Below are 55,710 nucleotides of genomic sequence, written 5' to 3'. Positions count from 1 at the left end.
ATGACCCGCACTTGAAAAGGGACCTCATGCATAGAAAACAGTTTAATCAATGGATGAGCAAGTTAGTTCATCCACAGGAGATTTCCCTGCAACTTTAGTCTTAGTCCACTCAGCCAAAAGCAGCATAGGCTTTTCGCCAGAATGACGGAAGGAAACCCTTCTGTATTATGCTACATTATGATAGAAGAGCAAAAGGGGGCTGAGCTGATGAAGGCAGTAATTGTTTCGGATAATGGGCGAGTAGGGAAAAGCTTAATATTGCTGCTGCAGGCATACCCAGAATTGGAGATATCATTCCTGAAGGATGCACGCGGCAGCGTGCCTGATGATGCGGATGTTGTTATTGTGGATATAGATTCAATGCTGGCAAATCAGCTGAGGCCCTCTTTATTCAACAATCATCCTGTAATTTTTTACAGCCGCTCCAAGGAGTTTTCCGAGCTGGTGGATTGGCTGCATATGTATAATGCGGATTTTATTAATGTATATACCCACCCTGATTGTGTGCTTCATCTTATAAAAAAGGCATGTTCACGAAGAAAGCCGTAATAGTTGATGCAACAACTAATATATGTTCTAATGAAGGCAAATAGTGAAAATACCGATTATTACACGAAGAAGGAGATGGATAGAATGGAAGAAAAGAACCTTTTTAAAAGAAGTGTCAAAGACCACTGGTATGTGGAGTATGAAGAAGCGAGCTTCCCGTTCATCCAGAAGGGGTGGGTACTGCCGGCTGACCGGTTCAAGGATTTTGATCCGTTCATCCTGATGGCTGAGGACTGGTTTAAGAAGGGGGCATTCTCTGACCATCCGCACAGGGGGTTCCAGACAGTCACATATGTTGTGGATGGCAGGCTGGAGCATATCGACAATGCAGGGGGCCGGGATATTCTTGAGCCTGGCGATGTGCAGTATATGAATGCCGGCTGGGCAGCGCGGCATGCCGAGGAGGGCGTGGAAAATGATATTGCCCACACGCTGCAGCTTTGGCTTAACCTGCCGAAGGAATTGAAAAAATCTGAAACGAGCTATCAGAATGTTTATGGGGAGGATGCACCCACGGTGGATTTCCAAGGTGGCTCGATTAAGGTTTTTTCCGGAGAAATAGCAGGTGTCAAGGGGCCGCTCAGTTCTGCTGTCCCCATTACTCTTTCTGAGATCAACTTAACTAAGGGTGCAGAATATACTCTGACCATCCCTGAAAATCACAATGCATTTTTGTATATCCTCTCAGGGGATATGAACTTTGGAAAAAATGAAGTGAATCTTAAAAAGCATGGAGTCGCGACCCTTTCATACAAGGAAGGCGGGGATGTTAATAAAGGCAGCGAGCTTTCCATAAAGGCGAACAGCAGGAAATCGAAGGTGCTCGTTTACTCCGGTGCACCGATTAAGGAAGAAATTGTTCCCTATGGTCCATTTGTGATGAACACAATGGAAGAAATCAGGGAGGCATACCGGGATTTCCATAATGGCAAATTCGGCCCGCCGGCTGTTTAAGGAGCTGGTTTCATGAATCATATGCTAAAAAATCTGTATGAATTGCTTTCCTCAAAATTGCCGGACTCTTCTTTTAGACTTAATGAACCCTTAAAGGAGCATGCTTATACAAAGCTTGGCGGACCGGCAGATCTTTACGCTGTAGCGGCATGCCCTGAGGATGCAGCTTATATCCTTAAGCAGGCAAAGCGGCATGGGGTGCCTGTGACTCTGATAGGCAATGGTTCGAATATGATCATCAGGGATGGAGGAATCAGGGGGCTTGTTCTGTCATTGTCAAAAATGAATAAGATTTCGGTCACTGGAGAGACGGTAATTGCCGAGGCAGGCAGCCGGATCATCGATGTTTCACTCAAAGCATTGGAGCATAGCCTTTCAGGAATGGAATTTGCATGCGGGATCCCTGGGTCGACTGGAGGGGCCCTTTACATGAATGCAGGTGCCTACGGCGGACAAATCTCTGATGTCCTTCAAAAAACACTGGTTCTCACAGAGGAAGGAAGCATCCTGGAACTGGGAAGAGAGAAGCTTGTGCTGAGCTATCGGAAAAGCATCATGGCTGAAAAAAAATTCATTGTCCTGAAGGCAGAGTTTAATCTGTCCTTTGATTGCAAAAAGGATATATCAGCCAGGATGAAAGAAAACACGGAGGCGAGGGAAAGCAAGCAGCCGCTTGAATTTCCATCCTGCGGGAGTGTGTTCAAGCGTCCTCCAGGCCATTATGCAGGAAAGCTTATACAGGACAGCGGCCTTCAAGGAAAAAATATCGGCGGGGCAGAAGTCTCCCGCAAGCATGCCGGCTTCATCATTAATAAAGATAATTGTACGGCAAAGGATTATCTGGCACTTATAGAGTATGTCAGGAAAACTGTGAAGGAAAAGCATGGTATAGACCTTGAAACCGAAGTGATCACCCTTGGTGAGGAATTATACAAAGGGCAGCATGCTTAAAAAGCAGGGAGGTGAGCAGCGATGGGTATAGTAGTGGTGGAGATTTGCGACGGGAGCCTGATTACAGAATTGGATCTCGAAGGGCTCCTTGAAGGGGAGTATCCTGAAGTGGCCGTTATTGAAAGCAGCTGCCTCTCCTTTTGCGGCATGTGCGCCAGGCGCCCTTATGCAATGGTGAATGGAAAGAGGATTTTTGCAAAGACAGCAGAGGAGTGCCTTCATTTGATAAAAGAGCATATTGATAATGAATTGAAGGAATTTGCCATTTGAAAAAACTGACATTGGGAGGAATCGCTATGAAACTTGTCGGCATTTCAGGATCCCTGACCGGATCGAAAACATCAAATGCTGTACACGAGGTACTCGCTGCGGCGAAACGCTTGTCGCCATCTATCCGGACAGAGCTGCTTGACTTAAAGGACTATGACGTTGAATTTGTTACAGGAAAGCCGCTGACCTATTATAACAGTGATACATGGAAGGCTGTGCAGACTGTATCAGAAGCAGACCTCCTCATTATAGGCACACCGATCTATCAGGCCTCTATCACAGGAGCGCTGAAAAATCTATTTGATCATCTCCCGGTTGATGTATTTAAATCAAAAGCAGTCGGTATTGTCACAACAGGGGGATCTGACAAACATTTCCTTGTAGCAGAATATCAGCTCAAGCCGATCATTTCCTACTTGAAGGGAACTACCCCGGCCAGCTCAGTTTTTGTCCACAGCAATGACTTTAACGAAGACAATGAAATTGCAGCACCCATTGTGCTTGAGAGAATTGAAAAGCTGGCAGGGGAACTGATTGCTATCCAGGAATCCTTGGCCAAATAAGAATTCAGATAAGGACTCCTTCCATAGCCGGCAGGAGTTTTTTCATGATTTTCAAGACAAACAAGAAAAATGCTATACTAAAAAGTACGGTTAGAGATTATTAGAATTAAAGGAGTTAACACCATGATTTATATGTATGTCGGACTCGCCGGAATGTTAGGCAGCATACTGAGATACTGGATAGGGATCAGTCTGTTCGCGGAGAATGTTTTTCCATACAGCACACTGGCCTGCAATCTGGCCGGCAGCTTTGTGCTCGCATGGGTGACAACCATTGGATTCAAAAGAATAAATGTCTCTCCTGAGCTTACGGCAGCTATTGGCACAGGCTTTGTCGGGTCGTTCACGACTTTTTCAACTTTAAGTGTGGAAACTGTCGATTTATTTAACAAGGGCCACCTGGTCCCTGGGATTCTTTATATCCTCCTCAGTATGATCGGCGGGCTGCTGTTCAGCAGGCTTGGATTCAGCATAGCAAAGGAGGAGCTGGCTTCATGAATTTCTATCACTTTGCACTGGTGGGCATCGGAGGTTTTTTCGGAAGCATGGCCCGGTTTGCCATAAGCCGGAAATACAACAGCAAAGAGAAATCCCTTCCCACTGGAACGATCATCGTCAATCTGTCTGGTGCCTTTCTGCTGGGCCTGCTCACAGGAGCTCATCTGGACCAGAATTATCTGTTATTCGCCGGCACCGGTTTTATGGGTGCTTTTACAACCTTTTCTACACTAAAGCTAGAAACCATCCAGCTGCATATCGGACAAAAGAAAAAAGCATTTTTCCTGTACATAGGCATCACTTATTTCTTCGGTATTCTACTCGCCTGCCTGGGCTATCTGACAGGAAAGAACTTTTAAATATATTCGGTTATCCAAAAATGGATAGCCGTTTTTTATTGACTTATCACAAACAAAAATATATATTGTTTGTATAATTATAAACAATAAAACTATATGTTTGTATTGTGATCATTAATCTATTGGGGGTGTTTGTATGCCGGATATATCAGCAAGCCTTTGGGAGGCGAGTCTTGAAGAAATAAAAAAAGGATACAGAGAAGAAAGTGAGAGCTTTCTATGCTTGTTATGCGGGGAGAAATTTGAAAAGGGTATTGTCTATCCTTATGAAAACCTCTTGTATGAAGCTGAGAGATATACACGTCTTCATATCGAGAGATCGCATTCTTCAGTGTTTGATTATTTGCTGGGGCTTGATAAGAAATGGACCGGGCTGACAGAGCACCAGAGTCAGCTTTTGCGCTTGTTCTATCAAGGGATGGCAGATAAAGAGGTGCAAGCTGAATTGGGCATTGGCAGTGCATCGACAATCAGGCATCACCGTTTTGCCCTAAAGGAAAAAGAGAGGCAGGCAAAGGCTTTCCTTGCCGTTATGGAGCTCTTAAGGGAGAAGGACCACTATGCGCCAGCTTTTATACCCCCGCATATACATGCATCTATGGTTGATGACAGATATGCCATAACTGAGGAAGAACAGCACAAAATCGTTGATAAATTTTTACCCAATGGCATTGAAGGCGGCCTTGTAAAGTTCCCGCCAAAAGAAAAACAGCGGCTTGCAGTGATAAGGGAAATCAGCAAGCTTCTGAAGGATGGCATAGTGTACAGCGAAAAAGAGTTAAACAGCATTATTGAGAGCATCTACGAAGACTATGCACTTATCAGAAGATATCTGATTGAATATGGCCTTCTGGACAGAAAGGCCGATGGAAGCGCATATTGGCTGAAAAGATAACCGAAGGAGGAAATAATCATGGACCGGAAAAAAGAACTGAAAAATCAATTCAAGGAAGCTCCTGTGGAAGCGGGTGTTTTTCAAATAAAAAACAAACACAACCATAAAATGTTTATTGGAAGTACCAGGAATCTAAAGACACTGAATGGATTAAAATTCAGTCTGGAAACAGGCTCTTATGTAAATAAGCATCTTCAGGATGACTGGAGGAAGTACGGGATGGATGCCTTCGAAATCTCGGTGATTGAGGTTCTAAAGAAGAAGGAAGACCCCTATTATAATGAAAAGGAAGCCTTGGCAGAGCTGGAAGAGAAGTGGCATGAACATTTCCAGCCTTATGGCGAAAAAGGATATCACACCCCGCCAAATAAATAAAGGAGAGGTCTCCCTCTCCTTTATTTATTCTTCCTCTTCATCTTTCCAGGTCTGGACATTGTCTGTTTCCAGTATGCCAAGCGTTGCATCGCCGATATCGGTATCGGTCAGCAGCAGGTCGCGGACCCTGAATTTGATATCATCAGCATCTGCCAGTGAAAGTCCTGCCCTAAGCTCGATGTAGCTTTCTACATGAAAGCGCCTGCCTTCCTGCAGGATGCGCATATCCATGATATCCACCACATCAGGATCGGAAAGGATCATATCTGCTACACGGTCCTCAACGACTTTTGGGGCGGCTACCCCGATCAGGCCTATGGTATTTTCATAGCCGATTTTAACGGCGATCCCTGTAAGCAGTAAGCCGATCAGTATTGTTCCAACTCCATCAAGAAAGTAAAAACCTGTAAAGTGAGCAAGCAGGATGGAGACAAGAGCCAGCAGTGCGCCAAATGTGGCAATCAGGTCTTCATAAAACACCAGCCTGGTCGGCGGCGATGCCAGGCCATTATTCTTGAACGCAGTCGTGACAATGCTAAAGCCTTTGGCCTCACTGCGGGTTTCATGATTGATTTCCTTCATCGCCTTTACTAGAATGAGGCCGTCAACTCCTATTGCCAAAAGCATGATGGAAATATTAAGCAGGATATTGGTGGACTCTTTTGGGTGCTGGATCAGCTCCCAGCCTTTGTGGATTGTTTCATAGGCCATGATTGCGATGACAATGACCGCCACCAGCACAAAGAGGTTCACGACACGGCCAAAGCCGGTCGGGAATCTTTTCGTCGGCTCCTTTTCAGCAAGGGCACTGCCGATGAATACAAAGCCCTGGTTAAGGGCATCTGCTGCAGAGTGCAGCGTGGTTGCCAGCATTGTACCGCTGCCGCTTATGGCAGCAGCTATCCCTTTTGCAATCGTCAGCACAGTATTGCCAATGGCAGCAATGCCGGATGATTTGTTACCTTTTTTCAACAATTGAATAAAAGACATCTTTTCACCTCTCCATTTTTTCCAAATGGTTTGCTCAGTATTCAGCATAACCATTTGGCATTGATTTATCATTTTTGAACATTTTATGGACAGAAGGGCTAATTGATTGCCACCGGCCAAAAATGACAGTAAAATAAGAACTAACTATAACGTGCCGGTAAGGGGGTGATTCATTTGGGAACGAGCAATTAAAGCAGTTTGGCTTTTCAACAGCAACCTGTGATGCAAGGGGTTCTGTAAACTATTACACCAAATTTAGTTTGCTGAAACCTGTACGTTCTAAATTGAATTGCCGCTGCAGCCTGGCCGGGATCCGGCTTAAGTAATGGATTTAAGGCTGCTGCCGACACCAGCGCCTGAATGGTTCTTAAAAAGTATGAGTGATAGAAATATTTCTCCTGACTTGCCTGATCAACTGACAGGGGATTCGCAGCGGTCATGACCCTAATTTTCCAGGAGGTGTACGCCTTACTCGGTAAGGCTATTCATTGACCACTATTAACTTGATCATTTTTGCTATTTTAATTGCATTGACCGCCTTTTTCGTAGCGACGGAATTTGCAATCGTTAAAGTAAGATCTTCTAAGATTGACCAGCTTATTGCAGAAGGGAAAAACGGGTCACTGGCTGCAAAAAAAGTCGTGACTCATCTTGACGAGTATCTTTCTGCCTGCCAGCTCGGCATAACCGTGACAGCACTGGGCATCGGGTGGGTAGGAGAATCGACATTTGAAGTGATCCTGCACCCTGTGCTTGAATATTTCCAAGTAAGCGAATCGCTTTCCCATATTCTGACTCTGGCATTTGCATTTAGCATTGCGACTTTCCTGCATGTTGTCGTAGGGGAGCTTGCCCCGAAGACTCTTGCCATTCAAAAGGCAGAGAGAATCACATTGCTCTTTGCGAGGCCCATCATCTGGTTTTACCGCCTGATGTATCCTTTCATCTGGTTCCTTAACGGGTCAGCACGTTTGCTTGTCGGACTTTTTGGCCTGAAACCTGCATCCGAGCATGAGCTTGCCCATTCAGAGGAAGAACTTCGCCTGCTTTTGTCAGAAAGCTATAAGAGCGGTGAAATCAACCAGAACGAACTGAAATATGTTAACAATATCTTTGAATTCGATGAAAGAGTTGCAAAAGAGATCATGGTGCCGCGCACCGAAATGATAACGATCAGCATTGAAGATGAATTTGAAGAAATCATGCTAACGGTGGAAGAGGAGAATTATACCCGCTATCCTGTTGTCAATGGAGACAAAGACCATATCATCGGCTATGTTAATGTGAAGGAATTCCTTACTGCAAAAATCCTGGATGACGGTATGATTCACCAACTGTCCGAGTTCGTCAAGCCTGTCATGCATGTGATTGAAAATATACCGATTCATGATCTGCTGGTAAAGATGCAAAAAGAACGAACCCATATTGCCATCATTATGGATGAGTATGGCGGAACATCAGGACTCGTTACGGTAGAAGATATCCTTGAGGAAATTGTTGGAGAAATCAGGGATGAATTTGATGACGATGAAGTTCCTGAAATCCGGAAGGTGAAGGAAGATGAATATATCCTTGATGCCAAAATGCTGCTTGAGGACGTAAACGATCTTCTCGGAATTGAACTGTTGAGTGATGATATCGATACGATCGGCGGGTGGGTCCTATCTCAGGATTTCGATGCTGAAGTTGGAACAGAAGTGGAAGCAGAAGGGTTTATTTTCAAAATTACAGAAAAAGACGGGCACCAGGTCCTGTATATTGAAGTAAAGAGAGTTTCATAGCATGATAAAAAGGATGCAGCTTAAAGGTGCATCCTTTTTATTCATAGAAAAAGCAGGTCAGCTGACGCGGGCCTGCTTTGTTTGTTTTGGGGCAATTTCTTTGACGCCCAGTATATCCAACAGAAACATAAATACAGGAATACCGACGATCAGACCCCAGATCCCGAAGAAATGCTCTGAGAAGATGAGTACAATGAAGGTATAAAAAACCGGAAGTTCTGTTTTGGAAGACATCAGCTTCGGGTTAAGGATATAAGCTTCGATAGAATGAATGACCATGACGACCAGGATGATATAGCCGACGAGCATGAATCCGCCTATAGAGTAGGCTATGATTGTCAGCGGAATCATAGAGATAATGACCCCTGCTACAGGGATTAGACCCAGTACCAATACCATCAAAGACAGGGCCACCAGCTGCGGGAAGTCCATGATCCAAAGAGCCAGTGTTGTCAGGATGCAGTTGACAATGGCAATAACAAACTGAGCCTCGATGACTTTTCCGAATGTCATGGAGAACTTTTTTGAAAAATATTCAATTTCATCATAAAAAGCAGCGACTTTGCTTGTCTTGAATTTCAAGGTAAAATCAATCAGTTTCTTCTTTTCAAGCAGGAAAAACAGGCTGAGCAGCAGGGATATCAGGACTTGCATGCCGATTTTGCTTATATCGGTAAAATATTTCAGCAAAAACGTAAATCCTTGCTCAAGATATTTGTTGATATCATTTTGTTCAATGAACAATACAATATAATTGATGAATCCATTTTCATGGGGATGCAGATAAAACGCCTGCAGCTGGGCAATCAATTGTGTTACTTCCCGTGATATGACAGGCAAATAATTTACGGCAGCGAGTGTCAGCCCTCCAATTAAAACGAGGTATAAAAACATTACCACCAGCGGCCGGTTAAGGTTCCACTTGTCTGTAAGCAGGGTGGTCAGCCGGTCCATTAAAAAGGAAAAAATAAAGGTCAGCAGGATGATATTGATCATGCTGTGCAGTGAAATAAGGAGCAAGAGGATGATCGCAAAAATGATGAACCGCTTCGCACCAGTCTTTACCCAAATATTTCTCCAGTTTTCCATTCATGTGCTCCCTCTGATTCTTATAAAACAACATCTGTTTTATAAGAAATATAAAATGATATTACTATTCAATTATAGCATCTAAACTCTCCATTACTAGCTTTCCAGCCTCTGGACAAAGCTATTTTTTAAATTTGAAGAGAATTCATTCTAATTAAAAGATACGCAATGGATTATTCGTTCATTCACCATCATAAAAATAATGAAAATGCTGTTTACTGAACAGATAAAGCAGCATGGCTCGTACAATAGGACTAGTAAAATTTGTAACATAAATGTAAAAATCCTCCGTTAAGCATACAGAAATCTTCTTCAAAAGCATATAAGCTATTCGTATATAAAGGAGAAGGGGGATCGGCTCTTGGAAGAAATTTTGCAGAAGGTAGTCTGTCCTTGCTGTTCCCGCGGGACTGTACAAAAGAGAAGGCTTTTAAGCAAGGTACTTTCCCTGCCAGTCCAGGGCAAAACGGCAGGATGGCTGTCCGAAAGCATCGAAGACTTTCTGCTTTCTGAAAGCATTCCGCTTGATAAACTTATGGAAATCCGGAAAGAACTGAATGCATCGATTGAAAAGCAAAGGAACCTTCAGGGAACTGTCAAAATACTTGACCGATATTTTAAAAGTGCCAATCGCTGTTTTTATTGCTGTCATTCTTTTTAGAAGATGAGTGTTTGCCATACGACGTTGTATATTCAGCAAAAAATCTATGATAAAGATTGAAAAAATAGCAATCAAGAAGAACTTCTCACCGGTTTTTATCTGATACACTGAATAAAATGCCAGTAGGAGGTTCTAATATGTACATTGAAATGACCACTCAGCTGCGAGTGGCAAATTTTAAAAGAGGCGAGGCATGGTATACCATCCTTCTCGACAGAGCGCCTGACTTTATTCCGCATGAAGGGTTTGCTGAGTGGGAACTTGTGCCTGGCAGCTGGCTGCAGCTGGCGTCAGGGAATACTGCAGAAGGAAGCGGGCCTATCCGCCTGGGAGTCAAGAATATTGAAGCAGAAAGACAGCGGCTGATGGATGAATTAAGGATAGAACCCTTTTTAATACAGTCACGCAGCGGGGTACCGGTAAAATGGGGCACTTTTACGGATCCTTGGGGAAATATGCTGGGACTCTTTGAATATCTTGATAAAACAGAAGAAAAGAAACGCCTCCAAGATATATGGGGACATACGTTATAAAGCAGAGTGAATATCCTCTGTTTTTTTCTTTACTCTTTTTTTCTCAAAAAAGAAGGACTTATACATTCATTATCGAAATGCTTGTTATTATAGCAGTATATGGGAGGTACAAGGAAGGCAAATGAAAAAGTGGCTTGGTTCTGCTGGCGTTTGTATTGAAAGTGGAAGACTGCTGATGGTCCTGCAGGGAGCCCCAGATGAAGAAAAACGCTGGTCAGTTCCATCGGGCGGACAGGAGCAGGGAGAGAGCAGTGAGGATTGCTGTATCAGGGAAGTGTTTGAGGAGACAGGATATTTGGCTGAAATCATCCGTCCTTTGTTTGTGAAAGAGACTGAATTTTCGGAAGTGAGTTATTTTGAAATTAAAATAGCTGGCGGCACACCTGTTATCCAGGATCCTGATGGACTTATTTATGATATATCCTGGATTGGCGCAGAAGAGCTTGAGTGTATCCCGCTTTGTTTTCCTGAGGATAGGGAGTTTCTGCTTAAGCTGTTTGGGAAGCAAGAACTACTGGAAGAGGTATAGAAAGAGAGAGATGCTTGATGAAAGTGAATAGAAAAATCCATGTTATCGGCTCTGTTGGAAGCGGCAAAACAACCCTTTGCAGAAAATTATCTGCTCAGCTCGGAATTCCCCATCATGAACTGGACAATATGGTATGGGAAAGAGGGCCGCACGGTGACAGGAGAAGGAGTGAAAAGGAAAGGGACGCTCTTTTGAAGGAAATCACAGCCTTAGACAGCTGGATCATAGAGGGGGTGCACCATACATGGATTATGGAAAGCCTAAGGCAGGCAGACCAGATCATTCTGCTGGATCCCCCTTATAGCCAAAGAACCAATAGGATCATTAAACGGTTCGTTAAGCAAAAGCTTCATATGGAAAAAGCAAACTACAAGCCTACGTTTGAAATGTTCAGAAAGATGTTCAGATGGAACCGGTATTTCGAAACAGTAAGCAAGCCGCAAATACTGGAATTGCTCAGGCCGTATGAGGAAAAGCTGTATGTTTTGGATGATGATAAGAAAATGCCTGAAATGATGGAGGTGTTAGTATGAATCTGATGCTGATCCTGCTGGCAATGCTGTCTTCAGCAGGCTTTCTGTATTACTGGGGCCAGATTGAAGGCTCAGATGATCAATAAGCAAGAGCTGTTCATAGGAGGCTAAAAAAGAAGAATCCCGGCATAATGGGATTCTTAACTATGTTCCAGCCACATAATGGCCAAATAGTAGGCAAACATGGTAAGCAGTCCGACCGGGACCCCGAAGCGTGCCCATTCCTTGCTGGTGATTTTCAGCTTTCCGGCAGAGATAATGTTAGGGATATTCCCGGGGATCAGCATGCCGCCTGAAATCAGAAGCCCGAGAAGGATGGACTGAATCGTAAAATGATCCATCGAAGGGCTGATTTCTGCTGCTGCAAGGGTGGCGTTATCAAGGATCGCCGATATCATGTTGACCCAATAAAGAAGAAATGGGCTCTGGCCGATCAGATAATGCTTGATCAGCGGCTCAAAGCCTGCGCCAAGGAAGGTAAGCCCCATAACAAACAGGTAGACTTTAATGCTTCTAGACAGTATTTCTTCATATGTTTCACTTCCGGATTCTTTACGGAAGCTTCCGGGCCGTTTTTCAGGAGGCTGGATAAGGAGCATGCTCATAATCGCTAATGCAAGAAGGGCTGCGATTACCTCTGGTCCAATCAGCTCTACCAGGAAAAAGAAGTCCTCATTCAGCTTTGAAATGGCTATGGTTGACAGGGGTTCTCCAATCGGCGTAAGGGCAGCCCCTAGGCCGATGGAAAAGCAGGACAGCACAGTAAAGCGAACCTCTGCCTGCCGTTCAAGCCGGAGGGCGCCGACAATCAGGACGAGCACCAGCGCGGCAATAATTGCGGTGATGATGCTGGATACCAGTCCCAGGACGACAACCGTCAGAGCGGAAAACAGCCTGAATGGCATTCTTCTGCTTATCCCTATGATGGTCCTTTCAAGCGGCCTCTTCAGCCATTTGAACAGCAGACCGGCAGCCAGGACAGCCGCAGTGATTTTCATTGGATCCCATGCAGCTTTAAGGAATAGTTCGCCATTGAATATCCCGCTCATATAAGCCGCAAGAATTCCCATCACAAAGAGGAAAATCTCCAGATTGTGTTCCACAGCTTTCAGCGTAAATGGCAGCAGCAGAACGAGAAAAAAGATTAAAATTAATCCAGTCATGATCATCTGCCTATTCTAGATTAGATTGTCCCTTAAAAGAAGGAACAGCCTATATATATGCAGCAGAAAGGACAAACTTTCATGATAAAGGCAAATCAGCGTAAATCAAATGAAAAAGGAAGATAGCTTTAGCGGCCTTCCTTTTTCCCTATGATTCCATAGAAAAAAATATTAGTAATATCTTCAGTCAGCGGCAAAGCCTTGCTGTATACCTCTTCCCGCTGAAAATACTCCTTCATCATCTGTACATAGAACAGCATACTTTCAAATGAAAGATCCGGATTGATATATCCTTGTTCAAGCCCTTGCCTGAACAGCTCCTTGAAAAGGGGGAGGGCTTTATCCGCATAGATTTTATCTATATAATTGCCTTCCACAGAATACTCCTTCATCATATATTGATAAAACTCTTCGTGGATTCCATTGGCATTTTCCTTTTTATTAAAAATGAGCTGCTTCACTTTATCCGGAAATGCATCATTGCTGCTGATTATCTGCTCAAATTCACTGGCAGCTTTGTCAACATAATAGAGGAATACCTCATGGATGAGCTTGTGCTTGCTTTCAAAATAATTATATATGGTCACTTGTGAAACATGTGCTTCCTTCGCAATTTCTGATATAGACACTTTATGGATTCCCGAGTCCATAAACAGTTTAATGGCTGCCTCAAGTATATGGCGCTGCTTTTGTTCTTTTCTGCGCTGAAATCCGTCCAATTTATTCACCTCAAACCTATTGTAATGAAATTTATGTAATATAACAAATAAAATAGTTCATAAACTCTTGTAAGAAGTTTAATTTATATGTATTATGAACTCAAATGATATAAATATTTCATAAATTTGAATGGCAGTATGAACCGAAGCGGGGAGGAATGGAAATGGCGATTATAGAAATGAACAGCCTTGTAAAAAGGTTCGGAAAGTTTACAGCCTTGAATGATATTAATATTGAAGTGAATGAAGGGGAAGTTTATGGCTTCATTGGACCGAACGGAGCCGGGAAGTCCACCACGATCAAAATTTTGCTCGGTATCCTGAAGGCAACCTCAGGGGAAGCAAGGCTGTTTGGAAGGGATGCCTGGAAAGATGCTGTTGATATTCATAAAAAGATTGCCTATGTGCCTGGAGATGTCAATTTATGGCCAAATCTTACAGGAGGAGAGGTATTAGACCTTTTTGCAAGGCTCAGGGGAGCTGCCGATAAAAAGCGGACAAAGGAATTACTGGAAAAATTCAACCTGGATCCTTCAAAAAAAACCAGAACCTATTCAAAAGGAAATCGGCAAAAAGTCGCTCTTGTGTCAGCCTTTTCTTCAGACGCAGAGCTGTTTATCCTGGATGAACCGACGTCAGGACTTGATCCATTAATGGAAATCGTCTTCCAGGAGTGCGTGCTTGACGCAAAAAATCAGGGGAAAAGCGTCCTTTTATCCAGCCACATTCTTTCCGAAGTGGAAAAGCTGTGCGACCGGGTCGGCATTATAAGGCAGGGGGAAATCATAGAAACGGGGTCGCTGGCTGAGCTCCGCCACCTGACCCGCACACATTTGGTTTTTCAAACAAGCAATATTGTTCCTGATCTTGAAAGCCTAAAAGGGGTTCATGAACTTAAGGCTAATGGAGGAATGATTTCACTGAAGGCAGATGCTGAAGATCTCGGTGCGATACTTAAATATGTCAGCCGGTTTGGCATCATGAAGCTGGAAAGCATGCCGCCTACCCTGGAGGAACTATTCATGCGCCATTATGAAGCATCACCGGATCATGGCAGAAAAAAGCAGGAGGAGAACTGAATGGGAAAAAGACTATTCAGCAGGACAGGATTTCTTATCCTTTTTTTGCTCAGGAGGGACAGAGTCAGGGCAGCCGTCTGGGTTTTAGCGCTTGCAGGGCTGACGATTGCGACTGCTTCCTCTTTTACTGATTTGTACAAGACCGGTGCTGAACGCCAGGCCATTGCAGAAACCATGAAGAATCCGGCTATGACTGCGATGGTAGGACCTGGCTTTGGGCTGGAAAACTATACTGCCGGCCCGATGATGGCCCATCAGATGCTCCTTTTCACAAGCATTGCGGCAGCCATAATGAGCATCCTCCTGATGGCGAGGCATACCCGGAATGATGAAGAAGAGGGAAGGATTGAGCTGATCCGTTCATTGCCTGTCGGCAGAATGGCCAATCTTACAGCCGCTGTCATTGTTTTGTTTGCTGTGAATACAGTTTTGGCCATTATCACTGGGTTAGGCCTTTACTGCCTGCAAATTGAAAGTATCGGTCTGGAAGGTTCACTGCTTTATGGAGCTGCAATCGGTGCAGCCGGCATCCTTTTTACAGGGATTGCTGCTTTGTTCGCCCAGCTTTCAGACAATGCAAGGGGAACAGCCGGCTGGTCCCTTGCTGTTCTTGGCATCGCCTATCTGATACGCGCTGTCGGGGATGTGAGCGGCGGCAGCCTGTCCTGGTTTTCGCCACTCGGCTGGATAGTTTTCACGGAAGTATATGTCAATGACTATTGGTATCCTGTCATCCTCACAGTCATTACTGGCGTCCTGATAACAGCAGCAGCCTTTCATTTCAATCTTAGACGCGATATTGATGCAGGGCTTTTCCCGTCAAGACCAGGAAAGAAAAATGCCTCCCCGCTGCTGTCCGGCCCCTTTGCACTGGCGTTCCGGCTGCAGCGGACTGCCATTGCTGCCTGGGCCGTGGGGATGTTTATCCTTGGTGTTTCATATGGATCTGTGTTTGGGGATCTGGAGTCTTTTTTTACCGAAAACGAAATGCTCAAGAGGATGATTGATCCTGCCAGCAATATATCACTGACCGAACAATTCATGACGATGCTGATGTCAGTCATATCTATGATTACATGCATTCCGCCGCTGATCTTCTTTCTAAGGCTTAAGAGCGAGGAGAGAAACGACAGAATCGATATACTATTGTCAAAACCCATTTCACGGCTGAGACTGGCAGGAAGCTATTTCTGCCTATCATTGATCTCCAGCGTTGTTATGCAAATGCTGGCTATTTTTGGACTTTGGGGGGCGGCTGTGTCCGTCATGGAAGATCCGATTCCTTTTGGAAGTATGCTGGGTGCCGGTATTGTTTATTTGCCTGCTGTCTGGCTGATGGCAGGCGCTGCCGTCCTTCTGCTGGGATTCCTCCCTAGGCTGACTGGCCTCATATGGATTATACTCGGCTATTCTTTCATCATTGTTTATTTGGGGAGCTTGCTTAACTTTCCCGAATGGCTTGAGAAGCTGTCGCCATTTGGCTATGTTCCATCATTGCCTGCAGAAGAATTAAATATGGGACCTCTGTTTTTGCTGATTGGTGCTGCTGTTTTCGCTTTTGCCGGTTTTACCGGTTATCGAAACAGGGATCTTGGCTGAAAAATAGAGTGCAGAAGCGGATGGCTGGATACCGGCCATCCGTTTTGTTTGCAAAATAGACTTTTTGCCACTGTCAACCGTACAAGCCGCGTATAGCTGCATCACATATAAATTAAGAGAGTGAAGAAACTTCACAATGCTTTCAGAACTTCAGCTTTCTTAATCAACGGGAGGAACTGTCAGCAAAAAATTCCAAGGAGTGATATAAGAATGTCAGATCAAAAAAAGAAAAAGTCAACAAGCTATCAGCATAATATGAACTATGGATGCACGCCGAAGCACACACCGAAATATCCGGCAAACCATCAGATTGATGGATACTGCAAGCCGGCCAACAAAGGGGAAACAGAAACTGTTGATGCCTTTACACGCTCTTTCCCGCCGCGCGGAGACTTTCAATTCTTCCCTGTCATCGATGCAAATGTGGTGCTGGCAGAAGTTCTTCTTGAAGCTGATGTAGAGGCGCATATCGAACTGCCGACTCCGGCAAAGGAAATTAAATCTATCCGTAAAAACGTATACCTGACTCAAGCTAAGGTAATTCCTTCTGTTGTCAGAAGAGATCTGGTAAAAGTGTTCATCACCGGTGTAGTCCACAAAAACATTCAATATGTAGAAGAATACAGCGGCTATGTAAGAGATTACGGCGTAGACATCAAATTCAGCACCAATCAGCAGGTGCGCATCTTCAATCCTGTAAATACCAGAACAAGCCAAAAGTCCAGCGTCCACGAAAACCGCTTCCTGGACAAAAAAGGACACGGTGCTGATAAAGACCAATTCGGTTCTTATCATTCCGAGTTCTTCAATGAACCAATTGAAGTGAAACTGCTTGGAGCTATTATTAACGAGCTTGATTTGGCTAAAGATCACAATCTGTGCGGCAGCTTCAAGAAAATCACTGAAAAAATGGAAGTTGTCATTTTCTTAAAACTTTTCCAGAAACAGCAGTATGATCCACGCTGCGGATTTGGGGCAGATGGATTTGCAGCTGATGATTTCGATGCTCAACCAGAATTTCAGGGTCAATATGAGGACGGACAGGACTTTGACCAGCCTGATCTTAACGGATTCGGAGACAGCTACGAAGAGGATGCCAAGTCTGGAAAAGGCGCTGACAGCCTCCGCAAGTCACTGCGCGGGCAAATGAAAGAAATTCTACGCAATGCATACAACCAAGGCTCTGATCAGTAAAAAGAAGAATAGAAACAGGAAAGAGGGACAGGCAGCAGCTTGTTCCTCTTTATTTACATAATTATTTTACCGTCTGACGAAAATTAATCGAAAAAAAAAGCCTTCTCATTGAAGGCTGGGGGAGTAAATAGGGTACTAGCGGTATTCATTCAATCCTGTACCGAAAATATCGAATTCGGGTGCTGTTCCTTTAGTAGAAGGAGGGACGACAGAACTGCTACCTGTTAAGCTGATAACCATTTTCTTGGGCTCCACTTCACCTGACCGAATGGCGGCTGCATCAGTTTCTGCCTTGAATGGGTTTTCAATCATGGACATGGCTGATTCAACTCCTCCTGAAATATTTCATACGTTTTTTAAATACCCTGCTGGACAAGTTTAAAACCTTTTCCGGAAAGAAATCTGGAAATTCATTGGCTGTTTTTATTCAAGAACTTTTTCTGCTGTTTATAATCGACCTTTCGTATAGCTTCAATAATATACCGGTTCAGGAGCGACTTGATCGTAAGTGAAGCGAATGAATGGTATCCTGTCCACCCTTTCTGCCATTTGACAAGCCTTGTTCTGCGTTCTGCCCATGATTCTATCCGGAACATGATAAAAGTAATGACAATCATTTTAACAAAAAGAAGCACCCCTTTGTCCCTGTTTGTCACCTGGTTGGCAAGCAGTGAGGCTGTCGGGTAAAACAGGTAGTCAAATAGGATATTGATATCACTCAGCTTTGGCAAAAACCGTACAGGATAGGAAACATACTTCTTGCTGACAACATATTTATCAATGATTCCGTTTGTGTACGCATTGAAAAGGTATGCAAGAAGCCAATCTTTGATGGGCGGTTTCCTTAAGGTGAAAAAGAGGATGCAGATTGAAAAAATAGACATGAACCATAATACTTTTCTGTCTGAAGCATTTCGTCCCATCGCTCTTCAGTCCCTTCTTTAAAATTAAGGCTCGGCTGTTTCAGCTGCAGCTAAAGGCAGCCGGATATTCATTCTGCTCTGAAAAAGCCAGCTTTTACAGCTTTGCGAATCCTGTCTGAATGACTCCAAAACCAACATCAATGCTAAGTACACTGAAAAAATAAAAAAGACCTATTAATAGCATGTTCAGAAGCAGTTTTTTTATGAAGGCAGGTTGGTGAAAGTGGGGAAACTGCGGAAAAAAAACAGCCTCAGAAGAGACTGTTCCTATTTATTAATGATTGTCCTGATATCAATCGAAGCCATATCGCGCGCTGCAGCAAAGGAGCGGACATTCTTTGTCGCCCAGTAATCATAAAGCCGCGCCAGGCTGTTCCGGTCGTATACCTGATGGGCATATGAGTCATAAAAATAAACAAGCAGGACATTGACAACTTCCTTTGGCAGCTGTCTCCGGTTGTTCAGGGACCTGAGTGCCAGGTTTTCCAGTCCGCGCACTTTTCCTCCTGTAAGCCTTGTGACCATTTCAAGATGGGTGGCTGTTTCACAAAAACGGATAAAATCCGGATCATACAAGTTATTCAGCATCATAAATCTCCTGTTTATGGATTCTCTCTTAACTATACACGTTATTTTTACCATGCACCATATGTGGCTTAATAGACACATTATTGTGCTCTGTCTGGAATAAGCTGAAGCGGCAGGATGATTGTAACCGCTGTGCCCCTGTTCACTTCACTTTCATACTCTATTCTCCCATCCATCTCCCTGATGATCTTATTTGTCACCATACTGCCAAGCCCGGTTCCTTTTGATTTTGTTGTGTAGAAAGGAAGACCTATCTTTTTCAGCTGTTCCTCTGTCATGCCGATTCCATTATCAGTAACCTTAAGGGATACCGTGTTTGCCAGCTGATTGGGCTGGATGGTGATCTGGATCAGCCCGTCTTTCTCTGTTGATTCTATGGCATTTTTGATTACATTCATGATGGCCTGTTTCAGGTGGTGCTCATCACCACGGACAAAATGATGCCCCTGTTCCTCAAAATGTATCGAAGTATTAATATAATTCGCCAGCGGACGGAGCAAGTCCACACTATCCCTTACGACTTTATCAAGATTCATGACAGTCAGATTGAATTGCTCCGGCTTGGCGATTTTTAAATAGTCAGTGATGATCTTATTGGTTCTGTCCAATTCCTCCAATATGAGTGGAGAAAAAGATTTAACCTGATCATCTGTCGTCTTTTCACTTAAATACTGGATGAATCCCCTGACTGTCGTAAGCGGGTTCCGTATTTCGTGGGCAATGGCAGCAGCCATCTGTCCGACCATCGTCAGCTTGTCCAGATACACAACTTCTTCTATCTGCTTATTCGTCTTAATGAGTTTCTCGATGATCAGTATAATACTGCTGAAAGTAATATAAAAAGCAGTAAAGTACATGAGATAAAAAGATAAATCCAAAAATCTTATATTGAAGTAAATGACCAGGATATATAGGATTGCATAAACTGCAAATGCTGCAGAGCTTATGATCAATTTATAAGAAGTTTCAATATATTTCTTCCGGAAAGCGAGCCCGATCAGCATTGCGAGCAATGATACCACAACACCGGTGATCATAAATGGACCGCCAATGGCTATTCTGATCAGCGAGACGACAAGTACAACGATCAGGCCGGGTATAGGTCCGGCATAGAGCGAAATAATGAGTATCGCGATCATCCTGAAATCAAAGTGAGTGTCTCCAAGCGTCTCAATAGGATACAGCATGCAAAAGACTGCTCCCAAAGATCCAATCAGCCCGTAAGTAAGCTTGTGCTTAAAGGATAGCAGCTCCTTTACTTGAAAAGGAAAAAATAAATTTGCATTAAAGGTGAATGAGAACAATATCGTCATATTTATTAAAAGCGTTTTTAGCAAAGTAATCAAATGTGATCCCCCAAAAATGACCTATATAAGAAAGCGTGGCAAACTGCCACCCTTATTATACTCGCATATCCTTGTCTGCGGGGAAATTGTACAAAATTCCTGTTTTTTTGCAGGATAAGACTGAGCTTTTTTTTGAATATATTTCAGAAAACGCTTAAGGAAGTGGAATTAATGAACAGAATTTCTGCTGTTGAAAGCCAGTTTAGGTTAAAAATAACTAAGGAAGAGGAGCTGACTGACCGGGTTGCACTTTTGCATTCAGAAGATGCGAAACGCTATATTCTTAAAAAGACAAACGGAATGTGTTTGGAAAGAGAAGCTGAGCTGCTTCAGAACTTAGAAGGTAAGGGTATACCCACCCAGCAGCTGATATCTGCTTTAGATGGCTCCAACTCCTTTATTTATAGCGAAGAGCAATACAGCCTCTACACCTATTGCAAAGGGAAAAACTTTAAAGCTGATGAAGTGCTGATATCTGAAAAAGCACAACAGCTGCTGGCATCCGCAATCGCGGCCGTTCATGCTGAAATGGATATGATCCAAATTGGCTATCCGGAGAAGGACCTTTATAAAACCGTTTATGATTTTGCAGTCCATGAGGTGATGAAAAGCCCAATAGCGAGGGGGGATTCTATAAAAGAGATTATTGCTGCTATAGAGCCGGCTGTCAGAAATATGTCTGACACACTTCCCAGGCAGCTGATTCATCGCGATGCACATTTCTATAATATTCTCTTTGATGAAGGCAAGTTTTCAGGCATTATCGATTTTGAAATCGCTGAAGTAAGCCACCGGATTTTTGATATTTGCTATTGTGCGACCAGTATATTATGCGAAATCTTTGGTGATGAAGAAAAAAGGGAACAGTGGGTGCTTTTTTCAAAAAAGCTTTTCACATACTATGATGAAACAATCGGTCTGACGGCTTACGAAAAAAAGTACTTAGGGGAGATGCTGCTCTGCATCCAGCTGATCTTTATGGCTTATTTTTCAAGAGATAAGGAATTGTTCAGCTTGAATGGTGAAATGCTTGTCTGGATTTATGAAAGACGTGGTGAATGGAAGCAGGTGTAGATCAAGTTTGCCCCTGTTAGCCAGTTCCAGCTCAGGCACTTCTGAGAAACGGCGTTATGAGCAAGTTTTTGGATTTATTAGCAATTTTTTTAGTTTATTAGCAACTTTTCCAGTTTATTAGCAACTTTCTCCATATACTAGCAACTTTTTGATTTTACTAGCATCTTTCCCATTTTATTAGCAACTTCATCGCCAGCAAGCTAATATAAAGGCCCGGGACTATGTCCCGGGCCCTTTCATTCAGGAGCGTCCGCCTTTGCCGGGTTCATCAGCCAGCTGATCAAATGATTTAACCTTACCGTGCGGATGCTGAGTTTCTTTTCTTTGCCGCCACTGTCTTTCTTCCTGCTTTTTTGACTGTGTCATGAGAAGGGCCTCCTCTTAGTGGTATCCTTTTTAGATTTGCCTGATGTCCCTTTTTCAGTCATAAAACTTTCTCCCAGCTGGAGTCCTAAGTATATTTTGTCCATGTTCCCTAATTGCTTATCTGCTGTTATACTCCGTTTGTATTCAATCATGGAAGGAAGCGAAAATAGGACAGCACAAACCCCGGCTTTTAAAGATGGGGTCAGGGTGTTCCTTTTTTGGCCAATGCATCACGGTCCGTGGTTCCGGGAGGCTGCTCCAGCCAGCCGTGCTTGATCATAATGTCTGCTCCGCTTTTAGCATAGAGTGCAATCTCAACGGCAAGCCGCTGGTAGCTGGCTGCTACATCAGTACGCTGGCTTGCAACACCAGCTGTAGCATAATTTCCGGACCCGGTTGCACTTAACAGAGACATATGAAACATCATCAGCTTATCGGAAAATATCTGCTTAGTTGTATCGTAAACGGCTATATTAGGTGAACCTACGGCTTGTATATTGCTTTCGAGCAGGGTCTTCGTAAAAATGCCGACATGCTTTTGGGAAATTTCCTTTCCTCTCAGCATAAATTCCTGTACTTCCTTCAGCCGTGCTGTTTGTGCAAAAGCTGCGGCAATCTGCAGGCCGATGGAATTTGTCTGTATATTCAAGGTCAGATGAGAAATTTCCACCGCATTCAAAGGCCTTTTAGTCGCAAAGGGGTTCAGGCCGCTTAAATATTTCTTTGTATCCACATAATCCGTTTCATGCGGATATGAGATATATGGAGCTCTTATGTATATCCCTTTTTCAAGCATCAGGTTTGTAGTCATATTGTAGAGCGAGGCTGTTTCTGCCAATCCTTCGGTAAAGAATTTCCTTATATCATTTCTGGCACACATAGCAAGCATGCCGCTGTAAGCAAGCATTCCTGCCTTTGCCATATGGTTGATATATGCCAGGCAGAAGGTGTCTGAAAACAGACTAGGAGCATCAGGATTGACATCGCCTCCGCCGAAGCCATTCGGAACCGCCATTTTTTCTTCTTTGAAAAGAGATTCCAGGTATTGAAGGTGGCTGGTCGAAAGATCAATGGCAAATTGGAGGGCAGCGCCAATTTCAGCTTCTGAGGCATGGGTAATCATATAGCCAAGAACACATTTTGACATGCTGTCATTCATATAAGCAGTCCAGAGCATCGCGATTTCTGCCGATGTAAGGGGGGGTTTCTTTTCCATAGGAAGACTCCTTCAATCAGTATGAAAATAGTGTTTGCACTTTAGGGAGGAATTATAAGGCAGGAACTATCCTAATTATGTCTTTAACCTTTTCTTTTGTTTGAAAATATAGAAAAATTGGACTTTTGTTTTTTCTGTTGACGAAATTTTCTAAATTGGTTATTCTTAGTGCACCGAAAAAATTATATATCTATAATTTCTTATCAAGAGAGACGGAGGGGTATGGCCCGAAGAAGTCTCGGCAGCAGGTTCATCCGAACACTGTGCCAAATCCATCAGGCAAAGGCCTGGCAGATAAGAAGGGATCTTGTTCATACATACTGTCCTCTTCTATCTGCAGAAGGGGCTTTTTTATTTCTGCCAGCTAAAAAACTATATCACTTATCCAGAGAGGCGGAGGGACTGGCCCGATGAAGCCTCGGCAGCAGGTCTGCGGACATTGTGCCAATTCCACCGGTTTTACCGGAAAGATAAGCGGAGACATTCCTCTCAGCCTGTCTTTGCTGGGAGGTTTTTTAGTGTGGTAAAGAAGTGAAGAACATTTTCGGAATAAGGCATAAAGGACGGGGGGATTGCTACGTTAAATCTTAGTATTTTAATCTGATAAATCGATTTAAAGCACTAAAATAAAAGGAGGGTAAAACATGAAAAAATTATCGCTTGTATCGCTGGCCATCCTGCTGTTTGCGCTGGCTGTTCTTGCAGGGTGCAGCAGTGGTGAAGAAGGATCAGCATCCGGAGAAAATGACGTTGAACAAGTATTGAATGCCAATCTTGGAGGGGAGCCGTATACCCTTGATCCTGCTTTTGCATCTGATACAACTTCCTTCTGGGTGATCGATAACTTATATGAAGGCTTATACCGTTATGATAAAGACGGAAATGCAGTGGAAGGGGCAGCCAGCAAGGTTGATGTTTCAGAAGACGGTAAAATATATACCTTCACAATCAGGGACGGGCTGAAGTGGTCCAATGGAGATCCGCTGACAGCAAAGGATTTTGAGTTTGCATGGAAAAGGGTCCTGAATCCTGAAACAGGCGCCTATGATCCTTCCAGCTTTTTTTACATAAAAGGGGCTGAAGAATATAACAGGGAAAATGGTGCTGTGGAAGATGTAGGAATTATTGCAGAAGACGATCATACCCTGAAGGTGGAGCTGGACACACCGATTAAGTTCTTCCCGAAAGTACTGATGGGACAGGGCTTCATGCCGGTGAACCAGAAAACAGTCGAGGGTGACAAAAACTGGGCGGCAGGGCCGGAGACAATCGTGACCAATGGCGCTTATACACTAGGGGAATGGGAACACAATAATCTCCTTACTTTGAAAAAGAACAGCAATTACTGGAACAGCAAAGACATTAAGATGGACGCCGTAAACTTTAAAATGGTTGCTGATGCCAACACCGAGTACCAAATGTACAAATCCGGCGATATTGATCTGATCAAGAATCTAGCAGCCGATGCGATAGATATGGAAAAGGGAGGCAAGGAGTTCATCAACTCGCCGCAATTCAGTGTCTATACGTATACATTCAATGTTAATGAAGAGCCTTTCAATAACAGTAAGATCCGGAAAGCGTTCAGCATGGCAATCGACCGTGAAGCCATCACGAAAAACATTTCCAAAGGAGGCGAAAAGCCTGCCTACGGCTATGTGGGATACGGTGTGGAAGGGCCGTCAGGGAATGACTTCCGCGATGAAAAGGATCCTTACTATTCTTTTGATGCAGACAAAGCAAAAGCATTGCTTGCAGAGGGGATGAAGGAAGAAGGCTGGAAGGAGCTACCCGCTGTAACCCTGAAATATAATTCAGAAGGAAACCACAAGAAGATTGCCGAAGCTTTGCAGGAAATGTTCAAGGTGAACCTTGGCGTTGAAGTGAAGCTTGAGAACCAGGAATGGAAAACATTCATAGATACTTTCAAGCAGAAAAACTTCCAGGCGGCGCGCATGGGCTGGGTTGGGGAATTCCTGGATCCGTACCCTGTTCTGGATCTGTACAGCTCAGGAAGTTCCAGCAACTTTACAAACTGGTCCAATCCTGAATTTGACCAGCTGCTCGACCAGTCGCTGACAGAGCAGGATGAAGCAAAGAGATTTGAGCTGCTGCATCAGGCTGAAGCTGTCCTGATGGATGAGATGCCAATCATCCCAATTTACTTTTCTTCTCAAAATGCGGTTGTAAAAGAAAATATCAAGGGAATCCGGTTCAGCCCGCTCAATAATCCGGATTTCAGATATGCTGAAAAGGTTTCTGAATAAGTTTGCACAAAGGAGCCGGTATACCGGCTCCTTTTACAAGGTTAAAAGATCCATATGCGGATAAAAAAACAGCCTTCATGAGGCTGCAGGTTAAGAGGAAGCGGCGGGCATATTGGAAGCTGGCAGAGCAATGATTTTGCCGCCGATCTGGATATGAACGGTATCTTTGTAGATAGCCTTTACAATGCCTTTTAGCAAAACAGGTGAATCTACCGCTAATTTCTTTGAGTCTTTGCTGATTTCCATGCCAGAATCCTCCCAGGGTATGAATTTTGATGAAATGGCAGTATGAATAAACATATAAATCAATTCTACCTTTATAGCTGAAATCCTGCGTATTTTTCATGTAAAAGCAAATAAACTCATCAAATGCTTCTCTAAATATTTTAAGCTCCGAATATCCTTTTTCATACTATCTTGTAATTTTTATGTGATACGACCGTGATTGGTGTATCAATTTTTAACATCAGTGCATCTTCATCGCTGATTTGGACTAGAACGCTTTCTTCTTTAACCTTGACGACCGTTCCTGTAATGGAAAGATCATGCCTTTTAAATCTGATTACATCTCCCTCTTTTGCCATGATCGCGACCCCTTATCGTTAAATTTTCAAACCTTAAAACTAAGACGTAAGGACTACTAAACTGAAATTAAATTCATTATTGCACCATGAGAAACCTCTGTCAATCAATAAGATGAACTTAAGTTCATGTTTTTATATATGCCGTGATTTAATGCTCTCGATGATGTTTTTTATATGATATGATGGATTGGGAGGTGAGCTTATGGCGGACAAAAATGCCGGCGCTTTTCCAGGTGAATTCCCTTCGTTGCCCAAGCAGGAAAGAGCACTGCAGAAAAGGAAGGCACTCCTGGAAAGCGGGCGGCGATTGTTCATAGAAAAAGGCTACGAAATGACCACAGCAAAAGAAATAGCAGCTGCTGCCGATGTGGCCACAGGCACCTTTTACCGCTATTTCTCCGATAAGCGCCAGCTGCTTATGGCTCTGCTGCAGGACAAAATCGACTTATTAATGATCCCTGAGCCGGATTGGCTCAATGGCGATCCGGTCCTCCTCCTTGCCCGTCTGCTGGATGAACACTATAAAAGGCTCGAATCTGTCGGCATCCACCGTGTCCTGCCTGAACTGCTGCATAAGGATTCAGAACTGGCGGCTATTTTACAGGAGGCTCGGAGAAATATACATATGCAGATTGTGCAGGGTTTAGAACAGGCGAGGCAAAAAGGAATGACCTGGAAGGACATAGATCTTGACACTGCCGCATGGTCTGCCCTTATTTTGGCCGAAAATGGCCCTCATAAAGTAGAGCAAAGTTCTTCGCCGCTCAATACCCTGGAAGCAGCCCGAATCATCTGCAGGATGATTTTCCCTCCTGAGGCAATCAGCCGCAATGGGAAGATTGAGGCTGAAAAAATGGAATAGAAGGCCCTGGCATTGTGCCGGGCCTTATTTTTTGTGAAGCCGAGGAATAGTTTAAATAAAAGCAAATTATGTTTTTAAGAAGCCTGCAAATTATCAACCTGTTTACATAACATATCAGACTGTTTGAACTTTTTTCCTCTCAAGCTGTTTCAGCCCTTTTTTTAAAATCTCTACTGCCAAGATGCTAGAACATATTGAAATAATCTCATTGGCGAAAATGAACTTAGCCCCGTAATAGAACACCGTTCCGAATCCCATCTCCAGAGCAAGGAATTTTCTGATGGAAGAAGCTTCGATTATGAAGAAGATAAAACACCCGTCTTTTCTCATTTCTTTCACCTTCCCGACTTATCTTGGATCATATGTCCGCAAAGATATGTCCAATTACTAAGTTCTGCCGGATGTAAAAACATTCCTGTTATTGTGCTTTTTAACTCGAGGTTTCATTTTCAGCACAATCAGGGAAAAACTAATATCAGCATCTTGATTTTTTTTCAGCGAGAAAGGGGACCGCATATATGTCAGGAATTTTATTGGCTGTCATAACAGCAGCATGCTGGGGCAGCATTATCTTGGTCAGCAATAAACTCGGAGGGGATGACAATAGCCAGACCTTTGGGACGACCATCGGCGCACTTATTTTTGCCGGAGCAGTATTTCTCTTTGTCAGACCGGAACTGTCACCGCTTGTATGGGGTGCTGGACTGGCTTCCGGGGCGCTTTGGTCCCTGGGACAGAAAAATCAGTTTGGGGCAGTGAAATATCTGGGAGTCGCTAAGACTACTCCACTATCGACCGGCCTCCAGCTTATCGGGACAAGCTTTTTCGGGATTGTGGTTTTCAATGAATGGTCAACAGGCATTCAAATCACGCTCGGCATCATCGCCCTGGTCCTGATTATCGGCGGAGCAGTGATGACCTCCTGGGGACAGAAGGAAGGGAATGACGAATCTAAGAGTTTGAAAAAAGGACTTGTCACCCTCCTCATATCGACTGTCGGTTTTGTCGGATATGTAGTCATCATCAACTGGCTGGAGATCGACGGATGGTCGGCCCTCCTTCCACAGGCGCTCGGTATGGTCATTGGCGGCACGGCACTCACAATTGAAAATAAGCCGTTCAATAAATATGCCGTCCGGAATCTTCTGACAGGGCTGATCTGGGCAGCCGGAAATCTGACGCTCCTCCTGTCACTCCCGAAAATAGGGGTGGCGACAAGCTTTTCGCTTTCCCAGACTGGAATTGTCATCTCTACCCTGGGAGGAATTTTCCTTCTCGGCGAGAAAACATCCAAAAAGCAAACAATCCTTATCATCACAGGGTGTCTGCTCATCATAGCAGGCGGCGTGCTGATTGGATTTACAAAAGGATAAGCAAAGGAGAATGGATATGTACAAAGACCTTGAAGGAAAAACAGTCGTGATAACAGGTGGAAACTCGGGACTCGGTCGGGCAATGGCCGAAAGATTCGGAGCAGAAAAGTCGAATGTCGTGATCAATTATCACAGCAGTGATGATAATATCGATAAAATCATTGAGAAGATTGAAAACGCGGGAGGAAAGGCTACCAGCATCCAGGGCGATGTCGGCAGCGAGGAAGATATCAAGCGGATCATTGAACATGCTGTGCATACCTTTGGTTCCCTTGATGTTATGGTCAATAATGCCGGGATTGAAAATGAAGTCCCGTCACAGGAACTGTCACTGGATGATTGGAATAAAGTCATCAACACAAACTTGACAGGTCAGTTCCTTGGCTCACGGGAGGCAATCAATTATATGCTGGAAAACAATATAAAAGGTTCAGTCATCAATATGTCATCCGTTCACCAGCGTATTCCATGGCCGCATTTCGTCCACTATGCTGCCAGCAAGGGCGGTGTGAAGCTGATGACCGAAACACTTGCGCTTGAATTTGCCCCTAAAGGAATACGGGTCAACTGCATTGCACCCGGGGCCATCGACACACCGATCAACGCAGAGAAATTCTCAGATCCGGAACTGGAAAAAGGCGTGCTGGAGCTCATTCCGATGGGCTATATCGGAAAGCCCGAAGAAATCGCGGCCTGCGCCGTCTGGCTGGCTTCAAAAGAAGCAAGCTATGTCACCGGCCTCACACTTTTCGCTGACGGCGGGATGACGCAATATCCCGGTTTCCAGGCAGGAAAGGGATAAAAAGATAATTAAATAAGATGGAAAAAAAGGGCATGGAGAAAATCCCCATGCTCTTTTTATTGTTTATTAAAGTATTTACTTAAAGATATCTGAGTTTATTGAGACTTTGTTGATTAAGAGAAATAAGCAGACTCCAGCGAAAATAGCAGAAAGATGAGACCCTGCATAAGCCTTGCGGGGAGGAAACTGCATGAAGTTCTAAACTCCACCCATGACGTTTATCATGTCCACCCTATGACATGTATGCCTTACATCACATCTCTTTCTATTACATAATGAAATAAGCAAGTATGAGGAGGATTAACTGTATGGATAAAAAAACGTCAAAACCTGGCAAATTATCGAGGAAAAATATCACTCCTTACGAAAAAGCAGATACAAAGAGCAGTATCATTCAACTAATGAACACACTGGTGCCATTTTTTCTCATTTGGTATCTGGCCTATGAAACCATGCAAATATCTTATCTGATCACCTTTATTTTAACCGTTGTGAATGCAGGATTCCTGGTGCGGATCTTCATTATTTTCCATGACTGCTGCCATAACTCTTTTTTCAAAAGCAAGAAGGCGAATGAAGTGCTTGGCATGATCACAGGAGTGATGACACTCTTTCCTTTCCACCAGTGGAGGCACAGCCATTCTGTCCACCATGCAACCAGCGGCAACCTGAATAAAAGGGGCACCGGTGACATCTGGGTCATGACGGTTGATGAATACCTGGACGCCAGCTTCTGGCAGCGCATGCAGTACCGGGCTTACCGCAATCCGCTTGTGATGTTCGGCCTCGGACCGATTTATGAGTTCCTCATTGCCCAGCGCTTCAACCGCAAGGGGGCACGTTCAAAGGAAAGGATGAACACCTATTTAACAAACATCCTGATTGTCCTTGTCATTGCATTCATGTGCTGGCTGGTAGGCTGGAAGGCCTTCCTTCTGATCCAGGGACCGATTTTCTATATTTCCGGTGCGCTTGGCATCTGGCTGTTTTATGTACAGCACCAGTTCGAAGATTCTTATTATGAATATGACAAAGAATGGGAATTTGTCAGGGCAGCTGTTGATGGAAGCTCCTTTTATAAGCTTCCGAAACTCCTGCAGTGGCTGACCGGCAATATCGGCTTCCACCATGTCCATCATCTCAGCCCAAGGGTTCCGAACTATTATTTGGAAGATGCCCATAATAAGGAGCCGCTGCTCAATAATGTCCAGACGATCACACTGTCAACTAGTTTGAAGTCGCTGAAATACCGATTATGGGATGAACAGAGCCGCAGCTTTGTTTCTTTCAGGGAAATCCATCACCTGCTGAAAGCGCAGAAAAAGAAAAGCATTTCAGTTTAAAAAGCCAATTCAAAGGACGGAGCCCGGAAATCATGGCTCTGTCCTTTTTTGAAAAGACAATTTTATGTAAAATAAGGATACAAAAGATATTGGAGTTGTATAATGAAGAAAAAATTGCTTGTCTTTAACAGCAGCACCGGAATATCCCCATATATTTGGGCAATTTTGACGATACTGCCTTTCTATTTCATTTTCCAGTCTTCTTCAACAGCGGAAATCGTTGCAGGCATCATTTTAACTGTCATCTTTTATTTATGCTTCCGGCTGGCCTTCCTTTCGAGGGGATGGACAGTCTATATCTGGGCCGTCGTGCTGATCGGGATCTCATCTGCAATGACCACACTGTTCGGCTATGTGTATTTTTCGTTTTTCATTGCTTATTTTATCGGCAATATTACAGGAAAGGCCGCTTTTGCGGTACTTTATATCCTTCATCTGGTCGGCGCTTCTGCAGCGATCAATTATCAGTTTGTCCTGCAGGATCCTTTATTCCTGAAGCAGATTCCATTCATCATCATCAGCTGGCTCAGTGTCATTCTCCTGCCATTCAGCATCAAAAACCGGAATATGCGGGGCAAGCTGGAGTCGCAGCTGGAAGATGCCAATAAACGGATCTCAGAGCTGGTTAAGATGGAAGAGAGACAGCGGATTGCCAGGGACCTGCATGATACGCTCGGCCAGAAGCTTTCACTGATCGGGCTTAAGAGCGATCTGGCGGGGAAATTAGTCTATAAAGATCCTGAGCAGGCCCGTTCCGAGCTGAAGGATGTGCAGCAGACGGCCAGGACCGCCCTGAATGAGGTCAGGAAGATGGTCTCGCAGATGAGGGGGATCCGGCTGAAGGAGGAGGTAGTCCTGATTGAACAAATACTCGGGGCTGCAGGGATTTCGTTTGTGCTGAAACAGGAGCGGCAGCTTGTCAATGTTTCATTATTTGTGGAAAACATCCTCAGCATGTGCCTGAAGGAGGCAGTGAATAATGTGGTGAAGCACTCCAATGCTACCGAAGTTATCGTGGAAATCACTCAGGCCGATGACGAAACTGCAGTCACAGTTAGTGACAATGGCGTTGGCGTTGACCCTGACCGGGACATCGGCAAAGGAAGCGGCCTGCTCGGAATCAGGGAGCGTGCTGAATTTGTCAATGGCACTATGGAGGTGTACCAGGACGGGGGAACTACACTGATTGTCCGGGTGCCGAATGTTGTGAAGATCAGACAAAAGGAGGAGCTGCAATGATTCGTATTGTCATAGCAGAAGATCAGCGTATGATGCTCGGTGCACTTGGTTCGCTGCTGAGCCTTGAAGATGATATGGAAGTTGTCGGCAAGGCAGGCAATGGCGAGGAAGCTGTCGCCCTTGTCCATAAGCATCAGCCGGATATCTGCATCATGGATATTGAGATGCCGCTGAAAACGGGACTTGAGGCAGCTGAAGAACTGAAGGGCACCTGCAAGGTTATTATCCTGACTACCTTTGCCAGAACAGGCTATTTTCAATCGGCGATCAAAGCCGGCGTGAGCGGCTACCTGCTCAAAGACAGCCCGAGCGAAGAGCTGGCAGGCAGTATCCGCAGTGTCTTGGCTGGCCGCCGCATTTACGCCCCGGAGCTGATGGATGATATGTATGCCGAAGAAAATCCGCTGACCGAAAGGGAAAAAGCAGTACTGGAACTGGTCGCGGACGGAAAGAATACAAATGAAATTGCAGCAGAGCTGTCCATTAAAAGCGGGACTGTGCGCAATTATGTGTCTGCCATTCTGGAAAAGCTTGAAGTACAAAACCGGATAGAAGCGATTACACGGTCCCGTGAAAAGGGATGGTTTAAATAATGAGAAGAGCTGGAAGGATTCCGGCTCTTTTTTTTAAGTTTTTACAGAAATTGTAAGAGGGAAAAATTATTCCCGATTCTGGGTAGAATAAATGGAATTTTAGGTCGAATCCTTCAAAATGTTGCCTGAATTCTTCAAAATTCAGGCAGAATACTGCTAATGTATGCAGAATCATTCCTGAATCATCTGAAGTTTATGTTCCCACTCTGCTAAATTCAGACAGAATACCCTCAATTCAAAAAGAGCTTCCCCATTTTTTATGAATTCTATGTGTCATCCCATATACCAAAGAAAAAATTCCCTGTTTTTTGACCCTTTTTACAGTTATGTTGCGTCTATATTACAAACGGCTTTTTAAGCAGCAAGGAGGGGAGTATTTGAACCCTGACATCATTCGAGATTGGCAGAAGCTTGCAAAGGACGAAGCCATAGAATATGCCATGGATTTGTATGGCGAGAAATTGAAGCGATTTATTTATACATATACGAAAAGCTGGACGCAGACTGAAGATGTGCTCCAGGAGGTTTTCCTGAGCGTCTATATGAATCTGGATAACTTTAAAGGTGAATCGTCCTTTAAGACGTGGATTTACAGGATTGCCGCGAATAAATGCAAAGACCATCTAAGAAGCTGGCATTATCTCCACTTCCAGCTTACTGACAAACTATTCTGGTTTGACAGAAGGGAGAGATCGGCTGAGGATGAACTGGTTGAAAAAGCTGGGCAGGACCGACTGATGGAAAATATCTTAAAATTGCCGGTCAAATATAGGGAGAGCATCCTCCTTTACTATGTGAAGGAATTTTCAATGCCGGAAATTGCCGGCATCCTGGATCTTCATATAGAAACGGTTAAAACGAGGATCAGAAGGGGCCGGGAGAAGTTGAAAGTCTTTTATTCTGAAGAAGAAGGGAATGAATTCAGTGGATGACAGGCTGAGAGATTTGAAGCAGCATTTTGATCCCTATATTTCTAAGGACCCGGTTTTTACAGAGAAAGATAAAAGGCTGATCAGACAAAAGATTGCGGCAGGGAAGGAAAAGAAAACGGCACATTTTTCAACCTTTTTCCCAAGGGCTGCCGCATGGCTCACAGCAGGTGCATTCTTTCTGTCTGCGGGCGGTTTTGCCGGATATCAGCTGGGCATTCTGCAGACAGAAGGCCAGAGTTCAAAGCAGCAGGACACCGTAAAAGAAATAGTCGCATACGATTCTGGCCGGAATATTTTTGACCCTGAGGAAGCTGTGGCAGGCGATATGGTAGCGGGAATGCGTTTATCCCAGCTTGATAGTGAAGGCAGGCATGGAGCATTCCAGACAGTGTATGCAGAATTCAAGGGAGAAAAGCTTTTAAGCGGCACAGTCCAAAGTTTCGGCGGCTCCACCGGTTTCCTAGAAGGCCAATTCTATTTTAAACCTGATGCAGATTCTGAAGCTCTCCTGCCGCGTTTTAAGGGAGACACCAGGGAAAGCTGGATTACTTTTGAAAATCAGGAAGAATTCTCAGATAAAGTTAAACTGGCTGCAGAAGGAGGCGGGAAGATGCATGTCCTCATAGACGCCTATACCATACGCTTTGCCCCTTCGGATTCAAACAATACTGCGAGGATCAGATCAATCGTAAAGAATACACCTGTGATTTCCTTAAAACAGGAAGGGGAAACGGTCGTTCCATGGAAATAGGTAAAGGCAAGGCTTTCATTTCTATTGACAGTACACAGAAGTTCACTGGCGGAGTTTCGCTTGAAAGTCTCAATCCCGGCCGCCGTTATACAGTTACACTGAAGTCCAACGCAAACCATGGCGTTGTGTTCGGACCGGCTGAAAATATTGATATAGCGGAAGGTTCGATTGAGGACGATATTTATTTCATACCAACTGCTGACGGCAGGCTCACGGTGTCGATGGCAAATCCTGTCCGCATTCTTGAAGGCGGGGGCGAATACTTTTTGATTGTACAGGCAGAGGGAGAGATGGCTGACATGTCTGTCTCCGGGCCATTTGAGTTCAAAAAATAAAAGGGGGCCTTAAAAGTGGAAGTGGAAAAAGAGAAAAAAAAGATAAAAAACAAACTGCCATTCCGGCTCAATCTGCTTTTTTTCTTTGTTTTTGTATGCTTCAGCCTGCTGATTGTCCGGCTTGGCGTCGTCCAAATCGTCAAAGGGGAGGATTTCGTGAACGAGCTGAACCGGACCGAAAACCTCGTCATCAAGGAATCTGTCCCAAGGGGGAAAATCTTTGACAGGGATGGCCGGCTCATTGTCGATAATGTGGGGCAGAATGCCATTTCCTATATAAAGGATCAGAATACGAGGCAAGAGGAAATCAAGGATGTTGCGGAAGAGCTTGCCAAATATATTGAAATGGGCACAGATAAATTGACGGATAGGGACTTGAAGGATTTCTGGATCCTGACACATGAAGAAGAGGCAAAGGCGCTGCTTACTGAGGAAGAGCTGGAAAATGAAAAGCTGACAGACAAAGACCTTTATAAGCTTCAGCTCAAAAGAATTACTCCGGAAAAGCACCTTGCTGAAATGACGCCTCAGGATAAAAAGGTGGCCGCTATCTTCAGGGAAATGGCGAAAGGCTATGCGCTCACACCTCAGATCGTCAAAAATGAAAATGTAACCAGTAAAGAAGCCGCCCTTGTGAGTGAGCATCTCCAGGATATGCCGGGTGTCGACGTTTTCACGGACTGGAAGCGTGAATATCCTAATGGCGATACATTCCGATCGATCCTTGGAAATATCAGTTCAAGCGAGGAAGGCCTGCCTCAGGACCGGCTGGAATATTTCACTTCACGCGGCTATAGTCTGAATGACCGGGTCGGGAAAAGCCAGATCGAATATCAGTATGAAGATGTGCTTGCTGGAGAAAAAACAAAAACAGAATACAAAGTGGACAAAAGCGGGAAAGTGAAAGAAGCGGAAGAAATTTCACCAGGAAAAAGCGGCAAGGATTTGATCCTGACCATTGATCTTGAGCTGCAGGAGAAGGTGGAGGAAGTCATCGAGCGTGAGCTGAAAGCTGCTAAAGCAAGCGGCGGAGGCAGATTCCTCGACAGTGCCTTCGTTGTCATGACCAATCCGGGGACAGGCGAAGTCCTGGCTATTTCAGGCAAGAAACTTAAATACGAAAACGGCGGCTACAAGGTGGATGACTATGCACTGGGGACTTTCACTTCATCGTATGAAGTCGGGTCAGCCGTCAAGGGGGCGACTGTCCTTGCCGGCTATGAAATGGGCGTCCTTCAGCTAGGTACCAGATTCAAAGATGAGCCCCTTAATTTGTATCAGACACCAGTGAAAAAATCATACAGCCTTGCACTTGGATCACCTAATGATATTGAAGCTTTGAAGAAATCATCGAACGTTTATATGTTTAAAACGGCAATCAGGGCGCTCGGCAAGGAATATACACCCGGAATGAAGCTGCCGTACGATCCAGGAGCGTTTGAGGAGTTCCGCTATTATTTCAATCAGTTCGGCCTCGGGGTCAAGACGGGGATCGACCTTCCGAACGAATCCAGCGGACTTCCGGGCACCGACTACAGGCCCGGGCTTCTGCTCGACTTATCAATCGGGCAATATGATACTTATACAGCCCTTCAGCTTGCACAATATATATCGACGATTGCCAATGACGGGAACCGCATGAAGCTGCAGCTTGTCAGGGAAATCAGGGAACCATCACCGGCAAAAGAGCTTGGCCCTGTCTACAAGGGCTTCGAGCCGGTCACCCTTAACCGCATTGACATGAGCGAGCGGGAAATCCAGCAGGTTCAGGCCGGCTTCAAGAAGGTATTCCAGGAAAAGGGCGGGACTGCAGAAAACTATTTCAGCGGAAGTCCTTACCGGGAATATGACCTGGCAGGAAAGACCGGGACAGCTCAGTCGTTCTATTATAGTATGGAAGAGAAAAAGCTGTACAAAGACACACCAACCTATAATCTCACACTGGCAGGCTATTCCCCTTCACGTGATCCGGAGGTTGCCTTCTCGATCGTTGTGCCTTATGTGTCTTCTGATAAAAACACCATCAATAAAAAAATCGGCCAGGGCATCATGAAGGCCTATTATGACCTGAAAAAAGGAAAAATAGCCGAGGACAGCGAATAGAATGGAAAAGGCGGAAGAAAGGGGCCATGAATGGGCCCCTTTTTCCATGGCTGAATGATCGAATGAATCTGGAAAAGAAAATAAAGGAGGAATTTATAATGAAAGTCAGAGAGCTAAAGAGCTTGGGTGAAAAAGAACTGAAACAGCTGTCCGTGCTGCTGGCTGATGCAGTCAACAGCGGAGCGTCGATTGGATTTCTGCCTCCGATGGATGAAGCAGCCGCCCTTTCCTACTGGAAGGAACTCCAGCTGAATGAGACTGCCCTATTGATAGCTGAAGAAGAAGAAGAAGGTACAATTGCCGGGTCTGTCCAGCTTCAATTTTGCACAAAGGAAAATGGCAGCCACCGCGCTGAAATAGGCAAGCTGATGACCCATACTAATTTCCGCCGCAAAGGGATTGGCCGCAGGCTGATGGAAGCTGCAGAGAAAAAAGCAATGGGAAGCGGAGTTTCGCTGATTGTACTCGATACGAGGGAAGGAGATCCTTCCAACCTGCTTTACCGTTCCCTGAATTATATAGAATCAGGCATGATCCCCTGCTATGCCCGCTCTGAAGACGGCAGCCTCCACACAACTGTCTTCTATCACAAACTCCTATCATAATATCCTGCTATATTGGGAAACTGTCAGGTTTTGCGCTTTTAGTCCCCGCTGCTGGAAGAAAAATGTTAGAATATCCAATAGATTGACAAATTTTTCATCCACGAGAGGCATCACCGCAATCAGGATATTTATCGGGGTCCTCTCCATTCATTTAGGAGGCTGAAATATGAATTCACAATTAAACAAGCCAAAAGGTATCGGCCAGATCCTTGACCTTACCTTCAGCCTGGCCAGAAATAGATTTGGTTCCTTCACGGCCATCTTTCTCATTCTGGCAGGGCCGGTCTATCTTCTCCAGGCACTGTTCAGCCTTGCCGCGGGACAGAGTTTTTTCAGGGACATAAATGCCGGGGGAAGCTGGTTTGAACAGATTGCCGCAAGCTTTGAAACTGAAACCGCAGGTACAGATATTTACGCACCAGATTCACTTTTTGCCGATCTGGGCCTGTTATTTACCGGCCTGCTGTCAGCTTTAATGATCCCATTGGCCGGGGCGGCGGTCCTTATAGCGGTAGACCAGGTGAGAAAAGGTCTGGAATTCACCCCGGGAATGGTGATCAAGAAGGCTTTCAGGCGGTTTTGGCCGATTCTGGGAACAAGCATCCTTTTTAGCATCATCACCTTCGCCATCATCATTCTGCCAATTGTATTTATATCAATTACAGGTATTTTCGGGTCCATGGTCCATCCTGTGATAGGTATTATTTTTGCCGGGCTGTTTTTACTCGCTTTTGCCGTTGGAGTAGGGTACCTTCTGACAAGGTGGAGCTTTTATTTTGGATATACCGTTCTGGAAAAAAAAGCACCGGGCTTCTCCGAAAGCTGGACATTGACCCAGGGGCGCTCCTGGCATATGCTCCTTATTTATGCCCTGCTGTTTTTGATCATCGGGATTGTATCTTTTGCGATCGAGATGACGGCCGGCCTTCTCCTTGGAGGCAGTGTACTGTTTGATATCATCCTGAATCTGGCAACCCTTGTCACAACATGTTTGTATTATATCGGATTTTCTGTCATGTATTTCGACCTGAAAGGAAGGCAGGGCGGCGATGACCTTAACAGCATGATAGAGGATTACAGCAGGGTGCAATAGGATGAAGGCTGAGAATACCGGCAAGAGGTGGAAACAATGAAGGATGCTGAACAAGCTAGAAAAGAACTGTCTGAGATTTTGGAAGGCAGGGAATATACTGTCTATCAGGATCAAGGGGAGAGTTTTCTTGAGAAGCTGAGGGAAAAATTCTTCACGTGGCTTGAAGAACTGTTCCCGCAGATAGAGTTTTCCAGCGGCTCTTCAGGCTCCTTTCCGTTCATCATGGTTCTGGCGGGAGTCCTATTCATTGGAATAGTCGTGTTTGCGGCAGCAAGGGCTTCCAAAAGGCAAAAGATCCTGCAGGAGCAACAGCCTCTTGACAGGGCCGCTGAAATCAGCTGGTCCTATAAGAAGCATCTTGAAGAAGCCGGAAAGCATGAGGAATCCGGGGACCTGACAAAAGGAGCACGTCATATTTTCCTGGCCCTTCTGCTCTGGTTCAATGAACACGGGTGGCTGAAGGCAAAGATATGGAAAACGAACTGGGATTATTACGAGGAGCTTAAAAGAACCGACACTAACACGGCTGAGGTTTTCTACTCACTTTCTGCACTTTTCGACCGGGCTGCCTATGGGGGTCAAAACATAAAGAGCAGTGAGTTTCAGCAATACAAGAGAGAAGCTTTTAGACTTATGGACAATAGTGCAAACCTGCAGGAAGGGAGGAATCCAGAAGTTGCGGAATCAGCTGATTAAGAAGTCTTTTTACTGGATATTTCCGCTGCTGCTGTTTATTATGGCCAGCTTTTTCCTGGCCGGCGATGCGCCAGCCAGCTATCCTCCCTATCTTGCCAAATCCCCTTCGCCGACAGGCATTAAGGGACTGTATACATATTTGGAGCAAAACCGCTCCAGCATCAGAAAATGGAGCAGGGAGCCCGGTCTGCTTCCCAACTCTGAAGAACCCATCCTCCTGGTTATGGCAGAGCCCAGCTCTGTTCCTGACCAGGAGGAGATGGCAGCTTATACGAAATTTTTGGAGAATGGCCATACAATTCTGCTATTCAAGGAAAATCCGGCTCCGATGTTCGGGATAAAAACAGAGCAATTGGCAGCAGAAGGGGATAACGCCGTGAATGTTGCAGATAAAGACGGAATGATGCACAGTGCAGCCATATACTCTCCATTCCGGATCACAGAAGAACCTGGGGATGAAATCCTGCTTTCAGATGAACTGGGTGCTGTTGCGGTCAAAAGGGCTGTCGGCAAAGGCAGCCTGATTGCCGCCAATTCCCCTTCCTGGCTCACAAATGGAATGATCCTGGAAGAAAACCATTTAGAGCTCATCCTGGCATTAATGGACGAATCAGCCTCTCAGGATATATTCATAGATGAATTTTTGCATGGGCAGAAATCTTCTTCCGGTGCAGGGGCGTATCCTCAATGGTTCCTCATTATTCTTGTACAGGGAGCCCTGCTCGCCCTATTATGGGTTTTCTATAAAGGAAAAAGGTTTGGACCTGTTGACTGGCCGAGGGAGGAAACTGTCCGTTTTACCGATGAAAAGATTGCTGCCTTGTCTGCCTGGCATATTAGGGGAAGGCGCTACCAGGACTCGCTCAGAATCCAGTCGGAATATACGAAAGAGCTGCTTCAGGAAAAATGGGGCATCCCGTTCAGCCGCGACTGGGAAGAAGCCGGGGATTCCATCCTGGCAAAAGCATCTTCTTTGACTCAAGAAGAGATTGCGACAATCACTAAGGGGATATCTCCTGTATTAAGAGAAGAGAATTTGCATAAAAAAGATTATTTGCTCTGGTCTGAAAAACTGGATCATTTAAGGAAAGAGGTAGAGAAAAGATGAAACAAGATACATCCTCACTGCTCCAGCAGTATGAAGAACGGATAAAAGGACAGGGGCTGAACCTGAGGCTGCTGCTTGCCGCTATCCTCTCAGGGGGACATGTATTGATAGAAGGGGTGCCTGGCACCGGAAAGACCCAGATGGTCAAGACACTGGCCGGGCTTCTCGGCGGTGAGTTCAGCAGGATCCAGTTCACACCCGACCTCCTCCCGAGCGATATAACCGGAAGTATGATTTATAACATGAAGGAAAGCTCTTTCCAAACCCTGAAAGGGCCGATTTTTACAAATGTCCTGCTCGCTGATGAAATCAACAGGACACCTGCGAAAACACAGGCTGCGCTTTTGGAAGCAATGGAAGAGAAGCAGGTGACGATCCAGGGGGAAACTTATCAGCTCCCGGAAGCGTTTTTTGTTGCGGCAACCCAGAATCCGATAGAATTTGAAGGGACCTATCCTTTGCCTGAGGCCCAGCAGGACCGCTTCCTTTTCAAACTGATCATTGGTTTTCCTGAATTTGATGAAGAAAAGCTTGTGCTTCAGTCTGTGCTGGAAGGAAGGTTGGAAGCCGGGTCGATCATGCAGGCACTTTCACTCGAAGACTTTCTGTCCATACGGAAAAATATTGAGAGGGTGGCTTTAAGCCAGGATATTCTGGATTATGTCATGAGGATTGTCAGAAAGACGAGGGAAGCAGAGTCCATCCGGTTCGGCGCCAGTACGAGGGCGGCCATCTCCATCGGAAAAGCAGGCAGGGCATGGGCTTATCTTGCCGGCCGCGATTATGTTACCCCTGATGACATCAAGATGGTATCCAAGCCTGCTTTAAGGCATAGGATCCAATTATCCCCAAATGCAGAATTGGAGGGAAGGACTGTTGACCAGACAATCGATGAGCTTGTGGGATCGGTTCCTGTTCCGAGATAAAGGCATACTTCCCGGAAAGCGGCTCCTCATCGGCATGTGTATCCTTTCACTGGCACTGGCGGCTGCGGCAGCAATCTGGGGAGTGCCGTGGAAACTGGCGGCCGGGCTCAATATCGCTTTTCTGCTGCTTTCCTTTGCCGACCTGGCTTTTTTGCCTAAGAGTTCTCAGATCAGGCTGAAACGGAGAGTCCCGGAAGAGATGGAAAGAGGGCTTTCTGCCGATGTTGGCATCGAAATAGAAAACCATTCCCAGCTGCCTTTAACGTTGCGGATCATTGATGATCTTTCCGACTCCTTTGCCAGGCCATTTCCGCTTAAACGAAAGCTAGCAGGAAACACGAGGGGGACAGTCCAATATGAAACCGCAGCCAGTACAAGGGGGCATTATACGCTGAACAGGATCTATATGCGCTGCAGCAGTTTCCTTGGCCTATGGGAAAAGCAGATGGTGAAAGAAGCCGAAAGCCAGGTCAAAGTGATTCCTGATTTGACCGAAACCCGGCGATATCTTGAAAATGCGCAATCCTATTTGCTTTATGAAGGAGAAAAAATCCGGAGGCAGCAGAGCGGAGCCGGGGAATTTTCAAAGATTCGGGCATATGCGCCTGGAGATGATCCCCGTAAAATCAATTGGAGGCAGACAGCCAAGCTTCAGGAGGTCATGGCCAATGTCCATGAGCCGGAGCACGGAAAATATGTCACCATTATGATTGACTGCGGCAGGATCATGGGTGCGGAGCTGGAAACGGGCAACAGGCTTGAAAAGGCGCTGGAAGCAGCAATGATTACTGCAGCCGCGGCGCTCAAAAACGGTGATTATGTTTCTGTTCTTGCTTTTTCAAAAGATATAAAATCGTATGTCCCGCCTGCAAAAGGAATGCAGCACTTAAACTTCATCCTGAAAGCTTTGTATTCGATACAGGCGGATGATGCAGAATCCAATTATAGCGGTGCCTTTCAATATTTGCAGTCTGTCCAGAATAAAAGGAGCTTATTGCTTCTCTTTACTGATGTAAGGACTTTCATCCTAGAGGAAGGTGCGCTTGTTTATCTAAAAAGGATCCGCCAGCGGCACCTGTTCTTTATGCTCGGAATTGAAGACAATATCCTGTCAGCCCGGGCCCAGGATCGGCCGGACAATATAAAAAGCGCCATGCTAAAAAGCATGGCGCAGCAGCAGATCCTTATTGCAAAGCGGGAAAAGCAGAGATGGGAAAAACAGGGCCTGCAAATGGCGGAAGTGCCTGAAGGAAGGCTCGCAGCAGCTGCTGTGTCCCATTATATCAGTGTGTTGAACCGGGGGCTCCTTTAAAGAAGCATCCTCCTGCAAGGTTTCATCGAGCTTGCAGGGGATGTCCGAGGCGTTTTCGCTTTTGATCCAGGAGCCAGCCTGACCATGCATAAAACAAAAGCCCAAGTACCGTCAGGAAGGCGGCCGCATACTTCATTTCGAGCGGAAGAGGAGAAGGGGTGATGAACCCTTCGATCAACCCGGCGATGATAAAGAGCGGAATAGTTCCCAGCAGCAGCTGCACCGACCTTTTCGCCTGGGTTTTCAGCTGGTAACCACGGGAGTATCTGCCGGGGACCAGAAGCTTGTAGCCCATCAGCAGGCCTGCGCCTCCAGCTATGAATATCGCGGTAAGCTCTATCATTCCATGAGGGACAATATAGGCCCAGAATTCATAAGATTTGCCATGCGACCAGAACAGGCCGGCAATGGCTCCTACAATGATGCCATTATAAATCATCAGATAGACGGTCAAAATGCCGAAGGTGATGCCGCCGGCAAATGCGAGGATTGCGACACGGATATTATTGGTCATGATGCTTGCTGACATGACCGCAGAATCAACCGCACCTTCATTCTCGCCGAGCCTCTGGGGATCAATCGCCCCGGACATCTCGGCCGGGAGAATCGAATGGATTGAGAGCGGATCATGGATCACAGCAAAGAAACTGCCCAAACCGCCCAATGTGAAAAGGAGCATGCTGGCAACGACAAATTTCCATTGCTCGAACAAAAGCCGCACAAACTTGACCTGGAAGAAATCTTTCAGCTGCGCCATGCTGGAGGATTGGCTTTTATATAAAAGATTATGCGCCTTTGCGACAAGATCATTTAAATAAAATGTCACTTCTTCGTCCGGAAAGAAAGTCCGGGAGAATGAAAGATTCTGTGCTGCTTTCTGATACAGCCTGTCAAACCGGGCCAAATCAGTTCCTGCTGCTTTTCGTCTATTCATCCTGGCGAGCAGCTCCTCGAGCTCCTGCCAGTTTTCCCGATGCTGCTTGATGAACTGTTTACTATTCAATCTAATCACCTGCCTGTAACCATAAAAGTTGTATCTCCATTATAAATCATAGGGAGAGTGAGATACAGGCTAAACTTCCAGGAAATGGGGTGCATCATGCAAACAGAAACAATTCTTATCAAAACACCTGAATATGTATCGCTTCAATTCCAGCCTGCCGGACTTGGCAGCAGGGCCGGGGCCCTCATCATTGATCAGCTGATCCTCATGGTATTCAATCTGGCGAGCATTCTTTTATTTGCTTTTTATGCTTCCAGTGCCGCAGCATTCTTTCTTGAAGATACTTTTCTTTCATGGCCGTTCGCCATTATGCTCATTTGCCTTTTTCTGGTCAACTGGGGATATTTTTTTGTATTGGAATATTTTTGGGCAGGAAGGACACTGGGGAAAAAGATCATGGGAATAAGGGTGATTCAGGATAACGGCCAGAGCATCACATTGCTCTCAAGCTTTATACGCAATCTCCTCCGCATCATAGACTCCCTGCCGGTGTACTATCTGCTTGGCATTCTGATGGTATTTTTTCATTCCAGGCATAAACGGGTCGGCGATCTGGCTGCCGGGACAGTGGTCGTGCATGAACGGAAAAAGAAGAAGCCGGGTAAAATGACCGGGATTGAAAAAGAAATCCAGGAAAGAGGCCTGAAAAAAGAAGATATATACATGGACGAGTGGACTGTCAGGAAAATCGGCGCCGAGGAATGGAAGCTTTTAAAGACCTATAGCGAGAGGCTGCTCCAGCTCCCTATAGGCAAAAGAGAAGAGCTCACAAAGAAACTTTCTTATTCACTACTGCCAAAGCTCGATATCGATCCCGAACGAAAGTCATTCAGGCAGCTGGAAGACATCCTGCTGGTTCTTTATTTAATCGGCAAAGAAGAGTGGGAGTTTGAGAATCAGATGAAATGAGCAGATTTTCCTAATTTAAAAAATAATTAGAAAATTTTCCTTTAACTCGTTGACAAATCATATGGGTATGGTAGGATTAATTTCAATAAAATAAATCAGAGCAAACGCTCCTGATTATATCACTTATCTAGAGTGGCTGAGGGACTGGCCCATCGAAGCCCGGCAACCTGCTAAAAGCAAGGTGCCAATTCCAGCAAAATGTCCAGCATTTTGGGAGATAAGGTGCAAGTATGCGAAATGCGCCTTTTCCTGTCGGAAAAGGCGTTTTCTTTTTCCTCCTTGTGCCCAGCCCAGCCAATCAAAAAGGAGGCGAGCCGATCTGAAGCATGCTGATTGGGAGGAAGTGGCAGCGCATCTGCAAAGGATGCTGCAGTCTGTAAAGTTTGGAAGCATCACACTTGTGGTGCAGGATGGCAAGGTCATTCAAATTGAGAAGAATGAAAAGGTTCGCCTTCAATCTAATAAAGCGCGCTGACTAGACAAACTAGAGGCGGTCTTTCTCCCAAAGCGGGAGGAAGGCTGCCTTTTTTTCTTGTTCAAAATCAGGCAAAAAGCAGAAGGCACCATGAAAGGAGCACTAAAATGAGCACCACCGTAACATACACCCGCTGGGAACCGCCATCATTCCCTGAAGACGATGGATTCAAAGGAGCACAAAAAGTGCTGGAATGGGCCTATAGCCATTACAGCCCCCAGGAGATCAGCTACGCCTCAAGCTTCGGGGCTGAGGCGATTGTACTGATTGATCTTATCACTGCAATAAAACCTGATGCCCATATTATTTTCCTGGATACCGGGCTCCACTTTCCGGAAACTTATGAGGTCATAGAAAGGGTGCAGGAGCGTTTTCCGGAGCTGAATATTGAAAAGAAGCTTCCTTCCCTTTCTTTGGATGACCAGCGTGAAGCTTATGGACCGGCACTGTGGAAAAGAGAGCCGGACCGCTGCTGCAGCATCCGGAAGATCATTCCGCTTCAGGAAGCCATGAAAGACAAAATCGCCTGGATTTCCGGGCTGAGGAGGGATCAGTCTGCATCAAGGGCTGAGGCGCAATTTTTAAACAAGGACAGCAAATTTCAAAATGTAAAAATCTGCCCGCTTATCCACTGGACTTGGGAGGAAGTTTGGAAGCATATCCGTAGAAAAGATCTCCCATATAATAACCTCCATGACAATGGGTATCCAAGCATAGGCTGCTTTCCCTGTACAAGGGCTGCAGGAGTTGGCGGGGACAGCAGGGCAGGCAGGTGGGCTGGGACCGGCAAGACGGAATGCGGCCTGCATTCCGGGTGAAAGGAGGGCATGACCATGCTTGCAGCAATAGCAATGACCATTGGACTATTCTTTGCCATGAATATAGGAGCAAGCGGGGCTGCTGCCTCTATGGGGATTGCATATGGATCGGGATCCATCAAGAGCCGAAAAACTGCTCTCCTGCTGTGCGGAGCCGCCGTATTCCTTGGCGCCTGGCTCGGAGGGGGCGAGGTTGTCAAAACGATGGGAAGCGGGATTGTGCCGAAAAGCACTTTCACCGTGAGCATCGCCCTGATCGTCCTTGCCTCAGCTGCACTGTCGCTTTTCCTGGCCAATATTTTCGGCATTCCGCTTTCGACCAGTGAGGTGACAGTTGGATCAGTTGTCGGAGCAGGGATTGCTTATCAATCTTTATTTGCTTCCAAGCTCTTGTGGATCATTTCCTTTTGGCTGATTACGCCGCTGGCCGCTTTTATCATTGCTGTCATTGCAGCAAAGCTGATCAGGATACTCCGCTCAACCAAGAAGACCAAAAAGCCGGGCACTATCCGCTTCCTTGGCTTCCTGGTCACACTCATGGGATTGTTTGAAGCCTTTTCGGCCGGCATGAATAATGTTGCCAATGCGGTCGGCCCCCTTGTTGGCGCTGACATTCTCCCGGCAGGGGCAGGGATTTTCTGGGGCGGTATATTCGTCGCCGCCGGCGCTGTTTTTCTCGGCAGTAAAGTGCTGGAGACAAACGGAAAGAAAATCACTGATATCCGGCTCGAAGAAGGATGCATCATCTCTGGTACCGGGGCAGGCATTGTCACTGCTGCATCCTTGTTCGGGATTCCCGTCCCCTTGACCCAGATCACGACAAGCTCCATCATCGGAATCGGCTTTGCCAACCAGGGGCGCTCTGTTTTCCAGAAAGAAATTGTCATCAGGCTCCTCGGTGTATGGCTTGTGTCGCCAGTCCTGTCGATGGTACTGAGCTATACCTTGATCCAGATCATCATTAAGCATGACTTTTATCCGATTGTTGCCATAGCTGGAGTCCTTATTTCTGTATTCGGTGTCCGTTTCCTGATGGGAAGGCAGAATACGGCCCTGCCGGAAAATGAAACTTATAAACTAGCAAGGAAAGGCTGATGAAAATGTCACTACCTATGCCTCATGGAGGCAAACTCATAGAAGCATTTTATCCGGATTATCCTATCCAGAACACGAATCAGGAGATAGAGATAGACTCAGTTGCATTAAGCGACCTGGAACTGATCGCCTGCGGACTTTTCAGCCCGCTGACAGGTTTTCTGGGAAAGGAGGACTACGAATCTGTCGTTGAAAGTATGCGGCTTGCAGACGGTACAGTATGGCCGATACCGGTCACGCTGCCGATCATTCCGGATATAGCAGCTGACCTTCATAAAGGTGATATCTGCAGGCTGAATCATAAGGGAGAAACCTACGGGGTCCTAGAACTTTCCGAGCTTTACCAGCCAGATCTGGAAAAAGAGGCACTTTCAGTCTACCGGACATCTGACCGGGCACATCCAGGAGTTAATAAGCTTTTTGAACGAGGCGGCATCTATGCTGCAGGAAAAATCACACTGATTAAGCGTCCTGATAAAGGAGAGTTCACAGATGTCTGGCAGACACCGAAAGAGACGCGGTCCTTATTTGCTGAAAAAGGCTGGAATACGGTGGTCGGCTTCCAGACGCGCAATCCGGTGCACCGGGCCCATGAATATATCCAGAAAGCTGCCCTTGAAACAGTCGATGGCCTTTTCCTGAATCCTCTTGTCGGAGATACAAAGGAAGACGATATTCCTGCCGATGTACGCCTGAAAAGCTACCGGGTGCTGCTGGAGCATTATTATCCTGAAACGCGTGTCCAGCTGGGAGTCTATCCCGCAGCAATGAGGTACGCGGGGCCGAGGGAAGCTATCTTTCACAGCATTGCCAGAAAGAACTTCGGCTGCACCCATTTCATTGTAGGGCGCGACCATGCCGGGGTAGGCAATTATTACGGAACGTATGATGCCCAGCACATATTCAGGGAGTTTACAGAAGAAGAGCTGGGGATCAAGCCTTTATTTTTCGAGCACAGCTTCTATTGCACTGTGTGTGAAGGCATGGCTTCCGACAAGACCTGCCCGCATACAGCGGATGACCGGGTAATCCTTTCAGGCACAAAGGTCAGGGAAATGCTCCGTGCCGGAGAAATTCCGCCTTCCTCTTTCAGCAGGAAAGAAGTAATAGAGGTGCTGATTCAAGGCTTGCGGGAAAAAGAAACGGTTTAAGGAGGAAGAATGCATGGCACAATCACTGAATCTTACATGGCATGAAGCAGCAGTAACAAAAGAAGAGAGGATGGCGCAAAACGGCCATGCCAGCTGTGTGCTCTGGCTGACAGGGCTGTCCGGATCGGGCAAATCGACCATAGCCAATATCGTCAGCCACCGGCTTTTCAAGGATGGCATTGATGAATATGTCCTCGATGGCGATAATATCCGCCATGGACTGAACCGCGACCTCGGATTCTTAGAAGAAGACAGGAATGAAAATATCCGCCGGATCGGTGAAGTGGCTAAGCTGTTTACTGACAGCGGCCAGATTGTCTGTACAGCATTCATTTCGCCTTATCGGAAGGACAGGGAACTGGTGCGGAGCCTTTTTCCGGAAAAAGGGGAGTTCATAGAAGTCTTCATTGACTGCCCCTTGGAAGAGTGTGAAAAGCGGGATCCTAAGCAGCTGTACCAAAAAGCACGGCGCGGAGAGATTAAAGGGTTCACGGGGATCGATGCTCCTTACGAGGAGCCGGAAGACCCGGAAATCATCATTCGGACTGACCAGCTTTCTCCGGAAGAGGCAGCTGAAAAGATATTATTCTATTTAAAAGAACAGGGAATCATTTAAGGAGGGGAAAGAATGGCATATGTAAAGCATTGGGAGGATAATGAAAAGCTGAATAAAACAGAGAAAGCAAAGCTGGAAAAAGACGGACTTGAAATTCTGAATGATATTCCTTATTATGCTGCAAACGGCTTTGAATCCATCCCGAAGGATCAGTGGGACCTGTTCAAATGGGCTGGCTTGTACCTGCAGCGCCCGAAGGAGGACGGCTATTTCATGATGAGGGTGAACGTCCCCTCCGGCATCCTGACGAAGCCGCAGGTTGATGCTTTGGCCGGAATTGCCCGGGACTACGGGCGCGGCGTCTTTGATATTACAACAAGGCAGGCTATCCAATTCCATTGGCTTGAAATCAGCCAGATCCCTGATATTTTCAACAGGCTGGGGGCTGTCGGCCTTTCGAGTGCAGGGGCATGCGGTGACATTACAAGGACGATTGTCGGCAATCCGATTGCCGGGCTTGATCCGCACGAATTGTTTGATACCACTGAGATTGTTAAAGAAGTATATACTTATTTTCAGAAAAATGAAGATTTCTCCAATCTGCCAAGAAAATATAAAATGTCAATTTCAGCTAATCTGCATAATGCTTCTAATGCGGAAATCAACTGTGTATCTTTCACCCCGGCGGTCAAGGTGATTGATGGCGATGAGAGAAAAGGGTTCCACCTGAAGGTTGGCGGCGGACTTTCTTCCCGGCCTTATCTGGCAGAAACGCTGGATGTATTCATTGAACCTGAGCGCACGCTGGAAACAGCCATTGCCGTAACAACGATATTCAGGGACTACGGATACCGGGAAAAAAGGCATCTGGCCAGACTCAAATTTCTTATGGCAGACTGGGGTCCGGAGAAATTCAAGGAAAAGCTTCTGGAGTACACAGGGCCTCTACCTGAAAAAGGAACAGAGCCTGCAGGAGGCTGGAATGCCGGCTATTTCTACGGTATCCATGACCAGAAACAGCCAGGCCTGAAGTTCCTTGGGTTCAATGTACCGGTGGGGCGTTTGTCGGCTGATGAAGTATTCGAGCTTTCCCGCATTTCTGCCCATTATGGGAATGGAGAAATCAGGACGTGCAATTCGCAGAACCTGATCATTCCCAATATACCTGAGGAAAACGTTGAAGCACTGCTCCAAGAACCGATTTTCAGCCGCATCACCATCAATCCCAATTCCTTTATCGGCCACGCGGTTTCCTGCACCGGGATTGAATATTGCAATCTGGCACTTGTTGAAACTAAAGAAAGGATGCGCGTAATAGCTGAGGAGCTGGATAACCGGATCACCCTGGATGTGCCGGTCAGGATCCATATGGTTGGCTGCCCGAACTCCTGCGGCCAAAGGCAGATTGCCGACATCGGCCTGCAGGGAATGAAGGTGCGGAATGAGAACAAGGAAATGGTGGAAGCTTACGAAATCTATGTAGGAGGAACGCTTAATGCCGGCGGCAAATTCAATGAAAAGCTGAAAGGGAAAGTAGAAGCGGAAAAGCTGGCCGATGTGCTTGAGGAATTGCTGCAATTTTTCAAAAAAGAAAAGTCAGCAGGGGAATCCTTCTTCGATTTTGTCGGCAGGGCCGGCCTGGAGCTTTTCCAGCAGCAGCTTGATATTATTTTGGGAAGAGAAGCCCATGGCCTATCTTTATAGATTCAGTGTACAGCTGGAAGAAAAAGAGATTGCCGCCGTCATCCTCGCTGAAAATGACGAGGCGGCTTTCCGCCAATTGGATGTTGAGCTGGAGAAATTTTATTTGAAAGAACCCGGTGTACAGGAAGTTGCCCTCCGCGAAAAAAAGCGGGCTGCAAAAACGGCAGGCTATATTTTTGATGAAGATGAGAAAGGGTGGTAGTGATGCCAGGAAAAGTATATTTGGTAGGAGCAGGACCGGGGGATGCCGAGCTGATAACGGTAAAAGGGCTGCGCTGTATCCGGCAGGCGGATGTCATCCTTTATGACCGGCTGGTGAATCCGGAGCTCCTTGAATACGCGAAAGAAACAGCCCAGCTGATTTACTGCGGCAAGCTCCCCCATTATCATACAATGAAACAGGAAACAATCAGCCGGTTCCTTGTGAAATTCGCCAAAAAGGGACTGAATGTTGTCAGATTGAAAGGCGGAGATCCTTTCGTGTTCGGCCGCGGAGGGGAAGAGGCCGAGGAATGCGCCATTAATGATATCGGATTTGAAATAGTTCCCGGGATAACGGCTGGCATCGGGGCTGCTGCCTACGCAGGAATCCCTGTCACGCACCGTACCCTAAGCAAAAGCTTCGCCTTTGTGACAGGCCATCAGGCTGGGGACATGGAGGCAGAGCATCAATGGGGCCATCTTGCCAGGGCCGTTGACACAATCTGTGTGTATATGGGAGTTTCCCATCTTCCTAATATCGTTGCCAGGCTTCTCGAAAATGGAAAAGAAAAGGAAACGCCGATTGCACTTGTTCACTGGGGCACGCTATCTGACCAGCAGACCGTAGCTGGGACGCTTGAGACGATTGTGCCGCTGGTTGAACGGTCCGGCATCAGCAATCCGAGTATGATTGTTATCGGGGAGGTCGTTAAGCTGCATAAAAAGCTTCATTGGTTCGAAGAAGAAATCGCACCCCGGCTCCCAGTTATCCAGGGGATTTAAAGGAGGAGGGAAATGGAAGCGATCCTTTATATAGGCCACGGCACACGCTCGAAAAAAGGGGCACAGGAAGCAAGGGACTTTTTGAATAGAATCATTGGGAAATCTGCCGCACCGATCCAGGAAATGAGTTTTTTGGAGCTTGCAGAACCATCAATCGGCGAAGCTTACGGAAATTGTATTCACCGGGGGGCCACCTCTATCAGGGTGGTCCCGATCTTTCTATTATCAGCGGGGCATATAAAAGAAGATATCCCGGATGTTCTGGAAAAGTTAAAAAATATTTTTCCGGATGTACCGGTTGAAATGGCAGATCCCTTCGGTGTCCAGCAGGCGATCATTCATGCAGTTTGTGAATTGATATTTCAGGAGGCATTGGTGCTTTCCAAAGACGATTTTGTTTTGCTTGTTGGGAGGGGGAGCAGCGATCCTTCTGTTCTTGAAGCGTTTGAAGAGATTAGAAGGGGCGTTGCTGCTAAGATTGGCGCCAGGGTGAAAGTCTGCTTTCTGGCTGCCGCTTCCCCATCTTTCGGTGCAGGGCTTGAGGAAGTATGTGCTGATAGCAGTGGAAGGATCATAGTTGTCCCTTATCTATTGTTCGGCGGGCTCCTTCTTAGTGAAATTGAGAATGCGGTGAGGAAAAAGAAAAAGCAGGGTATGCAGATCGTACATACCGGCGCATTGAGCAGGCATTCTGCAATAGAGGAAATTGTCATTGCCCGTGCAGCAGGAAAGGAGGAGAAGGATGCAGCCCCTGTTCATTGATCTTAGAGGGAAAAAAGTTGTCATTGCTGGAGGCGGCAGGATTGCGGCCAGGAAGGCGCGCTTGCTGGAAGAGGAGGGGGCTGACATCACTTTCGTTGCCCCCGCATTTTCGGAGGAAGCTCTATTGATAGCTGATAGTAAAGGATATGATCTCATTGAACGTAAGGCCAAGGCCGCTGATTTCGCTGATGCTTTCTTAGCAATACTGGCCACAAATGACCGGAGTGCCAATGATGAGCTGCAGAAGGCTCTTCCGGCCAATCAGCTCGTTTGTGTAGTTGACGAATTTGAAACCGGGAATGTCACTTTTCCGGCAAGAGTCCGGAGGGGCGGTCTCCAGATTGCTGTGACTTCAGGCGGCACCAGCCCAAAGCTGACACGGAAGCTGAAAAAAGAATTAGAGGTGCTCTTTGACGAGTCATGGTCTGTGTATACAGAATTCCTCGGGAAATGCCGGCTGGCAATAAAGAGCCTGGATCTTCCCGCCGAAGAAAAAGACCGGCTGCTTTGGAGCCTGCTGGAGGATGAATACCGATTGAGCGAGAGCAAGCAGGAGGAAAAGGCGGCGGAAATAAGGGGGATGGCGTAGAGTGTGAGGGAAGATAGTGAAGTGGTATGGTGATGCTGTACTAAGGTCGGCGAGATCGTTTGAGGCATCAGGGTTTGTGCAAGGGAGTTATCGGAACCGCCGAATGAGGTCTGGTTTTGTTGAAATGGTAGAATAATTGGAAGTTTGATTAAATTATCGGGTGGATTGATTAAAATAATCCCGCAAATGATTGAAATAAACCACACTTTGATAGAAAAACAGAAACAGGCCGCTGCTCAGGAAAGTTTAGCAGTGCCGGATACCCATTGAAACCGCAGGATGAGGCCTGGTTTTACTGAAATGGTAGAATAATTGGCAGTTTGATTAAATTATCGGGCGGATTGATTAAAATAATCCCGCAAATGATTGAAATAACCAGCACTTTGATAGAAAAACAGAAATAGGCCACTGCTCTTGGAAGCTTAGCGGTGCCGGATACCCATCGGAACCATCGAATGAGGCCTGGTTTTGCTGAAATGGTAGAATAATTGGAAGTTTGATTAAATTATCGGTCGGATTGATTAAAATAATCCCGCAAATGATTGAAATAACCACACTTTTGATAGAAAAACAGGAATAGGCCGCTGCTCCTAACTGCCAGCCATACCAGGCAGCCAGCATTACCGGCTGTAAACTCAATAAAATTCCTAAATTGCTTTAACTGCCGACAATAACGGCCGGTATTCCCCTGAAAATCACCAAATTTGCCGCACATTCTCATTTTCACACGGAGATTACCCAAGCCCCGACACTATATCTGCTCTCAAACCGCACCAAAAAGAAGCTGACGAGCCTATCAAGGGACGCCAGCTTCTTTCTTTTCATATATTCCTAATCTTCCAGATTCAATGAGGGACCAAAGAATTCAAAGTGAATCTTGGATTCTTCGACATGCAGCTCTTTTAATCCTTTTACAATGGCACGGAGGAATGGCACCGGCCCGCACACATAATAGTCTGCACCATCAATCAGGATTTCGCGGAGGAAGTCTGCATCTATATAGCCTTCTTTAGCAAAGCAGGCATCCTGGCGGTCAGTTTCCTTAGTTTTTTCGTATACATACAGAAGCGTGCTGTTTTCAAGTTTAGCTTTAAGTGAGGACAGTTCCTCTTTGAACGGCTGGTGGCTGCTGCTTCTTGAGGCATGGATGAATTCCACCCGGCGGCCGGGGTTTGCTTCAGAAATCGCGCCGATCATGCTCATGAAAGGAGTGATGCCGACACCGCCGCTAAGAAACACGGCCGGTTCATTAGCATCTGCCGCTAGTACAAAGTCACCGGCTGGGGCCGTAACTTCTATAATGCTGCCTGTTTCAACAGCATCATGAAGATAATTGGAGACCTTGCCCTCAGGGTTATTTTTTTCTGCTTCCCGTTTGACAGAAATCCGAAAAAAGTCTTTGCCGGGTGCTGCTGAAAGGCTGTACTGCCGGTTCATCAGATATTCTTCGCCAGGGATGCCGATGCGCACGGTAATATACTGGCCAGGTAAGAAGGCTGGAACAGTTGAACCGTCTGAAGGCTTTAAGTAGAAGCTGGTGATAACATCGCTTTCTTTCACTTTTTCTGTGACTGTAAACTCCTTGAAATCATTCCACCCTGCAGGCTGGCTGGCTGCTTCTTCATACATTTCCTTCTCGATGCCGATAAATGCGTCGGCAATTACGCCATAGGCATCTGCCCATGCTCCGATGATCTCATCAGTTGCCGCGTCGCCAAGCACTTCCTTGATTGCTCCGAGGAGATGCTCTCCTACAATCGGATAATGTTCCGGCTTGACTCCAAGGCTTCTATGTTTGTGGGCGATTTGTTTCACTGCAGGGATGATTGCTTCCAGGTTATCAATATAAACGGCGGCTGCCAGGATTGTATTAGCAAGAGCGGTCTGCTGCCTGCCTTTCTGCTGGTTGGCATGATTGAAGATATTCAATAACTCCGGATGACTTGAAAATAAGTTACGGTAGAAGACGGTTGTTATTTCCGTTCCTTTCACTTCCAATACAGGAACGGTAGATACGATAGTGTCAATTGTTTTTCGAGATAACATTGCTGAATCCCTTCTTTGCTTAAGTAGTATTTTGAATACATCTTTATTTTAGTGACCAAATAACTAAAAAGCAATATTTCAAATACATCTTTTGAAGTGCAGGACAGCAAAGTTTAAGATTTGTTCACAATTATGATAAGATGGGGGGAGAACAGAATGTGAGGGAAAATCATGAGACTTACAACCTATTCGGATTATTCAATAAGAGTATTAATATATCTCGCATCACATCAAAATGATAAGCTCGTCAACATAAAAGAAATCGCTGAAGCTTACGATATTTCAAAGAACCATCTAATGAAAATCATCTATAATCTTGGAAAAATGGGCTATATAAGGACAGTACGCGGCCGCAACGGCGGATTCAAGCTCGCTAAGCTCCCGGCGGAAATCAATATAGGGGAGATCGTCAGGAAGACAGAAGAGGATTTTTATCTTGTTGAGTGCTTTGACCATAAAAATAAATGTGTGATCACACCGGTATGTTCTCTAAAGCACATCTTAAACCATGCGCTTGAAAGTTTTTTAAAGGTGCTGGATCAGTACACACTTGAAGATATTGTTGAAAATAAAGCCATGCTGAAAGAATATTTTGCCCGTAAAGCTGAAGAAGGACAAGATGGAATCCATGATCAAAGGCTGCCTTGAATGGCAGCCTTTTTCATGTCATCTCAGGGGATTTCTTCCGTATTGTCCGGTTAAGGGCCTTCATTGCTGCCAGTGATAGCCAGAGCCAGATGCTGCTGTAGGCAAGGCCAAACAGGAATATTGGGCCGGCGGTCAGCAATGCGGAATATCCTGACAGGGAAGGGCCAAGAATCGGAAAACCAACTACATACAAAAGGAATAAGATACCGGCTGTCAGGGATGCAGCCCCAAATATGACGGCAGTCAAAGTCCGTTTCAGCTTATTGAGGGCAATGCCGATGCTGATGCCCAGCAAGCCGGTGGTAAATGGGAATACGAAAAGCTCAGAAGGCTGGAGGACAGCAAGCATCATAATTGTGAGCAAATATGTAAGCAGGCCGATCCGCACCGATAGAAAGCAGGCTATAATGATTGGCCATGTGGTCAGGATGCTGAGCGCATAGCCTGCACCCCCGAAAAGCCCTGCTGATTGGAATATTGCCGCCAAGCCTCCAAGGATCGCACCCATCACCATTTTGACCGTACTGGAATGATCGGACATCTCTTCTGCGGCTGATATTCCCGGAAACCATTTTCTGCTCATTTTTCCACCCCCTAATAGGCAATCGTATTGTCAAAACTTTTATAAGAAATAGGCTATAAAATCCTATCAGAGAGGGCTTTTTAAGCAAAAAAATTGCCACCCCCTGAATTCTGGAGATAATTGAGGTTACCACACACCCAATTCCCAGAAAGGAAGTGACAAGTTGTACCCTCAAATTATAACCTATTTATTAACTTTTATTAAGTACCAAGATCAAATTCTGCGAACTCTTCTCACCCTGCTTATCGGCAAAAATATGTTTGATAAGCCCAAGGAACAGCCGGTGAACCAGCCTTACCGAAAGCTTCAGGTAGATGACCTTCCGGTCATTGAAACCTTGCAAAAGTTGGATTACAAAGTGCTTCTGTCGGAGTATTCCGAGCAGAAAGGAAAGCCAATGAAGCCGGTAAGGCGCCATGCCAACACTAAAACGTCCGTACCGTCCAATGTAATCTGCCCAAAGTGTGGTGCTCCGGGAGATTACCTTTATGCCAATAATGGAGGCAAGGGGCAGTATCAGTGCAAGGTGTGTGCATGTGTGTTCAATCAAAAAAACCAGTTTTCCAAGGAAGTCATCCTGAAATGCCCTCATTGCTTGAAAACTCTTGAAAAAGTAAAAGAACGAAAAGATTTTGATGTCTACAAGTGTAAGAATAATGCGTGCAC

At 45.6% G+C, this 55,710-nt stretch carries 64 protein-coding genes, 1 pseudogene and 3 riboswitches; of the genes and pseudogenes, 48 read left to right on the top strand and 17 right to left on the bottom strand.

The window, feature by feature from the left end; all coding sequences use genetic code 11:
* Positions 1-207: 207 nt before the first annotated feature.
* The 9 genes from FZD51_RS00315 (at position 208) to FZD51_RS00275 (ending at position 5,414) form a co-directional block, all read left to right on the top strand.
* Complete coding sequence (locus tag FZD51_RS00315; protein WP_148972921.1) at positions 208-549, top strand: hypothetical protein; 342 nt, start codon at positions 208-210, stop codon at positions 547-549.
* Between the two features lie 84 nt (positions 550-633).
* Positions 634-1,503, top strand: coding sequence for a pirin family protein (locus FZD51_RS00310; protein WP_148972920.1), 870 nt, complete (start codon positions 634-636; stop codon positions 1,501-1,503).
* Positions 1,504-1,515: 12 nt separating this feature from the next.
* Positions 1,516-2,454 carry a UDP-N-acetylmuramate dehydrogenase gene (gene murB, locus FZD51_RS00305; RefSeq protein WP_148972919.1) on the top strand — a complete coding sequence of 313 codons (939 nt, stop codon included), beginning with the start codon at positions 1,516-1,518 and terminating at the stop codon, positions 2,452-2,454.
* 21 nt (positions 2,455-2,475) lie between these two features.
* Positions 2,476-2,724 (top strand): YuzB family protein, encoded by a 249-nt coding sequence (locus FZD51_RS00300; RefSeq protein ID WP_148972918.1) that lies wholly within the window; start codon positions 2,476-2,478, stop codon positions 2,722-2,724.
* A gap of 26 nt (positions 2,725-2,750) precedes the next feature.
* On the top strand, positions 2,751-3,287 hold the full coding sequence (locus FZD51_RS00295) for an NADPH-dependent FMN reductase (protein ID WP_148972917.1): 537 nt from the start codon (positions 2,751-2,753) through the stop codon (positions 3,285-3,287).
* Between the two features lie 123 nt (positions 3,288-3,410).
* Positions 3,411-3,785, top strand: coding sequence for a fluoride efflux transporter CrcB (gene crcB / locus FZD51_RS00290; protein WP_148972916.1), 375 nt, complete (start codon positions 3,411-3,413; stop codon positions 3,783-3,785).
* Positions 3,782-4,144 carry a fluoride efflux transporter FluC gene (locus FZD51_RS00285; RefSeq protein ID WP_148972915.1) on the top strand — a complete coding sequence of 121 codons (363 nt, stop codon included), beginning with the start codon at positions 3,782-3,784 and terminating at the stop codon, positions 4,142-4,144. Before crcB ends, FZD51_RS00285 begins: the two co-directional genes overlap by 4 nt.
* 136 nt (positions 4,145-4,280) lie before the next feature.
* Positions 4,281-5,039 (top strand): DUF2087 domain-containing protein, encoded by a 759-nt coding sequence (locus FZD51_RS00280; protein ID WP_148972914.1) that lies wholly within the window; start codon positions 4,281-4,283, stop codon positions 5,037-5,039.
* A gap of 18 nt (positions 5,040-5,057) precedes the next feature.
* Entirely contained in the window at positions 5,058-5,414 is a 357-nt protein-coding gene (locus tag FZD51_RS00275) for a GIY-YIG nuclease family protein (protein WP_148972913.1), read from the top strand.
* A 24-nt stretch (positions 5,415-5,438) separates the two neighbouring features.
* On the opposite strand, the gene FZD51_RS00270 is transcribed toward FZD51_RS00275, so the two are convergent.
* Positions 5,439-6,404 (bottom strand): cation diffusion facilitator family transporter, encoded by a 966-nt coding sequence (locus FZD51_RS00270; RefSeq protein WP_148972912.1) that lies wholly within the window; start codon positions 6,402-6,404, stop codon positions 5,439-5,441.
* A 488-nt stretch (positions 6,405-6,892) separates the two neighbouring features.
* Between FZD51_RS00270 and FZD51_RS00265 the strand changes: the two genes are divergently transcribed.
* Positions 6,893-8,185 carry a hemolysin family protein gene (locus FZD51_RS00265; RefSeq protein WP_148972911.1) on the top strand — a complete coding sequence of 431 codons (1,293 nt, stop codon included), beginning with the start codon at positions 6,893-6,895 and terminating at the stop codon, positions 8,183-8,185.
* Between the two features lie 57 nt (positions 8,186-8,242).
* Here the strand turns inward: FZD51_RS00265 and FZD51_RS00260 are convergent, their stop codons facing one another.
* Positions 8,243-9,274 carry an AI-2E family transporter gene (locus tag FZD51_RS00260; RefSeq protein ID WP_148972910.1) on the bottom strand — a complete coding sequence of 344 codons (1,032 nt, stop codon included), beginning with the start codon at positions 9,272-9,274 and terminating at the stop codon, positions 8,243-8,245.
* A 361-nt stretch (positions 9,275-9,635) separates the two neighbouring features.
* On the opposite strand from FZD51_RS00260, the gene FZD51_RS00255 reads away from it, so the two are divergent.
* The 4 genes from FZD51_RS00255 to FZD51_RS00240 all read left to right on the top strand — a co-directional run bounded on the left by FZD51_RS00255 (position 9,636) and on the right by FZD51_RS00240 (position 11,530).
* A complete protein-coding gene (locus FZD51_RS00255) occupies positions 9,636-9,935 on the top strand; it encodes a hypothetical protein (protein WP_148972909.1) in 300 nt (99 codons plus the stop codon).
* A gap of 137 nt (positions 9,936-10,072) precedes the next feature.
* Positions 10,073-10,468, top strand: a complete 396-nt coding sequence (locus FZD51_RS00250) for a VOC family protein (protein WP_148972908.1) — start codon at positions 10,073-10,075, stop codon at positions 10,466-10,468.
* A 121-nt stretch (positions 10,469-10,589) separates the two neighbouring features.
* Positions 10,590-10,997 (top strand): NUDIX hydrolase, encoded by a 408-nt coding sequence (locus FZD51_RS00245; RefSeq protein ID WP_148972907.1) that lies wholly within the window; start codon positions 10,590-10,592, stop codon positions 10,995-10,997.
* Between the two features lie 17 nt (positions 10,998-11,014).
* On the top strand, positions 11,015-11,530 hold the full coding sequence (locus FZD51_RS00240; protein ID WP_148973280.1) for an AAA family ATPase: 516 nt from the start codon (positions 11,015-11,017) through the stop codon (positions 11,528-11,530).
* Positions 11,531-11,670: 140 nt separating this feature from the next.
* Here the strand turns inward: FZD51_RS00240 and FZD51_RS00235 are convergent, their stop codons facing one another.
* Both FZD51_RS00235 and FZD51_RS00230 read right to left on the bottom strand, forming a co-directional pair.
* Positions 11,671-12,696, bottom strand: coding sequence for a DUF1646 family protein (locus tag FZD51_RS00235; RefSeq protein WP_148973279.1), 1,026 nt, complete (start codon positions 12,694-12,696; stop codon positions 11,671-11,673).
* Between the two features lie 125 nt (positions 12,697-12,821).
* Positions 12,822-13,412 (bottom strand): TetR/AcrR family transcriptional regulator, encoded by a 591-nt coding sequence (locus tag FZD51_RS00230; protein ID WP_187445568.1) that lies wholly within the window; start codon positions 13,410-13,412, stop codon positions 12,822-12,824.
* A 164-nt stretch (positions 13,413-13,576) separates the two neighbouring features.
* Between FZD51_RS00230 and FZD51_RS00225 the strand changes: the two genes are divergently transcribed.
* The 3 genes from FZD51_RS00225 to FZD51_RS00215 all read left to right on the top strand — a co-directional run bounded on the left by FZD51_RS00225 (position 13,577) and on the right by FZD51_RS00215 (position 17,284).
* The gene (locus FZD51_RS00225; RefSeq protein ID WP_148972905.1) at positions 13,577-14,491 is read left to right on the top strand and encodes an ABC transporter ATP-binding protein; all 915 of its coding nucleotides are present in this window, start codon (positions 13,577-13,579) and stop codon (positions 14,489-14,491) included.
* Positions 14,492-16,090 carry an ABC transporter permease gene (locus tag FZD51_RS00220; protein ID WP_148972904.1) on the top strand — a complete coding sequence of 533 codons (1,599 nt, stop codon included), beginning with the start codon at positions 14,492-14,494 and terminating at the stop codon, positions 16,088-16,090.
* A 210-nt stretch (positions 16,091-16,300) separates the two neighbouring features.
* Positions 16,301-17,284 (top strand): CsxC family protein, encoded by a 984-nt coding sequence (locus FZD51_RS00215; RefSeq protein ID WP_148972903.1) that lies wholly within the window; start codon positions 16,301-16,303, stop codon positions 17,282-17,284.
* 135 nt (positions 17,285-17,419) lie between these two features.
* Here FZD51_RS00215 and FZD51_RS00210 read toward each other — a convergent pair whose 3' ends face one another.
* From FZD51_RS00210 to FZD51_RS00195, 4 genes are all read right to left on the bottom strand, one after another.
* A complete protein-coding gene (locus FZD51_RS00210; protein ID WP_094767556.1) occupies positions 17,420-17,602 on the bottom strand; it encodes a hypothetical protein in 183 nt (60 codons plus the stop codon).
* Positions 17,603-17,694: 92 nt separating this feature from the next.
* A complete protein-coding gene (locus tag FZD51_RS00205; RefSeq protein ID WP_262380566.1) occupies positions 17,695-18,207 on the bottom strand; it encodes a CBO0543 family protein in 513 nt (170 codons plus the stop codon).
* A gap of 267 nt (positions 18,208-18,474) precedes the next feature.
* Positions 18,475-18,798 carry a hypothetical protein gene (locus FZD51_RS00200; protein WP_187445567.1) on the bottom strand — a complete coding sequence of 108 codons (324 nt, stop codon included), beginning with the start codon at positions 18,796-18,798 and terminating at the stop codon, positions 18,475-18,477.
* A 77-nt stretch (positions 18,799-18,875) separates the two neighbouring features.
* Complete coding sequence (locus tag FZD51_RS00195; protein ID WP_148972902.1) at positions 18,876-20,141, bottom strand: ATP-binding protein; 1,266 nt, start codon at positions 20,139-20,141, stop codon at positions 18,876-18,878.
* 171 nt (positions 20,142-20,312) lie between these two features.
* Here FZD51_RS00195 and FZD51_RS00190 point away from each other — a divergent pair, with 171 nt between their 5' ends.
* The gene (locus FZD51_RS00190) at positions 20,313-21,215 is read left to right on the top strand and encodes a phosphotransferase enzyme family protein (protein ID WP_148972901.1); all 903 of its coding nucleotides are present in this window, start codon (positions 20,313-20,315) and stop codon (positions 21,213-21,215) included.
* A 240-nt stretch (positions 21,216-21,455) separates the two neighbouring features.
* On the opposite strand, the gene FZD51_RS26370 is transcribed toward FZD51_RS00190, so the two are convergent.
* Together FZD51_RS26370 and FZD51_RS00185 are read right to left on the bottom strand one after the other, a co-directional pair.
* Entirely contained in the window at positions 21,456-21,581 is a 126-nt protein-coding gene (locus tag FZD51_RS26370) for a DUF6254 family protein (protein ID WP_009793569.1), read from the bottom strand.
* A gap of 202 nt (positions 21,582-21,783) precedes the next feature.
* On the bottom strand, positions 21,784-22,797 hold the full coding sequence (locus tag FZD51_RS00185) for a DUF3231 family protein (RefSeq protein WP_148972900.1): 1,014 nt from the start codon (positions 22,795-22,797) through the stop codon (positions 21,784-21,786).
* Between the two features lie 197 nt (positions 22,798-22,994).
* Positions 22,995-23,098, top strand: a riboswitch (SAM riboswitch).
* 77 nt (positions 23,099-23,175) lie between these two features.
* Positions 23,176-23,274, top strand: a riboswitch (SAM riboswitch).
* A gap of 167 nt (positions 23,275-23,441) precedes the next feature.
* Here FZD51_RS00185 and FZD51_RS00180 point away from each other — a divergent pair.
* The gene (locus FZD51_RS00180) at positions 23,442-25,064 is read left to right on the top strand and encodes a peptide ABC transporter substrate-binding protein (RefSeq protein ID WP_148972899.1); all 1,623 of its coding nucleotides are present in this window, start codon (positions 23,442-23,444) and stop codon (positions 25,062-25,064) included.
* A 90-nt stretch (positions 25,065-25,154) separates the two neighbouring features.
* Here FZD51_RS00180 and FZD51_RS25955 read toward each other — a convergent pair whose 3' ends face one another.
* The gene (locus FZD51_RS25955) at positions 25,155-25,310 is read right to left on the bottom strand and encodes a hypothetical protein (protein WP_009793575.1); all 156 of its coding nucleotides are present in this window, start codon (positions 25,308-25,310) and stop codon (positions 25,155-25,157) included.
* A 161-nt stretch (positions 25,311-25,471) separates the two neighbouring features.
* Positions 25,472-25,648, bottom strand: coding sequence for a DUF2187 family protein (locus FZD51_RS00175; protein WP_420886199.1), 177 nt, complete (start codon positions 25,646-25,648; stop codon positions 25,472-25,474).
* A gap of 202 nt (positions 25,649-25,850) precedes the next feature.
* Here FZD51_RS00175 and FZD51_RS00170 point away from each other — a divergent pair, with 202 nt between their 5' ends.
* A complete protein-coding gene (locus FZD51_RS00170) occupies positions 25,851-26,510 on the top strand; it encodes a TetR/AcrR family transcriptional regulator (protein ID WP_148972897.1) in 660 nt (219 codons plus the stop codon).
* A 114-nt stretch (positions 26,511-26,624) separates the two neighbouring features.
* Here the strand turns inward: FZD51_RS00170 and FZD51_RS00165 are convergent, their stop codons facing one another.
* Positions 26,625-26,840: a hypothetical protein gene (locus tag FZD51_RS00165; RefSeq protein ID WP_148972896.1), complete on the bottom strand. Its 216-nt coding sequence runs from the start codon at positions 26,838-26,840 to the stop codon at positions 26,625-26,627.
* A 188-nt stretch (positions 26,841-27,028) separates the two neighbouring features.
* Here FZD51_RS00165 and FZD51_RS00160 point away from each other — a divergent pair, with 188 nt between their 5' ends.
* The 15 genes from FZD51_RS00160 to FZD51_RS00090 all read left to right on the top strand — a co-directional run bounded on the left by FZD51_RS00160 (position 27,029) and on the right by FZD51_RS00090 (position 41,721).
* The gene (locus FZD51_RS00160) at positions 27,029-27,883 is read left to right on the top strand and encodes a GRP family sugar transporter (protein WP_148972895.1); all 855 of its coding nucleotides are present in this window, start codon (positions 27,029-27,031) and stop codon (positions 27,881-27,883) included.
* Positions 27,884-27,899: 16 nt separating this feature from the next.
* Positions 27,900-28,685, top strand: a complete 786-nt coding sequence (locus FZD51_RS00155) for a glucose-1-dehydrogenase (protein WP_148973276.1) — start codon at positions 27,900-27,902, stop codon at positions 28,683-28,685.
* Between the two features lie 308 nt (positions 28,686-28,993).
* A complete protein-coding gene (desA, locus tag FZD51_RS00150; RefSeq protein WP_148972894.1) occupies positions 28,994-30,028 on the top strand; it encodes a Delta(5) desaturase DesA in 1,035 nt (344 codons plus the stop codon).
* Positions 30,029-30,130: 102 nt separating this feature from the next.
* A complete protein-coding gene (locus FZD51_RS00145; RefSeq protein ID WP_148972893.1) occupies positions 30,131-31,267 on the top strand; it encodes a sensor histidine kinase in 1,137 nt (378 codons plus the stop codon).
* Positions 31,264-31,860 (top strand): response regulator transcription factor, encoded by a 597-nt coding sequence (locus FZD51_RS00140; protein ID WP_148972892.1) that lies wholly within the window; start codon positions 31,264-31,266, stop codon positions 31,858-31,860. The genes FZD51_RS00145 and FZD51_RS00140 overlap by 4 nt, the downstream gene beginning before the upstream one ends.
* A 377-nt stretch (positions 31,861-32,237) precedes the next feature.
* A complete protein-coding gene (locus FZD51_RS00135; protein WP_187445566.1) occupies positions 32,238-32,792 on the top strand; it encodes a sigma-70 family RNA polymerase sigma factor in 555 nt (184 codons plus the stop codon).
* A complete protein-coding gene (locus FZD51_RS00130; RefSeq protein ID WP_148972890.1) occupies positions 32,776-33,543 on the top strand; it encodes a hypothetical protein in 768 nt (255 codons plus the stop codon). Before FZD51_RS00135 ends, FZD51_RS00130 begins: the two co-directional genes overlap by 17 nt.
* A complete protein-coding gene (locus FZD51_RS00125) occupies positions 33,534-33,878 on the top strand; it encodes a hypothetical protein (RefSeq protein WP_148972889.1) in 345 nt (114 codons plus the stop codon). Before FZD51_RS00130 ends, FZD51_RS00125 begins: the two co-directional genes overlap by 10 nt.
* Positions 33,879-33,893: 15 nt before the next feature.
* Positions 33,894-35,981 carry a peptidoglycan D,D-transpeptidase FtsI family protein gene (locus tag FZD51_RS00120; RefSeq protein WP_148972888.1) on the top strand — a complete coding sequence of 696 codons (2,088 nt, stop codon included), beginning with the start codon at positions 33,894-33,896 and terminating at the stop codon, positions 35,979-35,981.
* 98 nt (positions 35,982-36,079) lie between these two features.
* Complete coding sequence (locus FZD51_RS00115; protein ID WP_148972887.1) at positions 36,080-36,586, top strand: GNAT family N-acetyltransferase; 507 nt, start codon at positions 36,080-36,082, stop codon at positions 36,584-36,586.
* A gap of 166 nt (positions 36,587-36,752) precedes the next feature.
* On the top strand, positions 36,753-37,679 hold the full coding sequence (locus tag FZD51_RS00110) for a hypothetical protein (RefSeq protein WP_148972886.1): 927 nt from the start codon (positions 36,753-36,755) through the stop codon (positions 37,677-37,679).
* A gap of 36 nt (positions 37,680-37,715) precedes the next feature.
* A complete protein-coding gene (locus FZD51_RS00105; RefSeq protein WP_148972885.1) occupies positions 37,716-38,375 on the top strand; it encodes a DUF4129 domain-containing protein in 660 nt (219 codons plus the stop codon).
* The gene (locus FZD51_RS00100) at positions 38,356-39,483 is read left to right on the top strand and encodes a DUF4350 domain-containing protein (protein ID WP_148972884.1); all 1,128 of its coding nucleotides are present in this window, start codon (positions 38,356-38,358) and stop codon (positions 39,481-39,483) included. The genes FZD51_RS00105 and FZD51_RS00100 overlap by 20 nt, the downstream gene beginning before the upstream one ends.
* Entirely contained in the window at positions 39,480-40,409 is a 930-nt protein-coding gene (locus tag FZD51_RS00095) for an AAA family ATPase (RefSeq protein ID WP_148972883.1), read from the top strand. The genes FZD51_RS00100 and FZD51_RS00095 overlap by 4 nt, the downstream gene beginning before the upstream one ends.
* A 34-nt stretch (positions 40,410-40,443) precedes the next feature.
* Entirely contained in the window at positions 40,444-41,721 is a 1,278-nt protein-coding gene (locus tag FZD51_RS00090; protein ID WP_148973275.1) for a DUF58 domain-containing protein, read from the top strand.
* A 22-nt stretch (positions 41,722-41,743) separates the two neighbouring features.
* Here FZD51_RS00090 and FZD51_RS00085 read toward each other — a convergent pair whose 3' ends face one another.
* A complete protein-coding gene (locus FZD51_RS00085; protein WP_148972882.1) occupies positions 41,744-42,724 on the bottom strand; it encodes a stage II sporulation protein M in 981 nt (326 codons plus the stop codon).
* 96 nt (positions 42,725-42,820) lie between these two features.
* On the opposite strand from FZD51_RS00085, the gene FZD51_RS00080 reads away from it, so the two are divergent.
* From FZD51_RS00080 to FZD51_RS00030, 11 genes are all read left to right on the top strand, one after another.
* A complete protein-coding gene (locus FZD51_RS00080; protein WP_262380563.1) occupies positions 42,821-43,633 on the top strand; it encodes an RDD family protein in 813 nt (270 codons plus the stop codon).
* A 120-nt stretch (positions 43,634-43,753) separates the two neighbouring features.
* A riboswitch (SAM riboswitch) is annotated at positions 43,754-43,857 on the top strand.
* 119 nt (positions 43,858-43,976) lie between these two features.
* On the top strand, positions 43,977-44,108 hold the full coding sequence (locus FZD51_RS00075; protein ID WP_009793599.1) for a YezD family protein: 132 nt from the start codon (positions 43,977-43,979) through the stop codon (positions 44,106-44,108).
* A 107-nt stretch (positions 44,109-44,215) separates the two neighbouring features.
* The gene (locus FZD51_RS00070) at positions 44,216-44,926 is read left to right on the top strand and encodes a phosphoadenylyl-sulfate reductase (RefSeq protein ID WP_148972881.1); all 711 of its coding nucleotides are present in this window, start codon (positions 44,216-44,218) and stop codon (positions 44,924-44,926) included.
* Positions 44,927-44,941: 15 nt separating this feature from the next.
* On the top strand, positions 44,942-46,021 hold the full coding sequence (locus tag FZD51_RS00065; protein ID WP_148972880.1) for an inorganic phosphate transporter: 1,080 nt from the start codon (positions 44,942-44,944) through the stop codon (positions 46,019-46,021).
* Between the two features lie 5 nt (positions 46,022-46,026).
* On the top strand, positions 46,027-47,172 hold the full coding sequence (gene sat, locus FZD51_RS00060; RefSeq protein ID WP_148973273.1) for a sulfate adenylyltransferase: 1,146 nt from the start codon (positions 46,027-46,029) through the stop codon (positions 47,170-47,172).
* A gap of 13 nt (positions 47,173-47,185) precedes the next feature.
* The gene (gene cysC, locus FZD51_RS00055) at positions 47,186-47,788 is read left to right on the top strand and encodes an adenylyl-sulfate kinase (protein WP_148972879.1); all 603 of its coding nucleotides are present in this window, start codon (positions 47,186-47,188) and stop codon (positions 47,786-47,788) included.
* A gap of 12 nt (positions 47,789-47,800) precedes the next feature.
* Positions 47,801-49,432 (top strand): nitrite/sulfite reductase, encoded by a 1,632-nt coding sequence (locus FZD51_RS00050; RefSeq protein ID WP_148972878.1) that lies wholly within the window; start codon positions 47,801-47,803, stop codon positions 49,430-49,432.
* On the top strand, positions 49,416-49,634 hold the full coding sequence (locus FZD51_RS00045; RefSeq protein ID WP_094767543.1) for a DUF3906 family protein: 219 nt from the start codon (positions 49,416-49,418) through the stop codon (positions 49,632-49,634). The genes FZD51_RS00050 and FZD51_RS00045 overlap by 17 nt, the downstream gene beginning before the upstream one ends.
* 2 nt (positions 49,635-49,636) lie before the next feature.
* On the top strand, positions 49,637-50,416 hold the full coding sequence (cobA, locus tag FZD51_RS00040) for a uroporphyrinogen-III C-methyltransferase (protein WP_148972877.1): 780 nt from the start codon (positions 49,637-49,639) through the stop codon (positions 50,414-50,416).
* Positions 50,417-50,428: 12 nt separating this feature from the next.
* Positions 50,429-51,178, top strand: coding sequence for a sirohydrochlorin chelatase (locus FZD51_RS00035; protein WP_148972876.1), 750 nt, complete (start codon positions 50,429-50,431; stop codon positions 51,176-51,178).
* A complete protein-coding gene (locus FZD51_RS00030; RefSeq protein ID WP_148972875.1) occupies positions 51,159-51,767 on the top strand; it encodes a precorrin-2 dehydrogenase/sirohydrochlorin ferrochelatase family protein in 609 nt (202 codons plus the stop codon). Before FZD51_RS00035 ends, FZD51_RS00030 begins: the two co-directional genes overlap by 20 nt.
* A 345-nt stretch (positions 51,768-52,112) precedes the next feature.
* Here FZD51_RS00030 and FZD51_RS00025 read toward each other — a convergent pair whose 3' ends face one another.
* The gene (locus FZD51_RS00025; protein ID WP_148972874.1) at positions 52,113-52,406 is read right to left on the bottom strand and encodes a hypothetical protein; all 294 of its coding nucleotides are present in this window, start codon (positions 52,404-52,406) and stop codon (positions 52,113-52,115) included.
* Between the two features lie 192 nt (positions 52,407-52,598).
* A complete protein-coding gene (hmpA, locus tag FZD51_RS00020; protein ID WP_148972873.1) occupies positions 52,599-53,813 on the bottom strand; it encodes an NO-inducible flavohemoprotein in 1,215 nt (404 codons plus the stop codon).
* A 171-nt stretch (positions 53,814-53,984) separates the two neighbouring features.
* Between hmpA and FZD51_RS00015 the strand changes: the two genes are divergently transcribed.
* Positions 53,985-54,461, top strand: coding sequence for an RrF2 family transcriptional regulator (locus FZD51_RS00015; RefSeq protein WP_148972872.1), 477 nt, complete (start codon positions 53,985-53,987; stop codon positions 54,459-54,461).
* Positions 54,462-54,474: 13 nt separating this feature from the next.
* Here the strand turns inward: FZD51_RS00015 and FZD51_RS00010 are convergent, their stop codons facing one another.
* A complete protein-coding gene (locus FZD51_RS00010; RefSeq protein WP_148972871.1) occupies positions 54,475-55,044 on the bottom strand; it encodes a hypothetical protein in 570 nt (189 codons plus the stop codon).
* Between the two features lie 163 nt (positions 55,045-55,207).
* Between FZD51_RS00010 and FZD51_RS00005 the strand changes: the two are divergent.
* Positions 55,208-55,710: pseudogene (locus FZD51_RS00005) on the top strand (DDE-type integrase/transposase/recombinase); the annotation flags it as partial.

Origin of the sequence: Bacillus infantis (assembly GCF_008180445.1) — a bacterium.
In the GTDB taxonomy this organism is placed as follows: domain Bacteria; phylum Bacillota; class Bacilli; order Bacillales; family Cytobacillaceae; genus Bacillus_AB; species Bacillus_AB infantis_B.
The sequence above is the reverse complement of the archived record's forward strand: the minus strand, read 5'-3'. Positions and strand labels throughout refer to the sequence as shown.

Coding starts and splice junctions, on each gene's coding strand:
- FZD51_RS00095 (WP_148972883.1), top strand. CDS start 39,480: ATGAAACAAGATACATCCTCACTGCTCCAGCAGTATGAAGAACGGATA.
- FZD51_RS00115 (WP_148972887.1), top strand. CDS start 36,080: ATGAAAGTCAGAGAGCTAAAGAGCTTGGGTGAAAAAGAACTGAAACAG.
- FZD51_RS00030 (WP_148972875.1), top strand. CDS start 51,159: ATGCAGCCCCTGTTCATTGATCTTAGAGGGAAAAAAGTTGTCATTGCT.
- murB (WP_148972919.1), top strand. CDS start 1,516: ATGAATCATATGCTAAAAAATCTGTATGAATTGCTTTCCTCAAAATTG.
- FZD51_RS00260 (WP_148972910.1), bottom strand. CDS start 9,274: ATGGAAAACTGGAGAAATATTTGGGTAAAGACTGGTGCGAAGCGGTTC.
- FZD51_RS00300 (WP_148972918.1), top strand. CDS start 2,476: ATGGGTATAGTAGTGGTGGAGATTTGCGACGGGAGCCTGATTACAGAA.
- sat (WP_148973273.1), top strand. CDS start 46,027: ATGTCACTACCTATGCCTCATGGAGGCAAACTCATAGAAGCATTTTAT.
- FZD51_RS00170 (WP_148972897.1), top strand. CDS start 25,851: ATGGCGGACAAAAATGCCGGCGCTTTTCCAGGTGAATTCCCTTCGTTG.
- FZD51_RS00210 (WP_094767556.1), bottom strand. CDS start 17,602: ATGTCCATGATTGAAAACCCATTCAAGGCAGAAACTGATGCAGCCGCC.
- FZD51_RS00285 (WP_148972915.1), top strand. CDS start 3,782: ATGAATTTCTATCACTTTGCACTGGTGGGCATCGGAGGTTTTTTCGGA.
- FZD51_RS00280 (WP_148972914.1), top strand. CDS start 4,281: ATGCCGGATATATCAGCAAGCCTTTGGGAGGCGAGTCTTGAAGAAATA.
- FZD51_RS00310 (WP_148972920.1), top strand. CDS start 634: ATGGAAGAAAAGAACCTTTTTAAAAGAAGTGTCAAAGACCACTGGTAT.
- FZD51_RS00065 (WP_148972880.1), top strand. CDS start 44,942: ATGCTTGCAGCAATAGCAATGACCATTGGACTATTCTTTGCCATGAAT.
- FZD51_RS00160 (WP_148972895.1), top strand. CDS start 27,029: ATGTCAGGAATTTTATTGGCTGTCATAACAGCAGCATGCTGGGGCAGC.
- desA (WP_148972894.1), top strand. CDS start 28,994: ATGGATAAAAAAACGTCAAAACCTGGCAAATTATCGAGGAAAAATATC.
- cobA (WP_148972877.1), top strand. CDS start 49,637: ATGCCAGGAAAAGTATATTTGGTAGGAGCAGGACCGGGGGATGCCGAG.
- FZD51_RS00080 (WP_262380563.1), top strand. CDS start 42,821: ATGCAAACAGAAACAATTCTTATCAAAACACCTGAATATGTATCGCTT.
- FZD51_RS00185 (WP_148972900.1), bottom strand. CDS start 22,797: ATGGAAAAGAAACCCCCCCTTACATCGGCAGAAATCGCGATGCTCTGG.
- FZD51_RS00250 (WP_148972908.1), top strand. CDS start 10,073: ATGTACATTGAAATGACCACTCAGCTGCGAGTGGCAAATTTTAAAAGA.
- FZD51_RS00190 (WP_148972901.1), top strand. CDS start 20,313: ATGAACAGAATTTCTGCTGTTGAAAGCCAGTTTAGGTTAAAAATAACT.
- FZD51_RS00045 (WP_094767543.1), top strand. CDS start 49,416: ATGGCCTATCTTTATAGATTCAGTGTACAGCTGGAAGAAAAAGAGATT.
- FZD51_RS00140 (WP_148972892.1), top strand. CDS start 31,264: ATGATTCGTATTGTCATAGCAGAAGATCAGCGTATGATGCTCGGTGCA.
- FZD51_RS00105 (WP_148972885.1), top strand. CDS start 37,716: ATGAAGGATGCTGAACAAGCTAGAAAAGAACTGTCTGAGATTTTGGAA.
- FZD51_RS00070 (WP_148972881.1), top strand. CDS start 44,216: ATGAGCACCACCGTAACATACACCCGCTGGGAACCGCCATCATTCCCT.
- FZD51_RS00180 (WP_148972899.1), top strand. CDS start 23,442: ATGAAAAAATTATCGCTTGTATCGCTGGCCATCCTGCTGTTTGCGCTG.
- FZD51_RS00175 (WP_420886199.1), bottom strand. CDS start 25,648: ATGGCAAAAGAGGGAGATGTAATCAGATTTAAAAGGCATGATCTTTCC.
- FZD51_RS00145 (WP_148972893.1), top strand. CDS start 30,131: ATGAAGAAAAAATTGCTTGTCTTTAACAGCAGCACCGGAATATCCCCA.
- crcB (WP_148972916.1), top strand. CDS start 3,411: ATGATTTATATGTATGTCGGACTCGCCGGAATGTTAGGCAGCATACTG.
- FZD51_RS00225 (WP_148972905.1), top strand. CDS start 13,577: ATGGCGATTATAGAAATGAACAGCCTTGTAAAAAGGTTCGGAAAGTTT.
- FZD51_RS00010 (WP_148972871.1), bottom strand. CDS start 55,044: ATGAGCAGAAAATGGTTTCCGGGAATATCAGCCGCAGAAGAGATGTCC.
- FZD51_RS00015 (WP_148972872.1), top strand. CDS start 53,985: ATGAGACTTACAACCTATTCGGATTATTCAATAAGAGTATTAATATAT.
- FZD51_RS00035 (WP_148972876.1), top strand. CDS start 50,429: ATGGAAGCGATCCTTTATATAGGCCACGGCACACGCTCGAAAAAAGGG.
- FZD51_RS00090 (WP_148973275.1), top strand. CDS start 40,444: ATGTGTATCCTTTCACTGGCACTGGCGGCTGCGGCAGCAATCTGGGGA.
- FZD51_RS00315 (WP_148972921.1), top strand. CDS start 208: ATGAAGGCAGTAATTGTTTCGGATAATGGGCGAGTAGGGAAAAGCTTA.
- FZD51_RS26370 (WP_009793569.1), bottom strand. CDS start 21,581: ATGACACAGTCAAAAAAGCAGGAAGAAAGACAGTGGCGGCAAAGAAAA.
- FZD51_RS00270 (WP_148972912.1), bottom strand. CDS start 6,404: ATGTCTTTTATTCAATTGTTGAAAAAAGGTAACAAATCATCCGGCATT.
- FZD51_RS00155 (WP_148973276.1), top strand. CDS start 27,900: ATGTACAAAGACCTTGAAGGAAAAACAGTCGTGATAACAGGTGGAAAC.
- FZD51_RS00215 (WP_148972903.1), top strand. CDS start 16,301: ATGTCAGATCAAAAAAAGAAAAAGTCAACAAGCTATCAGCATAATATG.
- FZD51_RS00240 (WP_148973280.1), top strand. CDS start 11,015: ATGAAAGTGAATAGAAAAATCCATGTTATCGGCTCTGTTGGAAGCGGC.
- FZD51_RS00220 (WP_148972904.1), top strand. CDS start 14,492: ATGGGAAAAAGACTATTCAGCAGGACAGGATTTCTTATCCTTTTTTTG.
- FZD51_RS00130 (WP_148972890.1), top strand. CDS start 32,776: ATGAATTCAGTGGATGACAGGCTGAGAGATTTGAAGCAGCATTTTGAT.
- FZD51_RS00125 (WP_148972889.1), top strand. CDS start 33,534: ATGGAAATAGGTAAAGGCAAGGCTTTCATTTCTATTGACAGTACACAG.
- FZD51_RS00110 (WP_148972886.1), top strand. CDS start 36,753: ATGAATTCACAATTAAACAAGCCAAAAGGTATCGGCCAGATCCTTGAC.
- FZD51_RS00275 (WP_148972913.1), top strand. CDS start 5,058: ATGGACCGGAAAAAAGAACTGAAAAATCAATTCAAGGAAGCTCCTGTG.
- FZD51_RS00165 (WP_148972896.1), bottom strand. CDS start 26,840: ATGAGAAAAGACGGGTGTTTTATCTTCTTCATAATCGAAGCTTCTTCC.
- cysC (WP_148972879.1), top strand. CDS start 47,186: ATGGCACAATCACTGAATCTTACATGGCATGAAGCAGCAGTAACAAAA.
- hmpA (WP_148972873.1), bottom strand. CDS start 53,813: ATGTTATCTCGAAAAACAATTGACACTATCGTATCTACCGTTCCTGTA.
- FZD51_RS00050 (WP_148972878.1), top strand. CDS start 47,801: ATGGCATATGTAAAGCATTGGGAGGATAATGAAAAGCTGAATAAAACA.
- FZD51_RS00205 (WP_262380566.1), bottom strand. CDS start 18,207: ATGGGACGAAATGCTTCAGACAGAAAAGTATTATGGTTCATGTCTATT.
- FZD51_RS00295 (WP_148972917.1), top strand. CDS start 2,751: ATGAAACTTGTCGGCATTTCAGGATCCCTGACCGGATCGAAAACATCA.
- FZD51_RS00245 (WP_148972907.1), top strand. CDS start 10,590: ATGAAAAAGTGGCTTGGTTCTGCTGGCGTTTGTATTGAAAGTGGAAGA.
- FZD51_RS00200 (WP_187445567.1), bottom strand. CDS start 18,798: ATGATGCTGAATAACTTGTATGATCCGGATTTTATCCGTTTTTGTGAA.
- FZD51_RS25955 (WP_009793575.1), bottom strand. CDS start 25,310: ATGGAAATCAGCAAAGACTCAAAGAAATTAGCGGTAGATTCACCTGTT.